Origin of the sequence: Nonomuraea sp. MG754425, from assembly GCF_021699195.1 — a bacterium.
Taxonomy (GTDB): Bacteria; Actinomycetota; Actinomycetes; order Streptosporangiales; family Streptosporangiaceae; genus Nonomuraea.
This window is the reverse complement of record NZ_SSXE01000002.1, coordinates 109,102-166,772: the sequence shown is the minus strand read 5'-3', so window position 1 is coordinate 166,772 and position 57,671 is coordinate 109,102. Positions and strand designations below refer to the sequence as shown.

The 57,671-nt window shown below is 73.6% G+C and carries 47 protein-coding genes and 1 pseudogene (2 of these 48 only partly in view); 30 read left to right on the top strand and 18 right to left on the bottom strand.

Translation table 11 applies throughout. The features are described 5' to 3' along the window. Positions 1-829, bottom strand: partial view of a sensor histidine kinase gene (locus tag FAF44_RS01405; RefSeq protein WP_237101111.1) — the 5' portion only. Its footprint begins 326 nt before the window's first position; only the first 829 of its 1,155 coding nucleotides appear in the window; the start codon lies at positions 827-829; the stop codon falls past the left edge of the window. Positions 830-1,004: 175 nt separating this feature from the next. Here FAF44_RS01405 and FAF44_RS01400 point away from each other — a divergent pair, with 175 nt between their 5' ends. Beyond that, the gene (locus FAF44_RS01400; RefSeq protein WP_237101110.1) at positions 1,005-1,919 is read left to right on the top strand and encodes an alpha/beta fold hydrolase; all 915 of its coding nucleotides are present in this window, start codon (positions 1,005-1,007) and stop codon (positions 1,917-1,919) included. Positions 1,920-1,924: 5 nt separating this feature from the next. On the opposite strand, the gene FAF44_RS01395 is transcribed toward FAF44_RS01400, so the two are convergent. The 6 genes from FAF44_RS01395 to FAF44_RS01370 form a co-directional block, all read right to left on the bottom strand. Further along, positions 1,925-3,694 (bottom strand): alpha/beta hydrolase, encoded by a 1,770-nt coding sequence (locus tag FAF44_RS01395; RefSeq protein WP_237101109.1) that lies wholly within the window; start codon positions 3,692-3,694, stop codon positions 1,925-1,927. Positions 3,695-3,749: 55 nt separating this feature from the next. Further along, entirely contained in the window at positions 3,750-5,240 is a 1,491-nt protein-coding gene (locus FAF44_RS01390; RefSeq protein WP_237101108.1) for a sodium:solute symporter family protein, read from the bottom strand. Positions 5,241-5,297: 57 nt separating this feature from the next. Beyond that, positions 5,298-6,422, bottom strand: coding sequence for an N-acetylglucosamine-6-phosphate deacetylase (locus FAF44_RS01385; protein WP_237101107.1), 1,125 nt, complete (start codon positions 6,420-6,422; stop codon positions 5,298-5,300). Then, complete coding sequence (locus tag FAF44_RS01380) at positions 6,419-7,753, bottom strand: neutral/alkaline non-lysosomal ceramidase N-terminal domain-containing protein (protein WP_237101106.1); 1,335 nt, start codon at positions 7,751-7,753, stop codon at positions 6,419-6,421. The genes FAF44_RS01385 and FAF44_RS01380 overlap by 4 nt, the downstream gene beginning before the upstream one ends. Then, positions 7,744-8,523 carry a sugar isomerase domain-containing protein gene (locus FAF44_RS01375; RefSeq protein ID WP_237101105.1) on the bottom strand — a complete coding sequence of 260 codons (780 nt, stop codon included), beginning with the start codon at positions 8,521-8,523 and terminating at the stop codon, positions 7,744-7,746. Before FAF44_RS01375 ends, FAF44_RS01380 begins: the two co-directional genes overlap by 10 nt. A gap of 64 nt (positions 8,524-8,587) precedes the next feature. Further along, on the bottom strand, positions 8,588-9,577 hold the full coding sequence (locus FAF44_RS01370) for a LacI family DNA-binding transcriptional regulator (protein ID WP_237101104.1): 990 nt from the start codon (positions 9,575-9,577) through the stop codon (positions 8,588-8,590). Positions 9,578-9,690: 113 nt separating this feature from the next. Here FAF44_RS01370 and FAF44_RS01365 point away from each other — a divergent pair, with 113 nt between their 5' ends. The 5 genes from FAF44_RS01365 (at position 9,691) to FAF44_RS01345 (ending at position 15,291) form a co-directional block, all read left to right on the top strand. After that, positions 9,691-10,941, top strand: coding sequence for an AGE family epimerase/isomerase (locus FAF44_RS01365; RefSeq protein WP_237101103.1), 1,251 nt, complete (start codon positions 9,691-9,693; stop codon positions 10,939-10,941). Then, positions 10,938-11,711, top strand: coding sequence for a glucosamine-6-phosphate deaminase (locus FAF44_RS01360; RefSeq protein ID WP_237101102.1), 774 nt, complete (start codon positions 10,938-10,940; stop codon positions 11,709-11,711). Before FAF44_RS01365 ends, FAF44_RS01360 begins: the two co-directional genes overlap by 4 nt. After that, positions 11,708-12,916 carry a D-mannonate dehydratase ManD gene (manD, locus tag FAF44_RS01355; protein WP_237101101.1) on the top strand — a complete coding sequence of 403 codons (1,209 nt, stop codon included), beginning with the start codon at positions 11,708-11,710 and terminating at the stop codon, positions 12,914-12,916. Before FAF44_RS01360 ends, manD begins: the two co-directional genes overlap by 4 nt. After that, complete coding sequence (locus tag FAF44_RS01350) at positions 12,913-14,250, top strand: mannitol dehydrogenase family protein (protein ID WP_237101100.1); 1,338 nt, start codon at positions 12,913-12,915, stop codon at positions 14,248-14,250. Before manD ends, FAF44_RS01350 begins: the two co-directional genes overlap by 4 nt. A 69-nt stretch (positions 14,251-14,319) precedes the next feature. Next, positions 14,320-15,291: a zinc-binding dehydrogenase gene (locus tag FAF44_RS01345; protein ID WP_237101099.1), complete on the top strand. Its 972-nt coding sequence runs from the start codon at positions 14,320-14,322 to the stop codon at positions 15,289-15,291. A 22-nt stretch (positions 15,292-15,313) separates the two neighbouring features. Here FAF44_RS01345 and FAF44_RS01340 read toward each other — a convergent pair whose 3' ends face one another. The 5 genes from FAF44_RS01340 to FAF44_RS01320 are packed head-to-tail and all read right to left on the bottom strand — an operon-like array spanning position 15,314 to position 21,063. After that, positions 15,314-16,696: an MATE family efflux transporter gene (locus tag FAF44_RS01340; protein ID WP_237101098.1), complete on the bottom strand. Its 1,383-nt coding sequence runs from the start codon at positions 16,694-16,696 to the stop codon at positions 15,314-15,316. After that, on the bottom strand, positions 16,693-17,721 hold the full coding sequence (locus FAF44_RS01335; RefSeq protein WP_237101097.1) for a cysteine synthase family protein: 1,029 nt from the start codon (positions 17,719-17,721) through the stop codon (positions 16,693-16,695). Before FAF44_RS01335 ends, FAF44_RS01340 begins: the two co-directional genes overlap by 4 nt. Positions 17,722-17,738: 17 nt before the next feature. After that, positions 17,739-19,097, bottom strand: a complete 1,359-nt coding sequence (locus tag FAF44_RS01330; protein ID WP_237101096.1) for an alanine racemase — start codon at positions 19,095-19,097, stop codon at positions 17,739-17,741. Further along, positions 19,094-20,074 carry an ornithine cyclodeaminase family protein gene (locus tag FAF44_RS01325; RefSeq protein ID WP_237101095.1) on the bottom strand — a complete coding sequence of 327 codons (981 nt, stop codon included), beginning with the start codon at positions 20,072-20,074 and terminating at the stop codon, positions 19,094-19,096. The genes FAF44_RS01330 and FAF44_RS01325 overlap by 4 nt, the downstream gene beginning before the upstream one ends. Next, on the bottom strand, positions 20,071-21,063 hold the full coding sequence (locus FAF44_RS01320; protein WP_237101094.1) for a TauD/TfdA family dioxygenase: 993 nt from the start codon (positions 21,061-21,063) through the stop codon (positions 20,071-20,073). The genes FAF44_RS01325 and FAF44_RS01320 overlap by 4 nt, the downstream gene beginning before the upstream one ends. 155 nt (positions 21,064-21,218) lie before the next feature. Here FAF44_RS01320 and FAF44_RS01315 point away from each other — a divergent pair, with 155 nt between their 5' ends. The 4 genes from FAF44_RS01315 to FAF44_RS01300 are packed head-to-tail and all read left to right on the top strand — an operon-like array spanning position 21,219 to position 26,294. Next, complete coding sequence (locus FAF44_RS01315) at positions 21,219-22,775, top strand: ABC transporter substrate-binding protein (protein WP_237101093.1); 1,557 nt, start codon at positions 21,219-21,221, stop codon at positions 22,773-22,775. After that, positions 22,763-23,812 carry an ABC transporter permease gene (locus FAF44_RS01310; protein WP_237101092.1) on the top strand — a complete coding sequence of 350 codons (1,050 nt, stop codon included), beginning with the start codon at positions 22,763-22,765 and terminating at the stop codon, positions 23,810-23,812. The genes FAF44_RS01315 and FAF44_RS01310 overlap by 13 nt, the downstream gene beginning before the upstream one ends. Continuing rightward, positions 23,809-24,642 carry an ABC transporter permease gene (locus FAF44_RS01305; protein ID WP_237101091.1) on the top strand — a complete coding sequence of 278 codons (834 nt, stop codon included), beginning with the start codon at positions 23,809-23,811 and terminating at the stop codon, positions 24,640-24,642. Before FAF44_RS01310 ends, FAF44_RS01305 begins: the two co-directional genes overlap by 4 nt. After that, a complete protein-coding gene (locus FAF44_RS01300) occupies positions 24,639-26,294 on the top strand; it encodes an ABC transporter ATP-binding protein (protein ID WP_237101090.1) in 1,656 nt (551 codons plus the stop codon). The genes FAF44_RS01305 and FAF44_RS01300 overlap by 4 nt, the downstream gene beginning before the upstream one ends. Here the strand turns inward: FAF44_RS01300 and FAF44_RS01295 are convergent. Continuing rightward, entirely contained in the window at positions 26,226-27,149 is a 924-nt protein-coding gene (locus FAF44_RS01295) for a M56 family metallopeptidase (RefSeq protein WP_237101089.1), read from the bottom strand. The two genes, FAF44_RS01300 and FAF44_RS01295, sit on opposite strands and share 69 nt — an antisense overlap. A gap of 65 nt (positions 27,150-27,214) precedes the next feature. Between FAF44_RS01295 and FAF44_RS01290 the strand changes: the two genes are divergently transcribed. The 6 genes from FAF44_RS01290 to FAF44_RS01265 all read left to right on the top strand — a co-directional run bounded on the left by FAF44_RS01290 (position 27,215) and on the right by FAF44_RS01265 (position 37,487). Then, positions 27,215-27,613 carry a BlaI/MecI/CopY family transcriptional regulator gene (locus tag FAF44_RS01290; protein ID WP_237101088.1) on the top strand — a complete coding sequence of 133 codons (399 nt, stop codon included), beginning with the start codon at positions 27,215-27,217 and terminating at the stop codon, positions 27,611-27,613. A gap of 407 nt (positions 27,614-28,020) precedes the next feature. Beyond that, positions 28,021-31,263: a S8 family serine peptidase gene (locus FAF44_RS01285; RefSeq protein WP_237101087.1), complete on the top strand. Its 3,243-nt coding sequence runs from the start codon at positions 28,021-28,023 to the stop codon at positions 31,261-31,263. A gap of 152 nt (positions 31,264-31,415) precedes the next feature. Continuing rightward, positions 31,416-31,739: a CU044_2847 family protein gene (locus FAF44_RS01280; RefSeq protein WP_237101086.1), complete on the top strand. Its 324-nt coding sequence runs from the start codon at positions 31,416-31,418 to the stop codon at positions 31,737-31,739. Positions 31,740-31,814: 75 nt separating this feature from the next. Continuing rightward, entirely contained in the window at positions 31,815-36,032 is a 4,218-nt protein-coding gene (locus FAF44_RS01275) for a serine protease (RefSeq protein ID WP_237101085.1), read from the top strand. A gap of 41 nt (positions 36,033-36,073) precedes the next feature. Then, on the top strand, positions 36,074-36,940 hold the full coding sequence (locus FAF44_RS01270) for an alpha/beta fold hydrolase (RefSeq protein ID WP_237101084.1): 867 nt from the start codon (positions 36,074-36,076) through the stop codon (positions 36,938-36,940). Next, complete coding sequence (locus tag FAF44_RS01265) at positions 36,933-37,487, top strand: TetR/AcrR family transcriptional regulator (protein ID WP_237101083.1); 555 nt, start codon at positions 36,933-36,935, stop codon at positions 37,485-37,487. Before FAF44_RS01270 ends, FAF44_RS01265 begins: the two co-directional genes overlap by 8 nt. Before the next feature lie 73 nt (positions 37,488-37,560). Here the strand turns inward: FAF44_RS01265 and FAF44_RS01260 are convergent, their stop codons facing one another. After that, positions 37,561-38,994, bottom strand: coding sequence for a hypothetical protein (locus tag FAF44_RS01260; RefSeq protein WP_237101082.1), 1,434 nt, complete (start codon positions 38,992-38,994; stop codon positions 37,561-37,563). A gap of 596 nt (positions 38,995-39,590) precedes the next feature. On the opposite strand from FAF44_RS01260, the gene FAF44_RS01255 reads away from it, so the two are divergent. Further along, complete coding sequence (locus FAF44_RS01255) at positions 39,591-40,367, top strand: methyltransferase domain-containing protein (RefSeq protein ID WP_237101081.1); 777 nt, start codon at positions 39,591-39,593, stop codon at positions 40,365-40,367. Positions 40,368-40,555: 188 nt separating this feature from the next. Further along, on the top strand, positions 40,556-40,951 hold the full coding sequence (locus FAF44_RS01250) for a hypothetical protein (protein WP_237101080.1): 396 nt from the start codon (positions 40,556-40,558) through the stop codon (positions 40,949-40,951). A gap of 42 nt (positions 40,952-40,993) precedes the next feature. Here the strand turns inward: FAF44_RS01250 and nhaA are convergent, their stop codons facing one another. The 3 genes from nhaA to FAF44_RS01235 form a co-directional block, all read right to left on the bottom strand. Further along, the gene (gene nhaA / locus FAF44_RS01245; protein ID WP_237101079.1) at positions 40,994-42,193 is read right to left on the bottom strand and encodes a Na+/H+ antiporter NhaA; all 1,200 of its coding nucleotides are present in this window, start codon (positions 42,191-42,193) and stop codon (positions 40,994-40,996) included. A 90-nt stretch (positions 42,194-42,283) separates the two neighbouring features. Next, positions 42,284-42,430, bottom strand: a complete 147-nt coding sequence (locus tag FAF44_RS01240; protein WP_237101078.1) for a hypothetical protein — start codon at positions 42,428-42,430, stop codon at positions 42,284-42,286. Between the two features lie 273 nt (positions 42,431-42,703). After that, a complete protein-coding gene (locus FAF44_RS01235; protein ID WP_237101077.1) occupies positions 42,704-43,849 on the bottom strand; it encodes an NAD(P)/FAD-dependent oxidoreductase in 1,146 nt (381 codons plus the stop codon). 85 nt (positions 43,850-43,934) lie between these two features. On the opposite strand from FAF44_RS01235, the gene FAF44_RS01230 reads away from it, so the two are divergent. The 9 genes from FAF44_RS01230 (at position 43,935) to FAF44_RS01190 (ending at position 53,715) form a co-directional block, all read left to right on the top strand. After that, positions 43,935-44,471: a TetR/AcrR family transcriptional regulator gene (locus FAF44_RS01230; RefSeq protein WP_237101076.1), complete on the top strand. Its 537-nt coding sequence runs from the start codon at positions 43,935-43,937 to the stop codon at positions 44,469-44,471. 347 nt (positions 44,472-44,818) lie between these two features. Then, positions 44,819-46,168, top strand: a complete 1,350-nt coding sequence (locus FAF44_RS01225; RefSeq protein ID WP_237101075.1) for a sugar transferase — start codon at positions 44,819-44,821, stop codon at positions 46,166-46,168. 2 nt (positions 46,169-46,170) lie between these two features. Then, positions 46,171-47,457, top strand: coding sequence for an O-antigen ligase (locus tag FAF44_RS01220; protein ID WP_237101074.1), 1,287 nt, complete (start codon positions 46,171-46,173; stop codon positions 47,455-47,457). Next, on the top strand, positions 47,454-48,968 hold the full coding sequence (gene murJ, locus FAF44_RS01215; RefSeq protein WP_237101073.1) for a murein biosynthesis integral membrane protein MurJ: 1,515 nt from the start codon (positions 47,454-47,456) through the stop codon (positions 48,966-48,968). The genes FAF44_RS01220 and murJ overlap by 4 nt, the downstream gene beginning before the upstream one ends. After that, complete coding sequence (locus FAF44_RS01210; protein ID WP_237101072.1) at positions 48,965-49,666, top strand: polysaccharide deacetylase family protein; 702 nt, start codon at positions 48,965-48,967, stop codon at positions 49,664-49,666. The genes murJ and FAF44_RS01210 overlap by 4 nt, the downstream gene beginning before the upstream one ends. Next, complete coding sequence (locus FAF44_RS01205) at positions 49,663-50,763, top strand: glycosyltransferase (protein ID WP_237101071.1); 1,101 nt, start codon at positions 49,663-49,665, stop codon at positions 50,761-50,763. Before FAF44_RS01210 ends, FAF44_RS01205 begins: the two co-directional genes overlap by 4 nt. Further along, complete coding sequence (locus FAF44_RS01200; protein ID WP_237101070.1) at positions 50,760-51,380, top strand: hypothetical protein; 621 nt, start codon at positions 50,760-50,762, stop codon at positions 51,378-51,380. Before FAF44_RS01205 ends, FAF44_RS01200 begins: the two co-directional genes overlap by 4 nt. Then, positions 51,377-52,495: a GNAT family N-acetyltransferase gene (locus tag FAF44_RS01195; RefSeq protein ID WP_237101069.1), complete on the top strand. Its 1,119-nt coding sequence runs from the start codon at positions 51,377-51,379 to the stop codon at positions 52,493-52,495. Before FAF44_RS01200 ends, FAF44_RS01195 begins: the two co-directional genes overlap by 4 nt. Then, positions 52,486-53,715 carry a glycosyltransferase gene (locus FAF44_RS01190; RefSeq protein WP_237101068.1) on the top strand — a complete coding sequence of 410 codons (1,230 nt, stop codon included), beginning with the start codon at positions 52,486-52,488 and terminating at the stop codon, positions 53,713-53,715. Before FAF44_RS01195 ends, FAF44_RS01190 begins: the two co-directional genes overlap by 10 nt. A gap of 209 nt (positions 53,716-53,924) precedes the next feature. On the opposite strand, the pseudogene FAF44_RS54335 reads toward FAF44_RS01190, so the two are convergent. Further along, positions 53,925-54,125, bottom strand: a pseudogene (locus FAF44_RS54335) (glycosyl hydrolase); the annotation flags it as partial. A 607-nt stretch (positions 54,126-54,732) separates the two neighbouring features. Between FAF44_RS54335 and FAF44_RS01180 the strand changes: the two are divergent. The 3 genes from FAF44_RS01180 to FAF44_RS55650 form a co-directional block, all read left to right on the top strand. Beyond that, on the top strand, positions 54,733-55,893 hold the full coding sequence (locus tag FAF44_RS01180; RefSeq protein ID WP_237101067.1) for an ATP-grasp domain-containing protein: 1,161 nt from the start codon (positions 54,733-54,735) through the stop codon (positions 55,891-55,893). Between the two features lie 21 nt (positions 55,894-55,914). Next, positions 55,915-57,123, top strand: a complete 1,209-nt coding sequence (locus tag FAF44_RS01175) for an NAD(P)-binding domain-containing protein (protein ID WP_237101066.1) — start codon at positions 55,915-55,917, stop codon at positions 57,121-57,123. Positions 57,124-57,194: 71 nt separating this feature from the next. Then, positions 57,195-57,671 carry the beginning of a GEVED domain-containing protein gene (locus tag FAF44_RS55650; protein WP_237101065.1) on the top strand. Its footprint extends 762 nt past the window's final position, so 477 of the gene's 1,239 nt are visible here — the first part of the coding sequence; it begins with the start codon at positions 57,195-57,197; its stop codon lies beyond the right edge, outside the window.

The following is a 57,671-nucleotide window of genomic DNA, read 5'->3' as shown; positions in this document are numbered from 1 at the left end:
ACTCCACCGGCTGCCCGGCCTGGCGCGTCTGCTCGACGAGGGTGCGCAGCTCGCCGGCGGACGGCGTCCCGACGTCGGCGTCGTGCTCGGCCTTGAGCAGGTCGAGCATCTGCCGCAGGTCGGCGATGGCCCGGCGGCCGGTGTCGGTGACGGAGGACAGGGTGCTGTCGAGGCGTTCGGGGGCGGCGGTCAGGTAGCGGGCCGCCTCGGCCTGGACGACCATCGCCGTCACGTGGTGGGTCACGACGTCGTGCAGTTCGCGGGCGATGCGGGTGCGTTCGGCGGCGCGGGTGGCCTCGGCGACGTGGCGGCGGCGTTCCGCCTCGGCGGCCCGGGTGGAGCGCAGCCAGGTGCCGATGCCCCACGGGAGGGCCAGCGCCGCGAAGAACAGCAGGTAGTCCGCCACCTGCTCCGTCGAGCCGAGCAGGTTGAGCACGAGCACGAACGGCACGTACGCGGCGGACAGGACGAGCACCGTGACCCGGCGGTGCCGCTCCAGATGGGCGCCGGCGCTGATGAGCGCGATCGGCAGCGCGGTGCCGGCCAGCGTGTGGTAGGCGAGGAACTGGTCCAGCACGAAGCCGAGCGTCACCAGGACGAGGCTCGTCGCCGGCCACCTCCTGCGCACGATGAGCGGCAGGCACTCCAGCGCCACCACCAGGATCCCCAGCGCGTCGAAGGGCCGGGCCGGCATGTTGCCGAGCTGGGTCCCGTTGCCGTGGAAGGCCGGCACGAGCGACACGGCGAACGCCAGCAGCGCGAACGGTAAGTCCCGGAGCGTGACATCGCACCGCCGCCACAGTTCCGAGACCTGCCGGAGATCCATCATCGGGCGAGCGTAGCCGGGGCGCTTGTCCCCCATGAGAGCTACCGGTGAATGTCCTCCGTACGGTGACGATTCCGGCACCTCCGATTCCATAGCGTTACCGGCATGGGGCACGGCGCTTCGACCGGCTCCCACCGCAACCGCCGTGCGAACCGTCTCGGCGTCACTGGAGGACCTCATGCTTCGCAAGTTCAAGGCATCCGTCGTGGCCGCGCTGTGCACCGCCGCGCTCGGCGCGGGGATCACCGGCTGCGAGGCCGACTCGATGGACGACTGGGACCCGTTCGCCGGCACCTCGCTGGGCGCCGAGCTCGACCCGATCTCCGGCATCGAGAAGATCAAGGTCGGGGGCCGGTCGGTGAACGTGTCCTGCTCCGGCACCCCGGCGCAGGGCCGGCCGGTCATCGTGCTGCTGCACGGAGGGGGCGACGGGCTGGACAAGCTGGCCGCCCTCCAGAAGACGCTCAGCAAGAAGAACCGGACCTGCTCCTACGACCGGCTCGGCGCGGGCGCGAGCGACAAGCCGGACGGACCGCAGGACTTCGCCGCCACGGGGAAGATCCTGACCGGAGTGCTCGACCGCGTCGCCGGCGAAAACCCGGTGGTCCTGGCCGGGCACTCGCTGGGCGGGCTGGTCGCCGCCAGGTACGCCCCCGACCACCAGGACCGCGTCAAGGGCCTCGTCCTGCTGGACACCACCTCGCCCACGATGCAGGACGACATCACGAAGGCGATCCCGGAGTCCGCCAAGGGCCCGGCGGCCGAGGTGCGCGCGCAGAACCTCGCGATCTTCCAGGGGCAGAACCCGGAGCAGCTCGTCATCGCCGACGGCAAGGTGCTTTCCGCCGGGAACATCCCGGTCGAGGTGGTCAAGCACGGGCAGCAGTACCTGGCGGCCGTCCCCACGTACGGGCCGCGCCTGGAGCAGGCGTGGACCGCGGGCCAGCGCAAGTGGCTCGCGCTGTCCGGTGACAGCAGGCTGAGCACGGCCGCCAAGAGCGGGCACTACATCTACGTCGACCAGCCGGACGTCGCCGTCCAGGCCATCGAGCGCGTCACCGCGCAGGCCGCCCGCCAGGCGAGCGGCGGTTGACCGGATCAGCCGGGGGACGCGGAGCCCGGTGCCGGGGCGGCGGGAGCCGGCCCGGTGAAGGGCACCGTGTCCGGCCGGCAGGTGGCGTCCTTCGCGGGCGGCGTGCCGTCGAGCAGGTAGCGGGAGGTCGCCTCCACCACGCAGGTGGACTGCTGGGCGGCCACGTGTCCCCAGCCCTCGTTGACCAGCAGGCGGCTGTTCGGCAACATCCCGTGCACCCGCCGCGCCGACCACAGCGGCGTCGCCGGGTCGAACGCGTTGTTCACGATCAGGACCGGCTCGCTGGTCCGGGCGTTCCACGGGCCCTCGTGCCGCAGCTCGTTCGCGCTGCGCCAGGGCACGCACGAACTGTCCTCATAGGCGCGCAACGCGCCGAACGGCCCCGCGTGCCTGGCGCGTTCCGCGGCCAGCTGGGCCAGATCCCGCGCACTCCCCGGGACGTCCACCTCCCCGCAGGTCACCCCGTGGTAGGCCGCCGTGATCGGCGAGGTGTACGGCGTGCCGCCGATCCCCGCCTGCCGCAGCAGGGTCACGTCGGCCGCGAGCGCGGCGCCCGCCGGGCCCGACGGATCCTCGATCGCCTCCTCGACCGCCTTCAGGAACGGCGCCCCGCCGCCCTGGACGTTCCAGAACATCGGCTGGTAAAGCCAGCTTCCGGTCCACGTGAGCACGAAGGAGTAGGTGAGGGGGACCGTGGTGCCGTCGCTCGCCCTGAGCGGCACCGGCCCCTTCCGCAGCGCGTTCATGACGCGCTCGAACGCCGCCTCCGGATCGCCGCCGCCGAACGCGCACCGCTCGCCGCCCGCCGCGCAGAGCCGGAAGAACTCCCGCAACGTCCGCAGGGTGGCCACGTCGCTGCCGGTGCGGGCCGACTTCGTGGTGCCGGGCCGGCCCGCGTCCCTCCGGACCGGGTCCAGGACGCTGTCGAAGACGAACCGGCCGGTCCGGTCGGTGAACAGGTTCGCGTACACCATGCCGAGGTAGGTGCCGTAGGACTGGCCCAGGAAGTTCAGCCGCCGCTCGCCGAGGGCCGCCCGCACCAGGTCGAGGTCGCGCGCGATGGCCACGCTGCTGAGGTGGTCGAGCAGGTCGCCGCTGCGCTCGCGGCACAGGCGCGCGTACCGGACGTCGGCCCGCTCCCGCGTGCGCCGCTCCGCCGCGGTCAGCGGCGCGTTGGACACGTCACGGGCCAGCGCCTCCGCCTCCTCCGGGTTCTCGAAGCACCGTACGGCCGGCGTGCTGCGGCCGGAGCCGCGGGGATCGACGCCGACGATGTCGTACCTGGCCAGCACGCCGGAGTTCACCGGGCTGGGCAGTGCGCCGGCGACGATGCCGTTGAGGTAGTCGACGGCCGAGTAGCCGGGGCCGCCGCGGTTGACCACCAGCGACCCCAGTCGCCGGGCCTGGTCCGTGGCGGGGATCCGCGCCAGCGCCAGCGTGATCGTCTCGCCACGCGGGCGGCTGTGGTCGAGCGGCACCTCCGCGGTGGCGCACTGCAGGCTCGGCGCGTCGGCGCACGCCCGCCACGCCAGTTTCGGCACGCGGACCCCGTCCACGACGCCGGCCGTGCCCGTCCCGGCGGAGGACTCCGCCGCCGGCGGCACGGCCGCGGCCGGCGGCACGGCGCCGCCGGCCATCCCCAGAAACCCCAGCGTCACCCCGGCCAGTCGCCATGGCATGGATCGCTCCCCCGTCCCGGTACGGCGCGGCAGGGTGCCGCGCTCGTCGTCGATCCTTTCCCGGAGGGCGGCGGGGACGGCAGTCTCCGATCTCATCGCCTGCCGATGACATCTGTCACGAACCCTGTCGGGGGCGGGGACGGCGGCGGTGTCACTTCGCCGGGGCGACCTCGGGCTGCTCGGCGTCGAGGGAGTCGATCAGCGCGTCGGCCTCGGCGTTGCGGGCCGGGGCGATGAGGCCGACCAGCACGAACACCACCAGCGACGACAGCACCGGCGTGGCCACCTCCACGGTCTGGCCCTGACCGGGGAAGACGTACTTGAGCAGGGCGAAGACCACGAGCCCGGTCGCCCAGGAGCCGATCGCCGCCGCCGGCCCGCAGCGGCGGAACCACGGCAGCATGCCCAGCAGCATCGGGATGGCGATCGGGCCGACGAGCGCGCCGAACCAGAGGATCAGCAGGCCGAGCACGCCGCCGAAGTTGTCCGCGCCGAGCGCGATGCCCATCGACAGCGCGATGAACAGGAACGTGGAGACCCGGCCGGCCATCAGTTCGGCCTTGGACGACAGCGCGCGGGCGCCCTTCCACACGGCGGGCAGGATGTCCCTGACCACGACCGAGGAGATCGCGTTGGCGTCGGAGGACGTCATCGCCATCGTGTGCGCGAACATCCCGGCGAGGACGAGGCCGATCAGCCCGCCGGGCAGGAGCTGCTGGGTCAGCAGCGCGTACGACTGGTCGGGCTCGGCCAGGCCGGGCAGCAGCAGCGGCGCCGCCCACATCGGGAAGAACAGCACGAGCGGCCAGAAGAGGTACAGGCTCGCGGAGAACAGCGCGGCCCGCCGGGCCGAGCCGCCGGTCGGCGCGGCGATGAAGCGCTGGGCCAGGTTCCAGGTGCCGCCGTTGTACGACAGCGTGTTGATCAGCAGGTAGACCATGACGAAGCCCACCGTGTACTTGTCGTTGAACGGCTGGCCGTGGCCCTCGGGGAGCTTGTCCCACAGCGTCCAGATCGCCGACACGCCGCCGAGCTGGGCGAGCACCGCGACGAACATCGTGATCCCCGCGACGAGCTGGATGATGAACTGGCCGAGGTCGGTGAGCGCGTCGGCCCAGAGCCCGCCGATCGTCGAGTAGACGAGCGTGACCCCGCCGGTGAGCAGCACGCCCCAGGCGATCGGCACGCCCGCGAACACCTGCAGCAGCAGCGCGGTCGCCGCCCACTTGGCGCCGACGTCGAAGACCTTGAGCGCGGTGCCGCTCCACGCCAGCACCTGCTGGGCCGGCACGTTGTAGCGGGTCGCGAGGTACTCCAGCGGCGAGATGATCCCGAGCCGCTGCCGCAGCCGGGGCCAGCGCGGCGCGAACAGGAACGAGCCCACGACCATCGCGAACGTGATGCCGATCGCCCACCAGACGTACAGGGTGAAACCCGCGGTGTAGGCGATGGCCGCGTAGCCGACGAAGACGGCCGAGCTGTAGCCCGACATGTGGTGGGAGATGCCGGACAACCACCAGGGCATCTTGCCGCCGGCGGTGAAGAAGTCCCTGGCGTCGCGGATGCGGGACTTCGCCCAGACGCCGATGGCGATCATCACGACGAAGTAGCCGCAGATCACCAGCCAATCGAGAACGCTCATGAAGATCTCCCAGAGGGGGGTGGGGCGCAGTGCGAATATCGGGGGCGGACGAGTGGGTCAGGCGTCGTGGACGGGCACGCCGTTCACGAAGGTGCGCAGGATGGACAGGTCAGGGGTGGTGACGATCAGGTCGGCGGGCGCTCCGGGTTCGACGCGACCGCGGTCGGTCCCGAGCAGCCGGGCCGGATTCGCGGCGGCCAGGCGCATCGCGGTGCCGAGATCGACCTCGGTACGGGCGACCGCCCAGGCCACACACTCGATCAGCGAACTGCCCGACCCGGCGAGCAGCTCGCCGCCGGGCAGCGTCACCCGGCCGTCCGCGCACACCGTGATCCGGCCGCCGACGGGAGTGGTGTAGTCGCCCGGGGCGCAGCCCGCCAGCGTGACGGAGTCGCTGACCAGCAGCGCGCGGTCGATGCCCTTGGCACGCAGCATCGCGGTGAACGTGTCGGCGGGCAGGTGGTGCCCGTCGGCGATGAACGACGCGGTGAGCCGGTCCTCGGCGAGCTGCGCCCAGATGTAGTTGGGGTGCCTGCGGATGACCGCGTGCGCGCCGTTGCCCAGGTGGGTGGAGAGCCGGGCGCCCGCCGCCACGGCCCGCGCGATGTCGGCGGGCGCGGCCGCGGTGTGCCCGATGGACACGATGACGTCGCGCCGGGCCAGCTCGGCGATGTAGCCGGCGGCCCCGGCCCGCTCGGGGGCCAGCGTGACGATCTTCACCAGCCCGCCGCCCGCCTCCTGCCAGCGGCCGAACTCGTCGAGGTCGGGATCACGCAGGTGGTCGGTGTCGTGGGCGCCGCGCGGGCCGTCCTCGGGGGCCAGGTAGGGGCCCTCCACGTGCACGGCGGGGATGGCGTGCCGGACCAGCGGATCGGCCTCCCGCGCCGCCGCGATCACGCGCAGGTTCCGGACGATCCGGTCCTCCGGCGCCGTGATGATCGTGGGGCACAGCGTGGTGGTGCCGTGTCTCCACAACTCGCGGACGAGATCGGCCACGTCGCCGGGCGAGAGGTCGTCGGCGTTGACGTCGTGGCCGCCGTACCCGTTGACCTGGACGTCCACCAGGCCCGGCAGGACGAGCACGTCGGGTGCGGTGCGCAGTTCGGTGACCGCGGCGATCCGCGGGCCGTCCAGCTCGACGCGGACCGGGCGTCCGTCCGCGAGCCTGCCCTCGACTCTCATGCGCCCTCCCCGGCCAGGGACGTGGCGGCGGCGAGGACCAGGCGGCCGGCGTCGGGCGTGAACGCGGCACGCAGCCCGTACGCCCGGTGGGCCTCCTGGATCTCGTAGCCGCCCGCGTCGTAGTGCGTCTCCGGGTAGGGCAGGTAGCCGGGCACCCCGCCGGTGTATCCGGCGACGAGCAGCCCGGGGTCGCCGAGCGCGGCCCGCAGCTCCAGGGCCAGCTCGACGAAGGGCTCGCAGGGCAGGAAGACCAGCGGCACCCCGCCCCACCGGTGCACGGCCACCTGGACCGCGACCGTCGCCGGTCCGGGGTCGTCGAGCTGGGCCAGGGCCCAGCCCGTCCACAGGCCGCCGTCCTCGTCAGCCAGGGCGCGCAGCTCGCCGGGCGGGAGCGGGTCGCCGAGCGGCAGCTCGACGCGGGTGGCGGTCACCGACACGGGGCCGGTGACCGGTTCCGTGCCGGCGGCGAGCGCGGCCTCGGCCACCTGGGTCCCGATCCGGTGCGCGGCCTCGAACGTCCGGCCGGGGTCCGGGCCCGTGCCGCGCAGGCTGTCGTGCGCGCTGTGCCCGGTGTTGAGCTGGCCGCAGCAGCCTTGCAGGAACATGGCCACGCCGCCGATCGCGGACTCGACGTGCCGCCGCGCGTAGCCGGGCCAGTCGGCGGTGAGCCGGAGGTTGTCGGGGCCGAGCGTCACCGGGTGGCAGGCGTGGGAGAACACGGTGGCGACGGGCTCGCCGTCCTCGCGTTCCAGCCGCAGGAGGGGGACGGCCGGGTCGGTGAGGACGCCGCCGCGCCGGTTGTGGGCGACGCCGTGCAGCTCGCCGCAACCGCGGCGGAGCACGGCGGGGGCGAGCCGGCCGAGCGCGGTGACGGCCACGCCGACCAGCCGCGCACAGGCGTCCTCGACGTACGCCGGGTCGGCGACGCCGCCGATGCCGCCCCGGGTCACGGCCGGTCCCGCGTGCGTGTGCGTCACCGCCACGGCCACCCGCTCCTCCGGGATCCCGGTGCGTTCGTGCAGGTCGCGGGCGATGCGCCGGGTGGTGTCCGGGTCGAGCGCGATGAGGTCGGCGCAGATCACGACGGACGTGGTCACGCCGTCGGAGACCGCCACGGCGGTGCCGAGCAGCGGGTCGTGCACCCCGGCGGACGGGGAGCGCCGGGCGGCGAACCCGGCGAGCGACCCGCCGACGGACGGCGTGATGTCAACGACCGCCGCCCCGGCGAACAACCGCCCCCCGGCCCCGGTCGCCCCGATCGGACCCGCTCCGGTCGTGGCCGCCGGGGTCGGTCCGGTCGCTCCTGTCGGACCTGGTTCGGTCACAGCCATCGGACGCGTCCGCGGAAACGGTCGATGAAGAGGCCGTTGCGCTCGTCGCCGCCCGGCGCGTTCCCGCTGCGCCAGATCTCCGGGACCGTGCCGCGCTCGGCCAGCTCCGCGATCGCCGCGGCCATGAGGCAGTTGAGCGTGTACGCGTTCGCGAACGTCGAGATCGCGCCGACCCGCTCGGGCACGTCCTCGATCTCGAGCACGGCGTCGCCGACCGGCACCTTCGTGTCGATGTGCAGGTCGACCAGGTCGTGCAGGTTCTGCTTGGTGGGGTGGCGGGCGGGGTGGCCGGGCGCGGTCCGGTCGGCGTGCTCCCTGGAGGAGACGCCGATGACGGTGACGCCCCGCTCGCGGGCGGTCAGCGCCGCGTCGATGAGCGCCGCGTTGATCCCGTACGCGTTGACCAGGATGAGCAGGTCTCCGTCGCCGAGCCGGTTGTCCTCGATGACGATGCGGCCGTAGCCGGGGGTGCGCTCGATCGCCATCGAGCGCAGCGCGCCGCCGGACAGCAGCGTGCCCTCGTCGAGGATCGCGCTGACGTTGACCAGGCCGCCGGCGCGGAAGAACACCTCCTGGGCGGCGAGGTTCGAATGCCCGCCAGGACCGTAGACGTAGATCAGCCGGTCCGCGCCGTGCCGGGTGATGTGCTCGGCGACCAGGGTCGCCGCCGTACCGATGGCGTCGGCCTCCTCGGATTCGATCCTGCCGATCAGGCCGACGACCTGCTCGGTGTACGTACGCATGAGCGACACGTGCCGTCCGTTTTGCACCTGCAGGCTCCCTGTGACCGATGAAAGCGATTGCAGGCATTTAAGTCCATGCCCGAATTCCCGGTCAAGGGGTCGGCCGCGGTCCCGTGGAGTCCCGCGCGACGAACGAGCCGGGCAGCCTGACGTGCTCGGGCGCGCCGCCGGGCGCCTCGATCTGCCTGGTCAGCACCTGGACGGCGGTGGTCCCGAGGTCCTCCATCGGCGCGGTCACCGTGGTCAGGTTCGGCGTCACGGTCCGGGCGAGCAGCACGTCGTCGCAGCCGACGACACTGCGGTCGCCGGGCACGGAGACGCCGCGTCCGGCCAGTTCGGCGAGCACGCCGCAGGCGGTGAGGTCGTCGAAGGCGAACGCGGCGGTGGCGGCGGTGCCGAGCAGCGCCGCGCCGGCCTGCCGCCCGCCCTTGAAGGTGGCGCGGAACGGCCCGAGCTCCGCCAGCTCCACCCCCCGGCCCCGCGCCCAGCGGCGGACCGCCTGCGCCCGCCGGGCCGCGGCCCACGACGCGCTCGGCCCCGTGAGCAGCGCGAACGAGCGGTGCCCGTGCTTGTGGAGGTGGTCGCCCGCGTCGAAGAGCGCGCTGGTGTTGTCGCAGACCACCGAGGACAGGTCGCGCAGCGGACGGTTGAGCAGCACGCAGGGCAGCCCCCGCGCGGCCTCGCGCAGCGCCGCCGACGACGAGCGCGGCGAGGCCACGATCACGCCGTCCACCCTGCTGCGGAGCTGGGCGACCTGGCGCACCTCCGCCGCCGCGCTCTCCTCGGCGTCGACCAGCATGACCGAGCTGCCCATCCGCTCCGCCGAGCGCTGGATCGCCCGGACGAGCAGCGGGAAGAACGGGTTGGTGATGTCGGGGACGATCAGCCCGATCATCTCGGCCCGGCCCGTGACCAGGCCGCGCGCGGCCGAGCTGGGCTGGTAGCCGAGCTCGTGGGCCGCCGCCATGACCTGTTCCCTGACCGGGGCGCTGACCAGCTCGGGCCGGTTGAACACCCGCGACACGGTCGCGGCGGAGACACCGCACCGCTGGGCGATGGAGTAGATCGTCGGCTTGCTCACACCGCGCTCCTCAGCGTTGGCCCGGACCTGGCTTGACCGAAGTACTCTAGCGAAGCCAGAATCATGCAATCGCTTTCATTGTCCGATTACGAAACCTCTATGAAAAGGACGGTATGGGTTCCGAGCAGCCCGAGCGGCCCGAGCGGATCGCCCGCAGGCAACTCGAAGACGTCATCCTCCCGTTCTGGCTCGAGAACGGCATCGACACCGTGCACGGCGGGTTCTACACGTGCTTCGACAACCGCGGCCGGCGCAGGTTGTCCACCGACAAGTTCACCTGGTCCCAGGGGCGGTTCGTCTGGCTGCTCGCCCGCGCCGCCCGGCTGGCCGAGCGCGGCCTGCTCGACCACGGGCGCGACCCCCGGCTCGATCCGGGCACGCTCGTCCGGCACGCCGAACGCGGCGCGGCTTTCCTCCTCGACCACGCCGTCGGGCCCGACGGCCGGTGCGCGTACGTCGTGGACGAGCGGGGCGAACCGCTGCCCGGCGAGCGCAGCATTTTCGCCGACGCCTTCGTCGCCATGGGGCTGGCCGAGCTCACCCGGCAGACCGGCTCCCCCGAGCATCTGCCCACGATCGACCTGATCGTCCAGCGGATCGCGGACGACGTGGCGGCCGGCGACCCGCCGACCCCGCCGTACCCGCTGCCGCCCGGCTGCTCGGGCTTCGGCGCCCGCATGATCGTGCTGAACGCCCGGCTCGACCAGGTCCGCGCGCACCAGGCGGCCTCCACCCGGCCCGGGTCCGCGCCCGTGGACGAGCTGCGCGAGGCCCGCCGGGCCATGCTCGCGCACCGGGAGGACAGCGGCCTGTTCACCGAGACGTTCGTGCCCGATCCCGGCCGGCGGGACACCGTCCTGGCCCGGCACCGCACGCCCGGCCACGCGCTGGAGGGCACCTGGATCGCCATGGAGGCGGGTGACCTGCTCGGCGAGAGCGCCGACCACGGCGACCTGGTGGCCGGCGTCTCCGCGCTGTGCCGGGCCGGCTGGGACGACGAGCACGGCGGCCTGTTCCGCTACGTCGACGTCACCGGCCCGTCGTACGGCGGCCCGTACGAGGACCTGGTCCGGCGCACCTGGTCGACCAAGCTGTGGTGGGTCCACTCGGAGGCGGCCTACGCCACCCTGCTGGCGGCCGAGCGCCATGGCGACCGGGAGGCGGCCGGCTGGTTCGACCGGATCTGGGACTACACGCTGCGCACGTTCCCCGGCGGGGCGGACGGCGAGGAGTGGATCCAGATCAGGGACCGCTCCGGGGCGCCCTTCGACGAGGTCGTCGCCCTGCCGGTCAAGGACCCGTACCACATCGCCCGCAACCTCATGCAGATCGTCGAGCTCCGCGCTCAGGGAGACCAGCCGTGACCATCACGAACCCGGAGCCCGTGATCGAACGGGCCGCCGGACGCCTCGACGTCCGGATCTTCAGCGACAGGGCGGGGTCCGGCGCCGCCGCGGCACGCGCCGCGGCGGCGGCGTTGCGCACGGCGCTGGCCACCCGCGACGAGGCCAGGGTCGTCTTCGCCGCCGCGCCCTCGCAGCGGGAGACGCTGGCCGGCCTGCGCGCGGCCGAGGGGATCGACTGGTCCCGGGTCGCCGTCTTCCACATGGACGAGTACATCGGCCTGCCCGCCGGCGCGCCCCAGCGCTTCGGCCGGTTCCTGCGCGACGAGCTCTGGGACGCCGTGCGGCCGGGGGCCGTCCACGTGATCGACCCGGGCGACGACCCGGAGGCGGAGAGCGCCCGCTACGCCGAACTGCTCGGCAGCGCCCCGATCGACCTCGTCTGCCTGGGCATCGGCGACAACGGCCACCTGGCGTTCAACGACCCCCCGGTGGCCGACTTCGCCGATCCCCTCGCGGTCAAGACGGTCGAGCTCGACGACGCCTGCCGGCGCCAGCAGGTCAGCGACGGCTGTTTCGGCACCCTGGCGGAGGTCCCCGAGCGGGCGATCACGCTGACCGTGCCCGCGTTGATGGCCGGGCGCACGCTCGTCGCCACCGTGCCGGGACCGAACAAGCGGGCCGCGCTGGCCGCCGCCCTCGACGGGCCGATCGGCGAGAGCTGCCCGGCCTCGATCCTGCGCACCCACCCGGACTGCACCCTCTTCGCCGACCTGGAGGCCTACCAGTGATCATCACCGACGCCAAGGTCATCGTCACGAGCCCGGGGCGGAACTTCGTCACGCTGAAGATCACCACCTCCGACGGGGTCACCGGCGTCGGCGACGCGACGCTGAACGGCAGGGAACTCGCCGTGGCGTCCTACCTGCGCGACCACCTCTGCCCGCTGCTCATCGGCCGCGACCCCGCGCGCATCGAGGACACCTGGCAGTACCTCTACCGGGGCGCGTACTGGCGGCGCGGCCCGGTCACCATGACCGCGATCGCGGCCGTCGACACCGCGCTGTGGGACATCAAGGGCAAGGTCGCCGGGCTGCCCGTCTACCAGTTGCTCGGCGGACGCTCGCGCGACGGCGTCACGGTGTACGGCCACGCCAACGGCGAGACCGTCCCCGAGGTGCTCGACGAGGTCGCGAAGTACGTCGACCTCGGCTACCGGGCGGTCCGCGTGCAGTGCGGCGTCCCCGGCCTGGCCGCCACCTACGGGGTCGGCAAGGACAAGATGTTCTACGAGCCCGCCGACGCGAGCCGGCCCAGCGAGGCCACCTGGTCGACCGAGCGCTACCTGCGGGTCGTGCCCGAGCTGTTCGCCGCCGTCCGCGACCGTTTCGGCCACGACCTGCACGTCCTGCACGACATCCACCACCGGCTCACCCCGATCGAGGCGGGCCGGCTCGGCTCCCGGCTGGAGGAGTACGCGCCGTTCTGGCTGGAGGACCCGGTGCCCGCCGAGCTCCAGGACGGCTTCCGGCTGATCAGGCAGCACACCACGGCCCCGATCGCGGTCGGCGAGGTGTTCAACTCGATCTGGGACTGCGAGCAGCTCATCCGCGAGCAGCTCATCGACTACATCCGGGCCACGGTGGTGCACGCGGGCGGGATCACCCACCTGCGGCGCATCTTCGACCTGGCCGCGCTGCACCACGTCCGCACCGGCTCGCACGGGGCCACCGACCTGTCTCCGGTCTGCATGTCGGCCGCGTTGCACCTGGACATCGCCGTCCCCAACTTCGGCATCCAGGAGTACATGCGGCACACCGAGGCCACCGACGAGGTGTTCCCGCACGGCTACCACTTCGCCGACGGCTACCTGCACCCGAGCGAGGAGCCGGGCCTCGGGGTCGACATCGACGAGAAGCTGGCCGCCCGCTACCCGTACGAGCCGGCGTACCTGCCGGTCAACCGGCTGATGGACGGGAGCATGCACCATTGGTGAGGCTCAGCCGGGCCACCCTGTCCAGGGTGGCCGCCGAGGCGCGCCCGCTCGCGGAGCCGCGCGAGACCGGCGTCGTGCACCTGGGCATCGGCGCGTTCCACCGCGCCCACCAGGCCGTCTACACCGAGCGGGCGATGGCCGCGACCGGCGACGACCGCTGGGGCATCTGCGGGGCCAGCCAGCGCAGCACCGCCGTGGCCGACCTGCTCCGCCCGCAGGACTGCCTCTACGGGTTGCGCGCGGGTGACGACGTCCGCGTGGTCGGGTCGGTGCGCGAGGTGCTCGTCCCCGGTGACGACCTGGCCGCCCGGCTGGCCGCGCCGCGGACCGCGGTCGTCACGCTGACCGTCACGGAGAAGGCGTATCGGCGCGAGGGCGGGCCGTCCACCGCGATCGGGCGGCTGGTCGCCGGGCTGCGCGCCCGCGCCGCCGCCGACGCGGGCCCGCTCACCGTCGTGTCCTGCGACAACCTGCCCGGCAACGGCGCGACCCTGGCCCGGCTCGTGGCCGAGCTGTGCGAGCCGCCGCTGCTCGCGTGGGTCGAGCAGAACGTCGCCTTCCCCTCGACCATGGTCGACCGGATCGTCCCCGCGACCACCCCGGCCGACCTCGACGACGTGGCCGCCCGGCTCGGCGTGCGCGACCTCGGCGCGGTCGTCACCGAGCCGTTCACGCAGTGGGTGATCGAGGACTCCTTCGCCGGTGACCGGCCGGCCTGGGAGCTGGCGGGCGCGCTGCTGGTCGACGACGTGCGGCCGTACGAGCTGATGAAGCTGCGCCTGCTCAACGGCAGCCACTCGGCCATCGCCTACCTGTCGGGCGCGACGTACGTGTCCGAGGCGGTGGGCGACCCCGCGTTCGCCGCCTACCTCCGCCGGCTGATGGACGACGACCTCACGCCCACCCTGGACGGCCTGGACGGCTTCGACCTCGCCGGGTACAAGAAGTCGCTGCCGGCCCGCTTCGCCAACCCCGGCCTGCGGCACCGCGTCGCGCAGATCGCCGCGGACGGCTCGCAGAAGCTGCCGCAGCGCCTGCTCGACCCCGCCCGCGACCGGCTGGCCGCAGGGCACGAGCCCCGTTGGATCGCTCTGGCCGTGGCCGGCTGGATGCGGCACGTCAGCACGTCGCGCGAGCTGGACGACCCGCTGGCCGGACGGCTGCGCGGCGACGCCACGGCCTCCGCGGCGGCGACCGTCGATCGCCTGCTGGCCGTCGAGGAGATCTTCGGGGCCGACCTCAGGGAGCACCGGGTCTTCCGCGAGCTGGTCACCGGCTGCCTGGAACGCCTCACCGCCGACGGCCTCCCGGCCACCCTCCGGGCCCTCGCTTGACCTGAACCAAGGTTGAGGCTGAAGACTGTTCGCTGTCCCGATCGGATCGCGAACAGGAGAGTGGCGGACGTGAGAGTGGTACACGTGACACGTTTCGGCGGGCCCGAGGTGCTGGTTCCGGGTGAGGCCCCGGACCCGGTCGCCGGGCCCGGCGAGGTGGTGGTCGAGGTCGAGGTCGCGGGCATCACGTTCGTCGAGACGCAGATCCGGCGCGGCACCGACCGCTGGCACGCCCGTCCCGAACTGCCGTACGTGCCGGGCGGCGTGGTGGCGGGCCGCGTGCGCGCGCTCGGGCAGGGCGTGGCCGCGAGCTGGTCCGGCCGGCGCGTGCTGGCGGGCACGGGGGAGACCGGCGGCTTCGCCGAGCGCGCGGTGGCGCTGGTGGAGAACCTGATCCCGGTGCCGGACGAGCTGGACCTCACCGACGCCGTCGCGCTGCACCCCGACGGCAGCACCGCGGCGGGCCTGGTCGAGGGGGCCCGCATCCGTCCGGGGGACTGGGTGCTGGTCGAGGCGGCGGGCGGCGGCGTCGGGAGCCTGCTGGTGCAGTTGGCGATCGCCGCCGGGGCGAAGGTCGTCGGCGCCGCGCGCGGCGCCAGGAAGCTGGACGTGGTCCGCGAGCTGGGCGCGGCGGCCGTGGTCGACTACTCCGAGCCCGGTTGGACGGAGCGGGTCCGCGAGGCCACCGGCGGTCGGGGCCCCGATGTCGTCTTCGACGGGGTCGGCGGCGCGATCGGCCCGGCCGCGTTCGAGGTGACGGCCGAAGGGGGCCGCTTCTCCGTCCACGGAGCCGCCAGCGGTGAGGCCACGGAGATCGACCCGGACGCGGCGCGGCGGCGCGGGGTCGAGGTGCTCGGGATCGAGCAGCTCTTCGGCTTCGGGCCGAACCTGCGGCGGTGGGCCGAGCAGGTGATGGCCGAGACGGTGGCGGGCCGCGTCCGGCCGCTCGTCGGGCAGACCTTCCCGCTGGAGCGGGCCGCGGACGCGCACGCGGCGATCGAGTCGCGCACCGCCGTGGGCAAGACTCTGCTGCTGATCTGACCCGCCCGCCGCCGGATCCGCTCTACGCGGCGCGGGCGGCGAGCGCCGCGGAGTAACGGCGCAGCAGCAGGACGGCGGTGGCGGCGAGCCCGGCGAGCAGGCCGAGCCAGATGCCCGGGGTGCCGAGCCCCAGCGCGTACGCCAGCAGCCAGGAGACGGGCAGCCCGACCGCCCAGTAGCCGATCAGGGTGAGCCGGAAGCCGCCGGCGGTGTCGTCGAGGCCGCGCAGCAGGCCGACGCCGATGTTCTGCGCACAGTCGAAGAACTGCAGGACGGCCGCGATCGCGAGCAACTGCGTGGCGACGGCGACGGCCGGGCCGGCGTCCGGGCGCAGGAACGGGGCCAGCACCGGCCCGGGGAAGGCGAGGTAGGCCGCGCCGACCACGGCCATCACCGCCGCGGCGCAGGCCAGGGCGGTGTTCCTGATCCGCCGGGCGGCGTCGAGATTTCCCAGCGCGAGTTCGCGGCTGACGTTGACGGAGGCGGCGTGGGACAGGCCGACGGCGATCTGGAAGACGATGTAGACGAGCTGGTTCACGGCGGTGTGCGCGGCCAGCGCGGCCGGACCGAAGGAGCCGGCCATCAGCGCGGTGACGGAGAAGAACCCGGCCTCGGAGCCGTAGGTCGCCGCGATCGGCACGCCCAGGCGGGCCACCCGTTTCACGGTGGCGAGCCGCGCCCTGGCCGGGTTCAGGGCGAGCATGGACGCCGACGGCCGGTCCCTCCTGGCCGACAGCCACAGCGCGAGGAAGGACAGCAGGTAGACGGCGGAGGTGGCGACGCCGATGCCGACCAGGCCGAGCCGGGGCAGCCCCCAGGTGCCGTGGATGAAGACCCAGTTCAGTCCGGCGTTGACCGCGACGGAGCCGATCGTGATCCGTAGCAGCGCCTGGGGTCGTCGCATGCCGACGGTGAACTGGCGCACCGCCTGGAACCACAGGCAGGGCAGCAGGCCGGGTGCCAGCGCCAGCAGCAGGTGCTGGGTCCGTGCGGCGATGGCGGCGTCCTGGCCGAGCCAGGTCAGCGCCTGGCCGATGAGGATCATGATCGCGGCTCCGGCGAGGCCGGCGACGGTGGCCACGGCCATGCTCGCCCGTACGAGCCCGCGGATCTCGGCCCGCTCCTCGTCCGCGGCGGGTCCCGGCGCGGCCTGTTCCGCGCGGGCCGCGGCGGTCGCGATCTGGTTGCCGACGGACGTGAGCAGGCCGACGCCCATGGTGCGGACCTGGTTGAAGATGACGACGGCCAGCCCGCCCGCCGCCAGTTCGGCGGTGCCCAGCAGGCCCATCATCACGGTGTCGGTGGTGGTCAGGGCCACCTGGGCGAGCTGGGTGAGGATCAGCGGGACGGCGAGGGTCGCCAGGTCGCGGCCGTCGCGCAGCAGGGTGGCCGGCACGGGCGTCACCGGTCCCCGCGCAGCTTGCCGAGCAGGTCGCCGATCTCCCGCTCGGCGTACGGGTCGAGCAGGTCGCGGGCGCGCATCCAGTCGTCGTCGTAGACGGTGTCCAGGTACTTCTCCCCGCCGTCGTTGAGGAGGGCGACCACCGTGCTGCCCGGCGGCAGGGAGGGCAGCCGGGTCAGCGCCTCGTGGACGACGCCTCCCGCCGAGCCGCCGATGAGCAGGCCGGTACGGGCGACGGCGCGGCAGGTGGCGAACGCCTCGACGTCGCCCACCTTGACGCCCTCGTCGATGAGGGCGAAGTCGACCAGCGCCCCGATCTCGGCCCCCTCGGGCGTCCCGGTGCCGGACTGGTGGTAGTCGTGGGCGGGCCCGCCGAAGGCGATCGAACCCTTCGGCTCGACGCCGACGACGGCGACGCCGGGCACGAGCGTGCGCAGCTCGCGGGCGGTGCCGCAGAGGGATCCGCCGGTCCCGACCGCCCCGATCAGGACGTCGATCCGGCCGTCGAGGGCCTGGTGCAGCTCGTGGGCGACCGGCAGGTAGCCGACGCCGTTGCCGGGGTTGTTGTGCTGCTCGGTGAAGACGGTGTTGTCCCGGCCACGGGCCAGGGCGGCGGCGAGTTCCTCGCGGGCGGCGGTGGCCAGTTCCCCGGTGCCGTCGTCGGTGACGTACACGAGTTCGGCGCCCAGCGCCCGCATCGCGCGGAGTTTGTCCGCACCGGCGTGATGGTCCACGACGGCGGTGAAGGCGTAGCCGCGTTCGGCCGCGATCACGGCGAGCCCCAGGCCGGTGTTGCCGGAGGTGGACTCGACGATGCGCCCGCCGGGCCGCAGCTCGCCGCGTGCTTCGGCGTCGTCGATCATCTGGCGGGCCATGCGGATCTTCGCGGTGCCCATGGGGTTGAACAGCTCCAGCTTCAGCAGCAGCCGGCACCCGGCCGGGGTGCGGGCCAGCTCCAGTAACGGCGTGTGGCCGATGAGGTCGGAGACGCGGCGGACCACGGCGGGACGCTGCGACGCTGCGGGCATCGGAGGCTCCTTAAAGGTCAGAGGAAGTGGCGGTCCAGGCGCCAGCGCGGGCGCGGGCGTCCGAGATGGTCGATGACGACCTTCGGCGGCAGGGGCAGGTCGTGGAACGCCGACTCGTTGGAGTCCATCTGGTAGCCCGCGGTGTTGGGGTAGACGAGCAGGTCCCCGGCCCTGGGCAGGACGGGGAAGGGGATCTTGCGCCAGGTGAGCAGGTCGGACTCCAGGCAGGTGGCCGCCGCGACGGCGGCCGGGTACCCGCCCACGGGCGCGGAGGCGTCCTGCGGGAGCAGCCGCGGGTCGGGCAGGTACTCGCTGTTGAACCACTGCTCGGACAGGCTCAGGCTGGTGCCGTCCACGGTCAGGATCCGGTAGCCCGCCCGCTCCTTGACCTCCTGGACGCGGAACACGGTGGCGCCCGCCCGGTCCAGCAGCGCGCGGCCGGGCTCCACCAGGAGCCGCACGCCGGAGCGTTTCAGCAGGTCGGCAAGGCTCACGGTGTGCCCGGCCGGGCGGGCGGCCAGCAGGGCGCGCAGCGCGCGGGCGCCCGCGAGGGGCGAGTGGTAGGGGTAGAAGTCGCCGGGGGCGAACGACCTGCCCGCGTGGTAGTGCCCGCTGTGCTGCTCGGCGAGGAACGCCCGCCAGTGGGCGGCGTCGGTGTAGCTCACCGGGAGACCGCCGCCGATGCTGATCCGGTCGGCCGTCAGCCCCAGGGCGCGGGCTTCGAGGCACCAGCCGGCCAGTACGGCGGCCAGGTCGGTGCGCGGCTGGAGGGCGTAGCCGGACAGGTGGAAGCTGAACCCCTCCACGCTCACCCGCTCGCCCACCTCGGAGCAGCGCCGCAGGGCGGTCCGCAGCTCGGCCTCGTCCATCCCCAGCCGGCTGCCGGGCTGGGACGGCGGCGTGTGCCGCAGCAGGAGCCGCGCCCGCCGGTGCTCGGCCGTCGTGACGAGCGCGTCCAGCTCGCCGGGGGAGTCCACGGCGATCAGCGCGTCGTGCCGGACGGCCAGCCGCAGCAGGTCCGGGTGCTTGGCCGGGCCGGTGACGACGACGTCCTCGCCGCGCACGCCGTGGCCGAGGGCCTCGCGCAGTTCGCCGACGGAGGAGACGTCGATCCCGGCCCCGCCGGCGGCGCAGCGTTCGACCCAGACGGCGGCCTTGTTGGCCTTCTTCGCGAAGTACACGAACCCGTCCACCTCCGCCAGAGCCGCCCGCAGGTCGCGCAGGTTGGCGTCGAAGGCGCCGGGCAGCAGGAAGTGGAACGGGCCGCCGAACGCGTAGGCGAGCTCCTGGAGCAGCCCGCTGGCCAGGACCGCGTCGGTGCCGGGGTCGGGCAGCGCGGGCAGGCTCGGGTACCCGGCCGCGCGTGCCGTGCTCACCGCCACAGCGGCACCTCGACGCCCAGGCCCTGGGCCAGGGCGAGCTGCGCGAAGCGGTGGCCGAGGGCGATGTCGGTCACGACCAGGCCGCTGTTGTAGGCGAAGACGCGCTCGCCCACCGAGCGGCGGCCGGCGGCGACACCGGCGAGCACGGCGGGGAACTCGGCGTCCACGGGAGGCAGCTCGCCGTCCGCGCCGGCCAGGTCGGTGCCGGTGACCTTCATCTGGGCCGCGCTGGTGGCGATGATCCGGTCGGCCTCGTGCAGCGTGGACGGTGCCAGGCCGTGCCCGACGAGGATCGACAGCGCGCCGGGGGCGAGCCAGCCCGCCTCGACGGCCGCCCGGGTGTGCCCGCCGGCGGTCGCGACGAGGATGTCGGCCGAGCCGGCGGCCTGCCGCAGGTCGGTGACGATCTCCGGGTCGCGGCCGGGGAAGTGCTCGCGCAGCACGTCCCGCACGGCGGCGAGGCCGTCCGGGTGGGTGCCGTGGACCAGCAGCCGGTCCAGGTCCGGCAGGACGGTCAGCAGGAAGGGCAGGGCCAGCCGCCCCTGGACGCCGGTGCCGATGACCAGCGCGGTGCGGGCGCCGGGGGCGGCGCACTCGCGGGCGATCAGCGCCGAGACGGCGGGTGTGCGCAGGGACCCGATGCGCGCGCAGTCCATCATGGCCACGGGCCGGCCGGTGACGTCGTCGTAGAGGGTGAGCGTGGTGTAGTAGTGCTGCTCGTCGCGGCCTTTGTCCAGGCCGTGCTTGTAGGAGGTCTTGACGGCCACGACGTCGCGCGAGCCGTCCCGGCCCAGCATCGCGTACGACACCGAGTGGCCGTCCGGTGGCTTGACGGTCAGCTTGCGCGGGTTGTCGGAGCGCCCCGCGTGCAGGCTCCGGTAGGCGTCCGCCACGGTGGCGAGCACGTCGGACAGCGAGATCTCCAGCCCGGCCAGGTCGCCGGCAGACAGGATGCGCAGGTCGGCGGTCATGACCGGCCCACCTCCAGGACGGCCTGGCCGTACCCGTGCTCGGCGGCCTCGGCCGGCGGGCGGCTGCGACGGCCGGGGACGCGTACGGAGGCTCGTTTGAGCCAGCGGTCGGTGCCGTCGTAGCGGGGCCGGAAGGGCACCCGGCCGTGCACGGCCTGGTCGTTGTCGATGACGAGGACCTCGCCGGGGGACAGCGTGACCGGGACGGTGACCCGGGTGAGTTCGGCGGTGAGGCGGCGGTAGGCGTCCCGGTAGGCGGGGGAGGCCCGCTCCAGAGGCGTGTACGCCGGGTCGAAGCGCAGGGTCAGCCCGTCGTCGGCGTGGAACAGGGTGGGGACGGCCGGCGGCGGCTGCCGGGTGTAGGCCCGCGCCTCGGTGTAGGAGTCGTCAGGCAGGACCGGCACCTCCGCCCTGCTCAGGGTCTCGATGTCGGCGTCGTCGAGGCGGGTTCTGCGGATGCTCGCCGCCGTCGTCGCGATGCGGTCGCGGTTGCGTACGCAGCCGAGCAGCAGCAGGTTGGCGCGGCCGGGGTGGAAGGCGTCCTCGGTGTGCGGGGCGAGCAGGACGGTGCTGCTCGCGCCGGTCTGCTCGCTCTCGTGCCCGCGCGCGGGCACGATGTTGTGCACGAAGCGGCCGTCCTGCTGGCCGGGCCAGGCGATCGGGTGGCCCATGGCGGCCGACAGCAGCAGCAGGACGATGTCCCGCACCCCGCCGTCGCCTGCCGTGGCCCACCGGGAGGGCGTGGGGCCGATCGGCTCGCCGTCGAGGTTCAGCCCGGTCAGGACGTACAGGCCGTCGGCGGTGTCCACGGGCCGGCACTGGCCGAGGACGTCGTCGCCGAGGGTCTGCACGGCCTGGCCGATCCGGGTGAACAGGCCGGGGGACGGCGACGCGGTGCCGCATTCGGCGTGGATCTGCCGGGCTGCCGCGTGGAGCCGCCGGGCGCCGGAGGGGCCGAGGGAGCGCGCGAAGGGCAACGCCTCAGTCATCTGGAGGTTTCCGTTCCGTTGCGGGGGAACTGCGGGGGAGCGCCGATCCGAGAGCACGGCCGTGCCCGGGCCGATCACCCGGCCGTACTTTTACACGTAATAAAACTTAGCATAGGCTTACCTTGCTTCTAGGTAACCGGGCAGATCGAGGACACGTGAACCTGAACAGGCGTCAACTTCTGGGAGCCGGCGGCGCGCTGGCCGCCGCCGCCCTCGTCGCGGCATGCTCCGGCGGCGGTGGCACGACCACGTCCGGCGCGGCTCCGTCCGCCTCCGGCGGGCAGCCGAAGCAGGGCGGCACGCTGCGGATCGGCGCGCTCGGCCGCGCCAGCGCGATCACCCGCGACCCGCACGGCACCCAGGGCAACGAGAGCGACTACCTGATCCTGGCCCTGATCTACGACACGCTGACCGTGCCCGGCAAGGAGCGGAACACCGCCGGCCGGCTCGCGGAGTCCTGGGAGCCCTCGAAGGACCTCAGGACGTGGCGCTTCTCCATCGTCAAGGACGCCGTCTTCCACGACGGCACACCCGTCACCGCCGACGACGTGGTGTGGTCGCTGCGCCGCCTGCGCGGCACCCCCTCGGGGGAGGCCCGGCTGCCGGGCATCCAGGCGAAGAACATCACCGCGGACGGCCCCTCCACGGTCGTGCTCACCTCCGACTACCCGAACGCGGAACTGCCGCTGCTCACCCGCCTGACGACGTTCGTCCTCAAGAAGGACACCGCCGACGACGCCCTGGAGACCGCGCCCGGCACCGGCCCCTTCACGCTCGACTGGTACCGCGGCGGCAACGCCCGCCTGGTCCGCAACGAGCGCTGGCACGGCGGGACCGTCCGGCTCGACGCCGTCGAGGTGACCATGTTCGAGACGGCCGCGGCGATGGCCAACGCCGTCCTCGCCGGGCAGATCGACGTCGCCTCGAACGCCGGGGCCGTCGCCGCCCGAACCGCCGCGGCCCGCCAGGACCTGCGCGTCATCCGGCGGGCGAACGACCTGTCCATGCCCATCGTCATGCGCACCGCCGACGGCCCCTTCGCCGACCCCCGGGTCCGCGAGGCCATGCGGCTGATCGTGGACCGCGACGCCATGGTCAAGCAGGTCCTGTCCGGCTACGGCACCGTCGCCAACGACATCCTCGGCACCGGCGACCCCGACTACGCCAGGAGCCTCCCGCAGCGCGCCCGCGACCTCGACCGGGCCAGGACCCTGCTGGCCGAGGCCCGCTTCGACCTGTCGAAGAGCTACGACCTCGTGACCACCGAGGACATCGCCGGCCTGGCGGAGTCGGCCACCCTGTTCGCCGCCCAGGCCAAGGAGGCCGGAGTGCGGATCCAGGTGGTCAAGCAGGAGTCCGGCACCTTCTACGAGCAGACCTGGCTCAAGGGCGACCTGTACACCACCTACTGGGGCACCAACGACTCGGTGGTCTTCTTCGCGTCCAAGACGATGGTCAGCGAGGCCGGCCAGAACGAGGCCGGCTGGTCCGACAAGGAGTTCGACGCCGCCTACCGCGAGCTCCTGGAGACCGCCGACCCCGCCGCCCGCCACGCCGCCCTGCTGGAGGTGCAGCGGATCGAGCACGAACGCTCGGGCTACCTGCTGTGGGGCATGGCCGACGGCATCGACCTGGCCGGCGGCAACGTCCACGGACTGCCCGAACTGCCGGGGTACGGACGGGTCCAGCTCGAGAACGTGTGGCTGAGCTGATGCGGCGAGGCGAGCCGGAGGGCGGTGAGCTGGAGGGCGGTGAGCTGGAGGGCGGCGGGCCGCCCGCGCGGGTGCCCACCGCGTCTGCCGCGTCCGCCGTGGCGGTGCTGCGCGGCGTCGTCCGGCTGGTGCTCGTCCGGGTGAGCCTGCTGGTGGCGCTGCTGGCCCTGGTCTTCGCCGCGGTCGAACTGCTGCCGGGGGACGCGGCCACCGCCACCGCCGAACGCGGCGAGAGCGCGGCCGACCTGGCCGCCCGACGTCACCTGCTGGGCCTGGACCAGCCCCTGTGGACGCGCTTCGCCGCCTGGATGACCGCCCTGCCCACCGGGGACCTGGGCGTCTCGGCCCACGGGCGGCCGGTCGCCGAGGCGCTGGCCGACCCGTTCCCCAACACGCTCGTCCTCGCCCTCAGCGCGCTGGCGCTGACCGTCCTGGCCTCCCTCGCCCTGGGCTGCTGGGCGGCCACCCGGCCGGGCGGGCCGGCGGACCGGGTCGTCGGACACCTGGCCACCTCGGCCTTCGCCCTGCCCGAGTACATCGTGGCGGTCGCGCTGGTGCTGCCGCTCGCCCTGTGGACGGGCCTGCTGCCCGCCGTCACCGTCACCGACGGGAGCGGGTCCCCGAGGTCCTGGACGATGCTGATCATGCCGGTGCTGGCCCTGGCCATCCCGCAGACCGGCTGGAACACCCGCATCGTGCGCGGCGCGCTCGCCGACCAGGCCGCGCTGCCGCACGTGGAGGCCGCCGTCCTCGACGGGCTGCCGGCCCGCGTGGTCGTGTTACGCCACGCGCTGCCCGGCGCGGTCCCGGCCATCGCCGCCGGCATCGCCACCAGCGCCGGGATGCTGTTCGGGGGCGCGGTGGTCGTGGAGACGCTCTTCAACCACCCCGGCATCGGCACGCTGCTGGCCGGAGCCGTCTCCGACCGGGACACCCCGCTGGTCGCCGGGGTCGCGGCGTGCGCGGGGGCGGTCATCACCCTCGTCCTGCTGGCCTCCGACCTGATCCGCGACGCCGTCGTGGGAGGCCGCCGGTGAACGTCTTCGGCGTCCGGGGGCTGCGGCGGGCCGTCCCCGCCCTGCTGCTGGTCATCGCCGCGGTGGCCGGCCCGTTCCTCGCCCCGCACGCGATCGACGCGCCCGTCACCATGGCGTACGCCCCGCCCGAGGCCGGCGCGCCGCTCGGCGGCGACCAGCTCGGCCGTGACGTCCTGAGCCGCCTGCTGTCCGGCGGGACCGCGTTGATCGTCAGCGCGCTGGCGGTGGCCGTGATCATCACCGTCGGCGCGATCTGGCTCGGCTGCCTGGCGGCGCTGAGTCCGGCGGCCCGCCGGCTGGTCGAGCGCGGCGCGGACATCGCGATCCTGCTCCCCCCGGTCCTCGGCGTCATGCTGATCGGCATGACCTGGCCCGGCGGCGGCCGGCTCGCCGTGGCCGCCGCGACCGTGGCGCTCGGCCTGCCGTACGCCATCAGGGTCGTGGCCGGAGCCGCCGCGCCCCTGACCGCGACCGGCTACATCGAGACCGCCCTCGCCTCGGGCGAGCGCCTGTCGTACGTGGCGGCCCGCGAGCTGGTGCCGAACCTGCGCTCCACCCTCATCGCGCTGTTCGGGCTGCGGTTCGTCGAGGCCGTCTACATCATCTCCATGGCGGGCTTCCTCCAGATCGGCCCGCAGCCGCCCGCCGCCGACTGGGCGTTGATGATCCGGGAGAACTCCGGCGGCATCCTGCTCAATCCCTGGGCCGTGCTCGCCCCCAGCCTGGCCATCGCCGTCCTGGCGATCAGCGTCAACCTCGCCTCGGAAGCGCTCTCCCGGCGACCGGCCGTCCCCGCCCGGCCGGGCTCTGCACGAAAGGCCGCCCCATGACGGACTCCCCGGCGCTGAGCTGCACCGACCTACGGGTCACGCTGCCGGACGGGACGGTGCTCCTGCCGTCCACCAGCCTCACGGCCCGCACCGGGCAGGTCGTCGCGCTCACCGGGGCCTCGGGTTCGGGGAAGACCACCCTGCTGCGCGCCGCCCTGGGACACCTGCCCCCGGCCGCCCTGATCGCGGGCCGCATCGACGTGCTCGGTCACGACGTCCTCGACCTGCCGGACCGCGACCTGCGGGAGCTGCGCCGCCACCACGTCGGCTACGTCGGCCAGGACCCGGGGGCGACGCTGAACCCGCGGATGACCGTCCGTCGTCTCGTCGCCGAGACGACGGCCCCCGCCGAGGGGGAGTCCGTGACGGAGCTGCTCGACCTCTGCCGGCTGCCAGACGCGGGCGGGCTGGCCGGGCGGCGTCCGGGCGCGATCTCCGGAGGGCAGCAGCGCCGGGTGGCCCTGGCCCGCGCGCTGGCCCGCCGGCCCCGGCTGCTGCTCCTCGACGAGCCGACCGCCGGGATGGACGGCCCGTTGCGCGACTCGATCGGCCGCCTGCTGCGCGCCCTGGCCGCGGAACGCGGCATCGCGATCGTCCTGACCTGCCACGATCCGGCGCTGATCGAGATCTGCGCGGACCAGCGCATCGCCCTCACAACCACCACCCACCGGCCCCCCGACCGCCACCCGGCTCCACGACCACATCCGGACTCTCGACCTCATTCGGCCCCGCGGCCGGATCCGCATCGGGACCCACACCCGGACCTGCGGCCGCACCCGGACCTGCGGCCGCACCCGGACCTGCGGCCGCACCCGGACCTGCGGCCGCACCCGGACCTGCGGCCGGATCCGGACTCGCGTCCGCGTCCGGCGCTGGGATCCGCCGCCGGGCTGGCGGCGGGTGAGGTCGAGGTCGCGTTCGGCACGGGAGCGCGGCGGCGTCGGCCGCTCGCCGGCGTCGACCTGGCCGTGCCCCCGGCCTCGGCCGTCGGGCTCACCGGACGCTCGGGCACCGGCAAGTCGCTGCTGCTCAGGGTGCTGGCGGGGCTGCATCCGGCGGCGGCGGGAGCCGTCACCCTCGACGGCGACCGGCTCGCGCCGCACGCCCGGCGGCGGGGCAGGGCCCAGCAACGCCGCATCCAGTTCGTCCCGCAGGACCCGCTCGGCGCGCTCAACCCGTCCCGCAGTGTGGGCGCGACCCTGGCGCGTCCGCTCACCCGGTTCGGCGGCACGCCCCGGAGCGAGCTCCACGCCCGGGTCGGCGCGCTCCTCCAGCAGGTCGGCCTGCCCGTGGACACCGCCTCCCGGTACCCGGCACAACTGTCCGGCGGCCAGCGCCAGCGGGTCTCGATCGCCCGCGCCCTCGCCGCCGATCCCGACTACCTGCTCTGCGACGAGATCACCTCGGCGCTCGACCCCGCCACCGGCATCGAGATCATGAACCTGCTGGCCCGGCTCCGCGCGGCGCGCGGCATGGCCCTGCTGCTGGTCAGCCATCAGCTCGACCTCATCGAGGGCTACACCGACGAGACCCACCTCCTGGAGGACGGGCGGATCACCCGGACCAGGTCCGCCGCCCCCGTCTCAGCGGCCGGTGGCGAGCACGAGCAGCTCGACCAGGTCGTACAGGGCCTCGCCGGTCCAGACGAGTGAGCTCACCGCCATGACCGCGGGGACGGCGGCCGGCCACGACCGGGCGCGGCGAGCCTGACGCAGGAGCGCGGCGACCCGGCGCGGGATCACGCCGGGACGTCTGGGCCGGGCGAAGGACGCGAGGGGGCCGAGCCTGAGCCCCGGTCGTCCCCGGGCGGCCAGCGCCGCCGAGCCGATCGCCTGGGCGAGGATCCGGCGGTCCCCGACCGTCGCCGCCGCCTGCTCGTCGGCGGCCCGCTCGACCAGGTAGCCGACCTGGCCGCAGACCCACCGCAGCGCGGGATGGACCGCGCCGGCCAGTTCGCTCAGCAGCATCAGCCGGAAGTGGTCGTGGTCCAGGTGCGCCCGCTCGTGGGCGAGCAGCGCCGCGTACTGCTCCTCGGTGAGGAGCCGCCGCATCCCGGTCGTGACGACGACGTGTCCCGGCCGGCCCGGCACGGCGAACGCCTCGATCTCGTCGCTGGCCACCTCGACGACCCCGTCGGGCCCTGCGGTCGGGGTGAACCGGCGCGCCCACGCGAGTCCGCGGCGGTAGCGGGTCACCACCTTGGCGGCGGCCACGGCGGCGGCCACCGTCCACAGCGCGCAGAGCCACGGGACCCAGCGCACGTGCCCGGTGTCGGCGATCACGATCTGGTGGGACCACCCGAGATGACCGGCGACGAGGGGGACCTCCGCCACCGCCTTGATCGTGAAGGCCGCCACGTTGAGCAGGCTCGCCAGCGCGGCTCCGGCCGCCGACCAGGCCAGGACCCTGGCGGCGGGCGACGGCGGCAGCCGGTCCGCGAGCAGCGCGACGAGGGCGACCACCACCAGTGGGACCGTCAGGACCGACCAGACGAAGTGATCGAACATCACCGCGCCCCCGTGGCCGGGCCGCGTCGGTGGGCGGCCACGCGCGGACGAATAGAATGCGACAGGTGACAGACCGTCAGCCGCCGGAGGCCGACTCCGCGGTGCCCAGGAGGCGGGCCGGCCGGCTCGAGGCGGCGATCATCACCGTCCTGTCCGCCGCCGACCGGCCGCTGACCACCGGCGAGGTCCTCGAACGGCTCGACGCCCCGGCCGCCCTGACCTACAGCACGGTGATCACCACCCTGAACCGGCTGGCCAAGAAGGGCGCGGTGACGCGGCGGCGCGACGGCAAGGCGTTCCGGTACACCGCGATCGCCGACGCGCCGGGCCTGGTGGCCGCGCACATGAACCGCCTGCTGGCCGAGGAGGACGATCGGGCCTCGGTGCTGCGGCGCTTCGTCAGCGGCCTCGAACCCGGCGACGAGGAGATCCTCCGGCATCTGCTCAGCGACCCCGACTCCTGACCACCCAGCGCGCACACCAGGACGAAACACCAGAGAACCCCTCGGACACATTGCCGGCAATTAGGTAAAGCTAACCTAATCCTGGCGTAGCCTGCCATCCTGGGAGAGGCACCCGGAGCCCTGGCAGCCACGAAATTACCGCGCGGCATTGCCGCGTGGCAAGATCGCCGGGACGGGCCGCGCCCGAGCGCCGGACCCGGATTCCTGCGAGGATGACGCCAGCGTCGAGGCGACCGGACGGTGGCCGCCCGGCATCCGCACCCGGCCCGCGGGCACCCGGATCGAGCCAGCTCACCGGCACCGCCGGGCTGTCGTGACCGCGTCATGTCACATGCGCGACAGCCCGGAAGCTTGTCCGTACGGGGAGCGCGCTGTTCAACTCCTTCTTGCATGAGAGAAGGAGTCGCATGGTGCGCAGGAAGTTAACGGCGATGCTGGCGCTGGCCCTCGCGGCCACGTCGGCCGTGATCCAGCCCGCGAGCGCGGAACCGTCTCCCGAGGCGGGCGGCTCGTCCGACAAGGCCGTCACGCTGATCACCGGGGACAAGGTCGTCGTCAGCCCGGACGGAGCCGTCGCCTTCCACGCCGGCCCCGGCCGCAAGGAGATCCGGTACGTCAAGGAAGGCACCGCGGACGACTGGACGATCATCCCCGTGGACGTCGCCGGCCTGGTCGCCAAGGGCGTCATCGACCGGCGGCTGTTCGAGGTGCCGAAGCTGATCGAGGACGGCCTGGACGACGCGTCGGCGGCCACGCTGCCGCTGATCGTCCAGTACCGCCAGGGCGTGCGCGCCGCGGCCGTCCCCTCGGCCACCCGGACGCTGGCCTCCATCAACGCCGTCGTCGCCGAGCCGCCCAGGGGCGACGCCTGGACGCAGCTCAGCCAGAGCCCCGGCATGGAGCGGATCTGGCTGGACGCCAAGTCGCAGGTCACGCTCGACCGCAGCGTGCCTCAGGTCGGCGCGCCGGACGCCTGGCAGGCCGGCTTCACCGGCGAGGGCGTGAAGGTGGCCGTCCTCGACACCGGCATCGACGACAAGCACCCCGACCTCGCGGGCCGGGTGGACGCCGCGCAGAACTTCTCCGACAGCGCCGACACCGTGGACCGGCACGGCCACGGCACCCACGTCGCCTCGACCATCGCCGGTCAGGGCCTGGCCGCGACGCCCGCCCGCAAGGGCGTGGCCCCCGGCGCGCGGCTGCTGGTCGGCAAGGTGCTCAACGACCGGGGCAGCGGCTACGACTCCGACGTCATCGCCGGCATGGAGTGGGCCGCCCAGCAGGGCGCCAAGGTCGTCAACATGAGCCTCGGCCACGACGACAGCGAGGGCCTCGACCCCGTCGAGCAGGCCGTCAACCGGCTGACCGAGGAGCGCGGGCTGCTGTTCGTCATCTCGGCCGGCAACAACGGGCCCAAGGAGCGCTCGCTCGGCAGCCCCGGCTCGGCCGACGCGGCGCTGACGGTCGGCGCGGTGGACCACGAGGACCAGCTCGCCGCCTTCTCCAGCCGCGGTCCGCGCCTCGGCGACGGGGCGCTCAAGCCCGACCTGACCGCGCCGGGCGTCGCCATCAACGCCGCCGCGGCCGGGTCCGCCGGCTACCGCAGCATGTCCGGCACCTCGATGGCGGCCCCGCACGTCGCCGGAGCCGCCGCCATCCTCGCCCAGCAGCACCCCGACTGGACGGCCCAGCAGCTCAAGGCCACCCTGGTCGGCACCGCCAAGCCCGGCGGCGCCCTCTTCGAGAACGGCTCCGGCCGCCTCGACGTGGCCCGCGCCGTACGGCAGGCCGTCACGGCCGACGCGGGCACGCTCTCCTTCGGCCACCTGCGCTGGCCGTACGAGGAGACGCCGATCAAGAAGACGCTGACCTACCGCAACGCCGGGACGGACGACGTCACCCTCGACCTGGCCGTGTCCGGCGACGGCCTGCCCGGCGGGCTGTTCACGCTCGGGGCCGACCAGGTCAAGGTGCCCGCGGGCGGCAGCGCGACCGTGGACGTGACGGCGAGCCCGAAGGCCGGCAAGCCCGGCGGGTACGGCGGGCGGATCACCGCCACCGGCTCCGGCGCCACGATCTCCACGCTCGTCAGCCTCGACAAGGAGGCCGAGAGCTACGACCTGCGGATCAAGCTGATCGACCAGCTCGGGACGGTGCCCGACCCGGAGTGGCGGTACATGCCGGTCACGCTGGTCCCCGAGGACGGCGGCACCCCGACGTTCATCGGCATCAGCTACGGCGACAGCGAGACCCCGGTGCGCGTCGCGGCGGGCCGCTACCTCGCCTACGCGCACCTGTCCACCGTCTTCCCCGACGGGCACGACGAGCTGAGCGTGGTCCCGATCGTCGGCCTGGAGGTCAAGGCCGACCGTGAGGTGGTCTTCGACGCCCAGGGCGCCAAGCATCTGGACGTCACCACCGACCACGCCGACGCCCGGACCGCCGGCGAGGAGTTCACCCTGATCCAGGAGCGGGCCGACGGCAAGGCGTGGGGCTCGCGGTACAGCATCGACCGGTTCTCGCTGCCCCGGAACCTCTCACCCGACCCGCTGCGCTTCAACGTCAAGCGCGTGCGGGCGAGCACGCCCGGGTTCCGGTTCGACATCTTCGCGCAGCTCGCCGCGTTCCGGAACGACCGCTTCACCGGCAGCCCCTACCAGTACAACCTCTACCTCCGGCACGAGGGCGAGGTGCCCGACGAGCTGCGGGTCCGCGACCGGGACCTGGCGGCGGTCAAGCAGGACTACAGCAGCCTGCGGGCGGACTCCATCGGCGCCGGCGGCTCCGCCCCGGTCACCGACGACGCGGGCGGCCGGTTCGGGACGTGGGCCCAGGTCACCACGCCGATCCCCGCGACGCCGACCTGGTACTTCACGCCGGGCATCCCGTGGAAGCGCGTGTTCGTGGGCAACCCGGCCAGCGCGAACCTGCACCAGACGTTGGAGGAGGCCGAGCCCAGGACGTACAAGGCGGGCAAGCGGGACACCGACTCCTGGAACACCGCCGTGGTCGGGACCGCGCTGAACAGCGGCGCGAAGGTCGAGCGCGCCGCGGACACGGTCACCGCCTACAGCCTGCCGCTGTGGAACCCGGCCGGGCCGGGGCGTACCGGCCCGGCCAGCTCGTACGGCTCGGGCCGGACCACGCTGCTGCGCGACGGCAAGGAGGTGGGGAGCTTCACCCGGTTCCCGCAGCCCTCCGGGCTGAAGTTCCCGACCCCGGCCGGTCAGGGGAACTTCCAGCTCGTGCTGGAGGGAACGGCCAACCCGAAGAGCACCGAGCTGTCCACCGAGGTGCGCACCGAGTTCGCGTTCACCTCCAAGGGCGAGGGCGCGATCCCGCTGTACGCGCTGCGCGCCGAGCCGGCGCTGGACGGCGACAACGCCGCGCGGGCCGGCCTGCTGCCGCTGCCGCTGCGCCTTGAGCGTACGGCGGGCGGGCTCGTCTCCAAGGTCACCGCCGAGGTGTCCTACGACGACGGGGCCACCTGGAAGCGGCTCATCGTCCTGCCGGTCGGCAAGGACAGGTACCAGACGGCCCTGCTCAACCCGCACCGGCCGGGCGGGTTCGTCTCCCTCCGTCTCACGGCGGGCGACACGAAGGGCAACACGTTCACCCAGACCGTGAAGCGGGCCTTCCGCCTGAAGTGACGCGAGCTCTCCAGGAGCCCGGGGCCGTGACCGGTCCCGGGCTCCTCGCTGTCGTGCGGGCGACCTGCGAAGAGGCGCAAACGGGCGCGCGCCGGATCCGCGGCGTGGTCGTATGACGTCCTGGACAGGTCGAGGAGACGGGAGCGGGCCCGATGCGTGTGGTGGAACTGCCGGTCGGCGAGCAAGGCCACGTCGTCAAGGTGGAGATCAAGGACGAGGACGGCGGCGCGCCGGTCCGCGTCGGCCGGGCCGGGCAGGTGGTCGCCCGTGCGGGCCGGTCGTTCGGCGAGATGCTGGACACGATCCGCCCGGTGGCCGAGAACTTCGTGACCAGTTTCGGCGAGCTGGCGCAGGCGCCGGACGAGATCACGGTGGAGTTCGGGGTGACGCTGTCGGCCGAGGCGGACGTGGTGATCGCCAGCACCGCCACGGAGGCCAACTTCTCCGTGACATTGTCGTGGAAAGGCAAAGCGTGAGGGCGGACGCCTCGCCATACTCCTTGGCAGTAAGCCTGGTGTGAGACCGGGCTCACGAAGAGTCACGGAGTCGTTGTGTCACACAACGAGGTTGATGCGCTCAGGCACGCCACCCTGCGTGTGCGCGGCCCGGGGCCGGACGGCCCGATCATCGGCGCGGGGTTCCTGATCGGCGGCGACCGAGCCGTCACGTGCGCCCACGTGGTCTCCGCCGCGCTGGGCCTGTCGCTGGAGGAGGCGCTCCGGCCCGGCCCTCCGCCGCCGGGCCGGGTCAGCCTGGAACTGCCGTTCGCCGGGTCCGCGCAGGTCACGGCGAGTGTCGAGGTCTGGGTGCCGCCGGCCGGCGACGAGAGCGGGGACATCGCCGTGCTGCGGCTGGACGACGCGGTGCCCGGCGCCCAGCCGGTGCTCCTGGTGGAGGCCGCCGACCTCTGGCACCACGGCATGCGCGTGTCGGGCTTCCCCGAGCAGGCGGAGGAGGGCGGCTGGTACTACGGGCGGGCGCTCGGGCCCACGGGGCAGGGCTGGGTGCAGCTCGACCGGGTCTCCGGCCTGCATCTCGCCGGCGGCTTCAGCGGGAGCCCGGTGTGGGACGAGCAGCTCCGCGGCGTGGTCGGCATGGTGGTGGCCGCTCAGCGCGGCGATGCCTGGCAGGGCTTCTTCATCCCCGCGCGCAGCTTCAAGGAGGCCGTTCCGTCCATCGCCGGCCTGATGGAGCCCCCGTCGCCGTTCCGCGGGCTGTCCGCCTTCTCCCCGGGCGACGAGAACGTCTTCTTCGGCCGCGCGAGCGAGGCCGCCGAGGTCGCCCGGCTCGTCCACGGGCAGCCACGGGTGACGCTGGTCGGGCCGTCGGGGTGCGGCAAGTCCTCGCTGGCGCTGGCGGGCGTGGTGCCGCTGGCCCGGCAGAGCGGGTACGAGGTCGTCGTCGTGCGGCCGTCCACCGGGCGGTCCCTGGTGGCCGCGCTCGCCGCCGAGTTGGCGGCGCTCCTGCATCCCGCACTGGCCCGCCCGGACACGCTGCCGAAGGCGCGGGAGGTGCGGGCGGCGCTGGAGCGCGATGGGCTGGCCGAGGTCGTGCCGCTCGTCCTGCGCGGTTCCCGGACGAACCGGCTGCTCATCCTGGTCGACCAGGCCGAGGAACTGCTCGTCTGCCCCGAGGAGGAGGCGCGGCACGCCGCGGCCGTGCTGTTCCCCGACCGGCCGCCGGCCGACGTGTGCGTGCTGCTCACGCTGCGGGCCGACTTCCTGGAGGCGGGGCTGTCCCATCCCGTGCTGGGGCGGGCGCTGGGGAGCACCGTCTACGTGCTCACCCCGATGGGCGGTGAGCAGTTGACCGAGGTCGTCGTACGACCGCTCGACACCGTCGCGGCCGTCGCGTACGACCCGGGGCTCGTGGACGAGATGCTGGAGGAGGCCGGGACCGAGCCGGGCGCGCTGCCCCTGCTGGGTTTCGTGCTGGAGAAGCTGTGGCAGCAGCGGGAGAACGGGCGGATGTCCTTCGCTGCCTACCGCAGGCTCGGCGGCGTGCGCGGGGCGCTGGCCAAGGAGGCCGAGCGGATCTGGCACGAGTGCGTCCCCGAGTCGCGGGCGGCAGCGGGACGGGCCCTGCTGACCCAGCTCGTACGGGTGACGCCGGGCAGCGAGGCGTCCCTGCGGCGGGTGGTGCCGCGCGGGGAGCTGGAGCCGGACCAGTGGCGGATCGCCCAGGCGCTCGCGGACCGGCGGCTGCTCGTGGTGGGCGGCGACGACCGGGGCGTGACCGTGGAACTGGCCCACGAGGCGCTGACCGTCGAATGGCCGCGGCTCGCCGAGCAGGTGGCGGCCGACCGCCAGTTCCTCGAATGGCGCTCCCTGCTGAACGCCGATCTCGGGCACTGGGAGAAGGCCGGTCGCAACGTGGAGTGGCTGCCCAGGTCCGACACGCTGGCGGAGGCCGGGAAGTGGCTGGCCGAGCGGCGGACGGAGCTGAACACGGCGGAGCTCGGCTACCTGAATCGGGGACGCCAGTACGCGAGCCGCCGGTCGCTGATGAGACGGGGCTGGTGGACGGCGCTGGTCGTGGTCGTGACCGTCATGGCCGTCCTGACCACGATGATGATCGTCCAGGGGCGGGTCGGCGCGGAGCGGGCGGCCGAGGCCCGGTCGAGAGCGCTGGCCAGGAGCTCGGCCGATCTGGCCAGGCGGGATCCCCGGCTCTCGGCGATGCTGGCGGTCGAGGCGGTCCGTTCGTCGCCGACGTGGGAGGCGCGTAACCAGTTGCTGCAGCGCTACGTCGAGTACCGCGACACGACGGGGATCGCGTCGGGCGCGCTGGGCCGGCTCGCCGACGTGGCCGCGAGCGCCGACGGGCGAGTGGTCCTCGCCGTCACGGACACGGGCACGGCGACGCTCTACCTTCGTTCGGCCGACGGCCACTACCGGGCCCAGCACCTGCCCGCCAGGGAGCTGGTGGCCAGTCAGCCCGCCGTGTCGGCCGACGGCACGCTCATCGCGTACGTGCTCGGGGACAGCATGGTGTGGCACAGCGTCGATCCGACCGGCGGATGGCCGCTGGGCGAGGCGCACACACTCTCGCGGCAGAACCGCAGCAAGCCCGCGGGCTTCCCCTCCCTGGGAGCCGACGTCGTGCCGGCGGGCGACGACGGGTGGATCGTGACCACCGGGCCGGAGACGGTGGTGCTGCAGTCCCTGGGCGTGACGACCGCCGAACAGGGGTGGACGATCAGCTTCGCCGCCGATTCGATCCGGTTCGGCCCCGACGAGAAGACCCTGGTCGCGCGCAAGGGCGGCGAGCTGTGGCTGCTCACGAGCGTCGGCAAGCCGCTGTGGAGCAAGGTGAACCTCAAGCGGCTCGGCAAGGCGGACGGCCTGCGCGTCTCCGGTGACGGCACGAGCGCGGTGGTCTGCGCGGCTTCGGGCAGCGGGGACACGCAGAGCGCGACGTACACGGCGCTGCGGCTGCCCGCCGGGACGTCGCAGGGCCGGTACCGCACCGCGAACGGGTGCGGCGACTTCGCCGTGGACGCCTCCGGGCGGCACGCCATGATCATCGAGCGGTACGGCTGGGGGCTGGTCGATCTGCACGAGGGCACGCGGCTCTCCTCGACCTTCATCGAGGCCCAGGCGGACCCGAGCCCGCTCGCCCTGGTCGGCCCGCCGGACTCGCCGTCGTTGCTCACCGCGTCGCCCGACACCGTGGTGAGCACCTCGTTGCGCGGCCGGGAGGACCGGATCGGGGAGCCGGAGCTGCTGTGCAACGGGTGCAGGATGATCGCCCAGGCCGACGGCGGCAGGAAACTCCAGGTGCGCGAGACGGGCGGCGCGCAGCGGACGGTCGCCGAGGTGGTCCGGGACCCGAAGGCGTCCGTCCTGGACGCCTTCGGCGAGCCCGTGGTGAGCCGTGACGAGCGTTACGTCGCCGACCGGGTGGCCGCCGACAAGGTGGTCGTGCGTGCCCTGCCTTCACTTGAGGCCGTCGCCCGGCTCACCACGGCCATGCCGGCGCGTGACAGCGCCGGGAACTGGGACTCGGCGACCTTCTTCCTCAGGAGCGGCGACCTGCTGACGGTCGCGGGACGGCGGCTGGAACGCTGGGACGCCGGGACCGGACGGCGCAAGAGCGCCTACGACCTGGCGGGAGCGGGCTCCACCATCGGTGAGGTCGGCCCCGATCCGTGGAACCCGGAACAACTCCTGGTGGCCGTGTACGGGCGCGACTACATCCACACCATCGAGCTGGCGACCGGCAAGGAGGTCCCCGGCCGGCGGATGCAGGTGGGGCCGGGCAGCATCGACGGATTCACCTTCGACTCCACCAGAAGGTACATGTTGGTGTTCCGCAGCGGCGGGCTGCCGGAGGTGTGGCTCAGCCGGCCGCTGAAGCGGCTGCTCGGCCCGCTGCGATCGGTCGCGGAGAACGCTCTCGGCAACAACCAGCGGATGTTCTCGATGTTCGTCGAGCAGCAGCGCAAGCTGTTCCTGTTCAGCGACAAGGAGATCCACATCTACGGGCTCGGCCCGGCCGAGGACGACGACGGCCAGGTGACGTACGACGGCACCTACACCTTCAGCCAGATCCAGGAGTTCCTCAGCATCTCGGACGACGGCAGGACGTTGCTGCGGCTGAGAGCAGGGGACCGGACGGAGGGATACGCGACCGACCTGCTGCCGCTGGACGTCGCGACCTGGGAGCGGCGCTCGTGCCAGGTGCTGGGCCGCGACCTGACCGACGACGACCGCAAGCAGGTGCCGGAGGAGTTGCCGGCCCGGATCTGCCCGGACACAGCCAGGTAGATTGTCCGGATTTGCACTATTTGGCTAATGGTGTTAGCTTCATGGCTATGACGAATAGCTACATGGCACAGATGACCGGCATGCTCGAAGTCGACGGCGGACGGCTGGCGTACGACGTCAGCGGCGAAGGACCCCTGATCGTCCTCGCGCACGGCATGGGAGAGAACCGCACCTCCTACGGCGCGGTGGCCGCCCGGCTCGTGGCGGCCGGTTTCCGGGTCGCCCGGCTCGACCTGCGTGGCCATGGCGAGTCGAGCACGGGTTGGAGCGCCTACACCCGCACCGCGGTCGCGGGGGACATCCTCGCCCTCATCAGGGAACTGGGCGGCCCCGCCGTCGTCGTGGGGCACTCCTTCAGCGGCGGCGCGGCCACCATCGCCGCGGCCCAGGAGCCGAGCCTGGTCAGCGCCGTCGTCGAGATCGCCCCCTTCACCCGCGCCCAGCGCTTCGACGTGGGCGCGATGTTCTCCCACGCGGGCTACCGCAAGGGCGCGACCCTGCTCATGGGCGCCACCATGCTGCGCAGCACCGGGTTGTGGAAGCGCTACCTCGACCACGCCTTCCCCGGCGTGCGGCCCGCCGGTCTCGGCGAGCACATCTCCGCCCTGGAGAGCGACCTGCGCCGGCCCGGCCGGATGGCCGTCGTCGGCAAGATGGGCATGGCCGCCCCGACCGACGCGGGCGCCCGCCTCGCCGACGTGCGGCAGCCGGTGCTCGTCCTCATGGGCACGCTCGACCCCGACTGGCCCGACCCGAAGGCGGAGGCGGAGGGCGTCGTGGCGAGCCTGCCCGCCGGCGTCGGCCGGGTGGAGCTGATCGAAGGGGCCGGGCACTACGCCCACGTGCAGTCGCCCGACGAGGTCGCCGCGGCCATCATCGGCTTCGTCGGGACCGGCGCGCGTGGCTAGGGCGGCGCTGTCCACCGGCGCGGTCGTGGACATCGCGGTGCGGGTCCTGGACGAGAGTGGCCCCGCGGCCCTGTCCCTGTCGGCGGTCTCCGGCAGGGCGGGCGTCGCGACCCCGTCCCTGTACAAGCACGTGCGCAATCTCGCCGAACTGCGCGCCCTGGTGTCGGCCCGCATCATGAACGACCTCGCCGAGCAGGTGGGCGACGCCGTGCTCGGCCGCTCCGCCGACGAGGCGATCCGCGCCTTCATGACGGCCTGGCGGCAGTACGTGCAGCGCCATCCCCACCGCTACTCCGCCCTGATCCAGAGCCCCGAACCCCAGACCGTCGACGCCGGGACCCGGCTGCTCGCCATCATCACCGCCACCCTGCGCGCCTACGGGATGGAGGACTCCGCCGCGGTCCACGCGACCCGCTGCCTGCGCGCCGCCGTCCACGGCTTCTCGGTCCTGGAGGCCGAAGGCGGCTTCGGCCTCCCGGAGAACCTGGACGACAGCTACGACCTGCTGATCGAAGTGATCATCGCGGGTCTGCACGCCAAGCACTGACCGGCCTCTTCGACATCGGAGCCGGGGTGCGGCGGCCCGTGAGGGCGAGACGGACCGCCGCGGGATCGGGGTGTCAGCAGCTACGGCCGCAACCGACGCCGCCCCGGCAGCCGACGCCGTCCGGCGGGCAGGGGCACTGCGGGCGGGCGCAGACCGTGACCTGGTCGGTGACGGGGCCGTCGGTCTCGTTGGCCACGGCGGTGGCCTTGTTCGTCAGCGGGCCGGGCTTGGTGACCTTGGCCAGCAGGGTGAGGGTCTGGGTGGTGCCGACCTTCATCGCGCCGACGTCCCAGACGCCGGTGGCCGGGTTGTAGGAACCGGCACCGGGCTGGGCGGCCAGGAAGACCAGCCCGTCGGGCAGCCGGTCGGTGACGGTGACGCCGGTGGCGTCGTTCGGGCCGGTGTTCGTGACGGACACGTGGAAGGTGACCGCCTCGCCGACGGTGGCCTTGACCCGGTCCGCGGCCTTGACGAGGACGAGCTCGACCGCGCGGGCGACGGGGGTGACGGTCGCGTTGGAGGTGGAGGTGAGGTGCTCGACGTCCTTGCCGAGGGTGTTGTCGTACGTGGCGCCCGCCTGGTTCTCGATCTGGCGACCGGCGCTGGCGCGATCGACGCGGACGCGGAACTCGACCGTGGTCCCGCCGGGCGCGTCCACGGTGGAGGGGAGCGTGCCGCCCGTGCCGGCGGTGGCGCCCGCGCCCAGGTTGAAGATGACGCGGCCGGTCTCCGGGTCGAGGCGGGCCTGGTCGTCGCCGGGGCCGTCGGTCTTGCCGCCGTTGCCGGGGCCGTCCACGATGCGCAGGGTTCCGGGGACATAGGTGGTGCCGGCCGGGATCTTGTCGGTCAGGACGACGTTCTGGGCCGGGGACCCGCCCTCGTTCCTCAGGTTCACCCGGTAGGTGATGATGTCCCCGATCTTGACCTCGCCGTCGGGCACGGCGGCCTTGGTGACCACCACGCACGGCGCGGTGCCGAAGACGATGCCGTCGAGGAAGTTGCCGACGCTGTTGTTGCCGCCGGCGGCGGAGATGGACTTGAACGCGAAGCGGGTGATGCTCTGGCCGGGCGGGACCACGTACTCGCCGGAGTAGTGGCCCCAGGCGCTGGTGCCGTCGGTCATCCGCTGCTGCTCCACCGGGGCGTCCGGCGGGCCGATCTGCAGCGCCATCGTGTCGGGACCCTGGCGACCGCGGTGTGACAACTTCCAGTACAGCTTGGTGCCCGGCTTGGTCGGCAGGTCCTGGTAGAGGGTGGAGACCATGTTGGCGTTCAGTTCGGCGAACTGCCGGCCGTCGTCGGCGGGGACGCCCTGGAAGCCGCTGTGCCAGATCTCGATCTGGCCGTCGGAGGCGGTGGTGCGCCAGCCGGGCACCGCGTTGGGGGCGCTGTGCGCGGCGTCGGGCAGGATTGCCATGCCGTCGACGACGGGCTCTTCGAAGCTGCCGTTGATCAGGGCGATGCGAGGTCCGCAGCCACCGGGAGGGGGATTCTGGGGAACAGCCATGGCACGTCCTTCCGAGGAGGAGGTGGAGGGGGCAAACCGGCGTCGCCGGCGTTCGGGGGGAGCCGGTCAGGGCAGCCGTCATCGACCGAGGTCAGGACGCGTTCGTTCGGCGCGCGGAAGCGCGACGGCGTCGGCCGCCGGTGCGGCTCCGTGATTCAGGTCCGGTCGCCGGGAAAGACGCCGGCGAGCGGGTGACGAAGGTGTTCGGCGCTGGTCAGCGCCGGCGGAGCACCTGCGGGAAGGGGTCGCGAGAGCGCAGAGGACGTCTGCCCGGCGGCGTGCCTGTGGTCTCCCGTCCGGGCCCGGGGGCCGAACCGGAGGAGCGTGCGACGGCGGACGACGGGGGGAATCTCTTCACGTCTTGCCCTCTTTCTCGCGTTGAGATCGTCCAGTCAGGGGGCGGAGAGTTCCGGCCGGCGGCCAAGGGGGCACGCCGGTGTGCCGATCGCTTTCTGTGAGGTCGTCCCTTCTGGACTTCGCTCAACGTAATACCTCGAATGCGTTATGTGACGTAGCACGATGGTGATGCCACCCTTTCCGGACACCACGCCGGCGGGCTTGACTTCATGTCCACATGAAGTCGCAGGGTGATGCCCATGCCCGATCACACGGAACTCATCAGGTTGCTCGACCTCGCCGACGCCCTCCCGTCCGCCGTCACGCTGCGCGCCCGCTCGTACGAACTGCTCAGGCTCCGCCCGGGGGACACGGCCGTGGACGTGGGCTGCGGCGCGGGCCGGGCGGTGACCGAGCTGAACGACAGGAAGGCCGCGGCCGTCGGCGTGGACGTCAGCGAGGAGATGATCTCGGTCGCCCGGCGGCGCCGGCCCGACGCCGACTTCCGCGTCGGCGACGCGTACGAGCTGCCGCTGGGCGACCACGAGGCGGCCGGCTACCGGGCGGACAAGGTCTTCCACGAACTCGACGACCCTGCTCGGGCCCTGGCCGAGGCCGGCCGCGTGCTGGCCCCCGGCGGCCGGATCGTGCTCGTCGGCCAGGACTGGGACACCCTCGTCATCGACTCCGACGAGCCCGGCCTCACCCGGACGATCGTGCATGCGCGCGCCGACCTGGTCACCCGCCCGCGGGCCGCCCGCGGCTACCGCAACCTGCTGCTGGCGGCCGGGTTCGGCGAGGTGGAGGTGGAGGTGGAGGTGGAGGTGCACGTCGGGGTGTTCACCGGCGGCACGATGCTCGGCATGCTGACGGGCCTCGCCGCGGCCGTCCACGCCGCCGGGGCCATCACCCGGGAGCAGCGCGACGCCTGGACCGGCGAGCAGACGCGCCGCGCCGAGCAGGACCGGCTGTTCCTCGCCCTGCCGCTGTTCCTCGCCTCCGCCACGCGCGGACGGGGCCAGCCGGCCGGCCGTTGAGCCTGGTCAGGATTCTGCGCCGGCATCCTGGGGGACGATCTGAGCATGGCCCCGGGCCGCGAGACGGCCGACCGGCCTTCGTGCGTGGAGAACGGCCTCCGGCACGGAAGTGAGCTTGGGGGTGGATGGAATTGGCGTTGCGGCGGCTCGCACCTGTCGCAGGGATGATGGTCATCGTTCTCACGGCCATGCCGCTGGGTGATGCCGAGGCACGGGCGTCGGTCTCGCCCCTGCCCGCACCCGCGTACGCGTCGCTGAGAATCGACCAGGACGACTCCGGCGACGACGTGTTCTTCCCCGACGAGGAGGACGTCACGGCCTGCGGGGAACCTGACACGATCTCGAACCGGGTGCGGGAGTGCGACGACACCGCCGGCGTCGGCAGACCGGCCGAGCGCCCCGCGCCCGCGCCCGAGGACGTGCGGGCGGACGGCAGGGCGGGCTGGCTGACCCTGGCGGCCATGATGGGCGCGCTCGCGATCAGCGGGGCCGCGTACTGGCTGACGACCAGGCTCGCGCCGTACGCGTCCGGCCCGGCACGGGGGCAGGACGACGACGAAGGCGCTTCGACCGGCGCGCAGTGAAGCCCGCCGGGCGGCGGCTGCCACCCGCCGCCCGCCGGGCCGCTAACGCGCCACGCGACGGCTGCGGAGCGCGAGGACGAGCGCGCTCAGCAGGCATGAGGCGGCCGAGGCGAACAGGATGGCGGCCTTGGCGCCGGTCAGATGGGTGGGGGCGGTGTAGGAGAGTTCGGCGATCAGCAGGGAGACGGTGAAGCCGATCCCGCCGAGCAGGCCGATGCCGGCGACGTCGATCCAGGACAACCGCGGGTTGAGCTGCGCGCCGGTGAGGCGGGCGGTCAGCCAGGAGGCGCCGAGGATGCCCAGGAGCTTGCCGCCGATCAGCCCGGCCAGCACGCCCCAGGTGATCGTGCTGGACCAGAAGCCGCCCGCGCCGGCCAGCGGGATCCCGGCCGACATCAGCGCGAACAGCGGTAGCGCGACTCCGGCGCTGAACGGCCGCAGCCTCTCCTCGGCCCGGTGCGACGGCGAGACCGTCTCGCCGGCGCGAGCACCGGTGCGCATCAGCAGGCCCATCGCGACGCCGGCGATGGTGGCGTGCACCCCGGAGGCGTGCACCAGCGCCCAGATCACCACGGCGAGCGGCCCCCACAACAACCAGCCCGGCACGATCGCCCGCAGCCGGGTGGCGGCCCGGTCGCGGCCGTGCTGCAGCCAGGCCCACACCGCCATTCCGGCGGCGGACGCGGCCAGCGCGGTCAGGTTCAGCCCGGCGGTGTAGCCGACGGCGATGACGATGACCGCGCACACGTCGTCCACCGTGGCCAGGGTCAGCAGGAACGTCCGCAGCGGCGCGGGCAGGTTCCGCCCGGCGACGGCCAGGACCGCCAGGGCGAAGGCGATGTCGGTGGCCATCGGGATGCCCCAGCCGCGCATCGCGTCGGCGGCCCCGGCGTTGACCGCCAGGAACACCACGGCGGGGACGGCCACACCGCCGAGCGCGGCGACGACGGGCAGGATCGCCCGGCGCGGATCGCGCAGTTCGCCGTGCACGAGTTCCTGCTTGAGCTCGTTGCCGACGATGAAGAAGAACACCGCGAGCAGCCCGTCGGCGGCCCACTCCTGGACGGTCAGGCGCAGGTGCGGCCCGGCGGGGCCGATGGCGAACGAGCGCAGCGCCTCGTAGGAGCCGGCCAGTGGCGAGTTGGCCCAGGCCAGCGCCACCAGGGCGGCGCCGATGAGGAGCAGGCCGCTGACGGTGTCCGAGCGCAGGGCGGCGGTGATCCGGGGGAGGACAGCAGGCATGGAAGAACGTCTCCGGGGCGGTGCGAAGGGTGGGTGCCGACAGCGGCCGGGTGAACCGGCCGCGCGTGACCGCCGCCCGTGGCGGTGGCCTCAGACGTCCTTCGGTGGGCAGATGCCCGTGATCGCGCCCCACGTGCTGACGTAGCCGTTCGTGCCGATCGGGCGAAGCTCCAGCGACCGCAGCGGCCGGGCCTGCCGTTCCGGCAGGCCGGGAGCGCGGGGGTGGACGTGGTGCACCGCCGCCTCCTTCGTGCCTTCCGCCTGCCGTTCCGCCGCCACCCTAACAGGGAGGCCATGGGTGGACCGGCCGGCCGTGGTCCACGTCTCCCAGCCGGGCCGCGTCGCGGCCTGCGAACCGGTGGGTGCGGCGGGCGGGCAGCAGGGTCGTGGCCTTGACGTAGAGGGGGTCGTGAGGGGTTTCACGATGCGTCCCTTCGGATGGGGTGGATGCTCACGGCCTGTTCCTCGCGACGCCGCTTCTCACGGGGCCTGCCTTCACGGGGCCTGCCCTCAGGGGGCCGTCCTTCTGTTCAGGCCGGAGAGTTGCCAGGCCAGGCGCTTGCGGACGGTGGGGATGCGGCCTGCCAGCGCCAGGACCAGGTTGCGCAGCACGCGGCGGCCCGAGGCGGCGGTGGCCAGGCCGGTGAGCCGTCCGGCGAGGGCGATCACCTGCTCGGCCTGCGGGCGGCGGGTGGCGGCGTAGGAGTCGAGCAGGCTCTCCGGCGCGCCGCCGAGCACCCGGGCCAGCGTCTCGCCCAGGTGCACGGCGTCGTCGATGCCCAGGTTCATGCCCTGGCCGCCGGCGGGCGAGTGCACGTGGGCGGCGTCGCCGGCCAGCAGGACGCGTCCCCGGCGGTAGGTGTCGGCGATGCGGTGGTGCACCCGGAAGCGCGAGCCCCAGATCAGCTCCTCCACCCGCGCGGGCTCGGCCTCGGGGCCGCGGGTGTCGAGCAGCCGCTGCACGAAGGGCACGCCGGGCTCCTTGGGGGCCTCGTCCACGGTGGCGACGATGCGGTGCAGGCCGCCGGGCAGCGGGGCGAGGACGACCAGCCCGGCGGGGGAGAAGTACAGGACGACCTCGTTCCGCGGCACCCCGCCGGACAGGCGGACGTCGGCCAGGACGAACGACTCGGCGTAGGTGCCGCCGGTGAAGCCGATCCCGGCGCTCTGGCGGACGGTGCTGTTCATGCCGTCGGCGCCGATCAGGTAGGCGGCGCGGACGTGCCGCCCGTCGTCGAGGGTGGCGGTGACGCCGTCGGCGTCCTGCTCGATGCCGGTCACCCGGGCGGGCCTGATCACCTTGCCGCCGAGCTCCTCCAGGCGGGCCAGCAGGTGCCCCTCGGTGTCGGCCTGGGAGATCATCAGGGTGTAGGGGTAGGCGGTCGGCAGGTCGTCGAAGGGCACCGGCAGCAGCACCTTGTCGCGGTCGCGGATGGTGAAGACCGGGGTGGGGAGGCCGTGCGCGGCCAGCCGCTCCGCCACGCCGTACGGCTCCAGCACCTCCAGGGTGCGGGAGTGCACGACGGCGGCGCGGGAGGTGGTGGCGCCCTCCGCCCGCGCGTCCACGATCACGGCCCGCCTGCCGTGCTGGGCCAGGACGATCGCGGCGCTGAGCCCGGCGGGTCCGGCTCCCACGATGAGCACGTCGGCGTGCATGCGGCCTCCTTTGTCAACGGTTGTTGGCATCAAGGTAGGCCGGGGTGCCGGCTATGTCAACGGACGTTGGCCTACAATTGTTGACATGAGGAGATCGTCCGCCGAGACCAAGACCGTGATCCTGGCCGCGGCCCGCGAACGTTTCGCCGCCGACGGCTACGACAAGGCCACCATCAGGGCCATCGCCGCCGACGCGCGGATCGATCCGGCCATGGTGATGCGCTACTTCGGCAACAAGGAGAAGTTGTTCGCCGCCGCGGCAGAGTTCGATCTGGAACTGCCCGAACTGGCGTCCGAGCTGGCCGGCGCGGGTCTGGTCCGCCACTTCCTGCGCAAGTGGGAGGCCGACGAGGGGCTGCAGGTCCTGCTCCGTACCGGGGTGACGAACGAGGCCGCCGCCGAACGCATGCGGACGATCTTCGGCGGCCAGGTCCTCCCGTTCGTGGTCCGCATCACCGGCGACCCGGCGGGCGCTCCCCTCCGGGCTTCCCTGGTCGCCTCGCAGTTGCTGGGCCTGGCCCTGTCCCGCTACATCCTGAAGTTCCCGCCGATGGTGGCGGCGTCCGAGGAGGAACTGGTCGCCCGGCTGGGCCCGACGATCCAGCGGTATCTCACGGGGTGAAGCCTCGACGGCGAGCCGCCGCTTCTCACCATTTCTACGAGGGCGTCCGCGTTCGCCGTACGAATCCGCCGCCAAACCTGCGAAAAGGCATTCTCATTGCCAACCGCAGGCCAACTAAATCTTGCGTGACCATACGCGTCCCCACGCCTTCACATTCTCGATTTCCCCAGGTCGCATCGCTACGATCAGGGCTCGCTGGTCCGCCAGTCCATGTATTGCATAGGAAACGCGCTGCTCAATGCCTATACAAAAACAAACAGCCGGAAGGATGACTATCGGTTTTTTAAGTTGATTGGGTCGGTCAATCCGGCGTCGATCCAGTCAGACTGACTATCTTCGGAGAAGTGGTGGCTGTTGACGTTGGGGGCGATCGCCAGGTCGGGCGGCGGGCGGGACACCAGAGGTCGAGGTTGTGGCGGGCGGCCCAGCCCGCCGGTCTGGTCTGTGTCGACCTGGCCTGCATGGCGTTCACGGCGGCCAGCGCCGGCCAGGTGGCGCTGCGCGCCGGGCTCGCGGGAATTCTCGTCGTCGTGGTCAACGGCATCGGCCGTGTCTACGCGCTACGAGTGCTGCCCTCGGGCCTGGACCGCGGTCTCTGGATCGCCGGCGCCGGCCTGGTCGCCGTGCTGGCCGCGTTCTGGGGGACGGCGTCGTTCACCGTCGTCGCGCTGAGCGCGCTGCTCTTCACCTTTCTCACCCTGTGCGGCAGGAGCGTCCTGTGCTTCCTGGTCCGCAGGGCGCACCGGCGCGGGAGGGTCGCGCCCGCGCTGGTCGTCGGCGCCGGCGCGCACGGTCGCGAGCTGGCCAGGTGCCTGCTCGCCCATCCCGAGTACGGCCTGCTGCCTCTGGGCTTCCTGGACGAGACACCCGGCGAGGGCGCGTCCCCGCCCGTACTCGGCCGGCCCGCGGACGTCGTCCAGGTCGTCCAGGCGCTCGGCGTCCGCGCGGTGATCATCGCCGCGCCGGAGCACCGGCCGGCCGCCAGGCAGGCCAGGGCGCTGGGATGCGAGGTGTTCCTCGCGCCCGAGCTGGGCGAGTTGCTCGTCGACTTCGTCACGTTGCGCGAGGACGTGCGCAGCTTCCCGCTCCTGCGCATGCGCCGCGAGGCCCGCCACAGCGTCTCCTGGCTGCTCAAGCGGGCGCTGGACGTCAGCATCGCCGTGACCGGCCTCATCCTGAGCGCGCCGGTCCTCGCGATCTGCGCGCTGCTGATCCGCCGCGAGGTCGGCCCGGGGCCGCTGTTCCGGCAGCGGCGCGTGGGCTACCTCGGCGAGCCGATCGAGGTCGTCAAGCTCCGGACGCTGAACCCGGCCGACGCCCACGAGTCGGCGACCTTGTGGAGCATCGCCCACGACAGCCGCGTCGGCCCCGTGGGCAGGCTGCTGCGCAGGACCTCCCTGGACGAGCTGCCCCAGCTTTGGAACGTTCTCAAGGGCGACATGACCATCGTCGGTCCCCGGCCGGAACGCCCGCACTTCGTCGAGGAGTTCTCCCGCGCCATCCCCGGCTACGACGGGCGGCACCGGATGCCGGTGGGGATCACCGGCTGGGCGCAGATCCACGGGTTGCGCGGGGACACCTCGATCGAGGACCGCGCCCGGTTCGACAACCACTACGTCGACCGGTGGACCCTCCGCCTCGATCTCAAGATCCTGCTGCTCACCTTGGGTTCCCTGATCCGGCCGGGTGGCAGCTAGAGATGAGAGACTTCCGAGCGCGGCCGAGTCTCGGGGCCGCCGCCACAGTGCTGCTCGCCTGCCTTCCCGGAGGTCCGGCCGACCCGTCCGCCGGCGTGAACGTGACGGCGGCCGACGTGGCGTCGGTGCTGCTGGTCGCCGTCGCCTTCGCCATGCTGGTCACCGCCCCCGGCGCGGCCAGGCTGCCGGTGCGCGCGCTGGCGCTGGCCCCGGTGGCGGGCGCGGTCACCGTCGCGACCCTGGCCTCTCCCGACATGGCGGCGAGCCTGCCGGGTCACCTCAGGTACCTCCAGGTGTTCGTCCTCGTCCCGCTGGCCGTCCTGGTGACGGTTCGCGACCGGGCCGACGTGCTGATCGTGGGCGGGGCCCTCGTCGGGGCGGCCGGGGTGCAGGGGGCCGTCGGCTGCGTGCAGGCGCTGACCGGGACCGGCGCGTCCTACGCGGGCGAGCGGGTGCGGGCTGTCGGCACCTTTGGCGCGCCCGACGTCATGGGCATGGCGACACTGGTCAGCTACGGGGTGATCATCCTGCTGGCCGCCGGGCTGATGCTGCGGGGCCGCCGCCGGGCCGGGGTGCTGGCCGGAGCCGCGCTGCTCTGCGTCCCGCTCGCCCTGTCGCTCAGCCGCGGCGCGTGGCTGGCCCTGGCGGGCGCGGCCGTGGTCGTGCTCTTCCTGCACAGCCGGGTGCTCGCCGCGCGGGTGGTCCTGCTGGGCGTCGTGGCGGCGATCGTGCTGGCCGTCGGGCCCGGCATCGGCCCCGACGTGCTCGGCCAGCGGCTGACCTCGCTGACCACCACCGTCTCGCAGCCCGACCAGTCCGTACGCGACCGGTACCGGCTGTGGGCCGCCGCCGTGGACATGTGGCTGGACCACCCGGTCACCGGGGCCGGCCCGCGCAGATTCGCCCAGTTGCGCGACACGTACGCGCCGATCGAGCTGTCGGCCGGCAGCGACACCGACGACCCCGTGAACGGCTTCCAGCGCCGGCCCCTGCTGTCCCCGCACAACCTGTACCTGCTGGTGCTGAGCGAGCTCGGCCTGCTCGGGCTGTGCTCGTTCGGCCTGTTCCTGGGGTCCATGGCCTGGTGGGCCGCCCGGGGGATCGCGCCGGTGGCGGCCGGGCTGCTGGCCTGGCAGCTCATCACCTTCGTCCAGGGTGACATCGGCGGGCCGACGACGTTGGTCATGGCGGTCGTGCTGGGGCTCGTCCTGTCGCTCGTCGCCCGGCCCGGCGTCCTGGCCACGGGGGACGCGCTGAGACCCGGGCTCGCACGGGGAGCAGTGCGATGACCACGGCCGTCTCGCCCGCGCTACGGGCCGTCAGCGTCACCGTCCTGCTCATCGGGCTCGGGTCGGTGCTCGGCTTCGTCCGTGACCTCCTGCTGGGCACGCTGTTCGGGGCCGACGCCGGCACGGACGCCTTCCTCGTGGCCTGGACGATCCCGGAGACCGCCGCCCCCCTGCTCATCGAAGGGGCGATGGCCTTCGTGCTGGTCCCGCTGTTCAGCCGCGCGCTGGAGACGGGCGGCGACCTGCGTGGCCTGGTGGCGTCGTCGCTGCCGCGGTTGTGCCTGGCGCTCGCGGCGGTCAGCGCCCTGACCGCGGCGGGCGCGCCGTGGCTGGTGGGCGTGCTCGCGCCGGGCATCTCGCAGACCGGGCTGGCCGTCGACTGCATGCGCGTGGCCTCCCTGACCATCCTGACCTTCGGCCTGGCCGGATACCTGAGCGCGGCACTGCGCACCGACCAGGTGTTCGCGCCGCCCGCCGCCATCTACGTCGTCTACAACCTGGGGATCGTCGCGTGCGTGTGGGCGCTGCGCGACCAGGGCACGTACGCGGCGGCCGTCGGGGTGGCCGCGGGCGGGATCGGCATGGTGCTCGTCCAGGCTCCGGCCTTCCTGCGGCGCTTCGGGGCCCCTCGATGGCAGCGGCCCGCCGTGCCGCTGCCCGTCGCCGTGTTCCTGCCGGTCGCGGGGTTCACGCTCGCCCGCCAGTGCCAGGTCTTCGTCGAGCGGTCCGTCGGCTCCTCGCTGGCCGAGGGCTCGATCTCGCACCTGAACTACGCGCAGAAGATCGCCCAGGTGCCGATGACCCTGTCACTGATCGTGGCGACGGTCACCTTCCCGCACCTCGCCCGCGCCGTCGCCGCCGGGGACACCGACCGGGCGCGGCGCAGCATGGCCGGCGACCTCACCGCCGGTTCGGCGATCGTGCTGCTCGCCACCGCGATGCTGCTCGTCTGCGCCCCGGACGTGGTGGCCGTCCTGCTGGAGCACGGCCAGTTCACCGCGTCCGACACCGCCGCCACCGCGCGGATCATGCAGGTGTACTCGCTGGGGCTGCTCGGGCAGAGCCTGGTCGGGATCGTGTGCCGGGCCTTCTTCTGCGGCCCCCGCCCGTCCTGGTACCCGGTGGTCGCGATGGCGCTCGGGCTGGTCGTGACGATCCTGCTCGCCCGCCCGTCCTGGGGGGTCACGGGGATCGCCGCGGCCAACGCGGCCGGGATCACCCTGACCGCCGCGCTGCTGCTCGCGGGGCTGCGGACGCGGGTCATCCGGCTGCCGCTGCGCGCGGCGCTCGCCCCGATCGGCGGGCTCGTCCTGGCCGCCACGATCGCCACCGCGGCCGGGTGGGGGGCGCGGGCGCTGCTGGCGCCGCTGACGGAGCCGATCGCCCTGGCCCTGACCGGTTGCGTGATCGCCGCCGCGTTCTGCGTCGTCGCGGCCCGCACGCGGGCCTTGGCCGCGCTCACCGAAACCACCACGATCACTCGTCTGATCAGGATGCGAGGTCGCGTATGACCGCGATGCCGTTCGTGCTCATGTACCACTCCGTGGAGAAATACGACAGCGACCCCTTCCGCGTCACCGTCTCTCCCGGACGCTTCGCCGCCCAGTTGCGCTGGCTGGCCGGTCGCGGCCTGACCGGCGTCTCGATGGGCGAGTTGCTGCGCGCCCGGGCCGAGGGGCGGGACCGCGGCCTGGTCGGGCTGACCTTCGACGACGGGTACGAAGACTTCCTCGGCGAGGTCGTGCCCGCCCTGCTCGGGTACGGCTTCTCGGCCACCGTCTTCGTGGTCTCCGGCCTGCTCGGTGAGCACAACGCCTGGGACCCCGGCGCGCCGCCCAAGCGGCTCATGGACGAGGACGGCGTACGCTGGGCCGCCCGGCAGGGCATGGAGATCGGCTCGCACTCGTCCGGGCACCGCTCGCTGGTCGGCCTGAGCGACGCCGAACTCCAGCACGAGGTCGCCGCCAGCAAGGCCGCCCTGGAGACCGTGCTCGGCGGGCGCGTGTCCGGATTCTGCTACCCCTACGGGCATGCGGACGCCCGCGAGGTGGCCGCCGTCGCCGAGGCGGGCTACTCCTACGGCTGCGCGATCTGGAAGTCCGAGCTCAGCGGCAGGCACGCGATCCCGCGCACCTACGTCGGCGACCGGGACGGCGGGCTGCGGCTGCGGGCCAAGTGGATCCGGCACCGGGTCCGGTGGGGCGGGTGAGGATCCTGCACGTCATCACCGGCCTGGCGGCGGGCGGCGCGGAGCAGCAGCTCCACTCCCTGCTCCCGCATCTGCGGGCCCGCTGCGAGGTGGCCGTGCTCACCGGGCGCGGCGCGGTCGCCGACGCCATCGAGCGCGCCGGCGTGCCGGTCCACCACATCGGCATGCGCGGCAACCGGGACCTGCGTGCCGTCGGACGGCTGGCCCGGCTCATGCGCGCGGGCCGTTACGAGGTGGTGCACACGCACCTGTACCGCGCCTGCGTGTACGGGCGGCTGGCCGCGTGGCTGGCGAACGTGCCGGCCATCGTGGCGACCGAGCACTCGATCGGCCACCGGCACATCGAAGGCCGCCGCCTCACCCCGCCCATCAGGGCGTTGTACCTGGCCAGCGAGCTGCTCGGGGACCACACCGTGGCGGTCTCGCCGTCGGTGGCCGAGCGGCTGGCGAGGTGGGGCGTGCCCCGCTCCCGCATCGGGGTGATCTCCAACGGCGTGGACGGCACGGCGTTCGGCTTCGACCCCGATCTGCGACGCCGTACCCGGGAGCGGCTGGGGCTGCGGGAGGACGCGTTCGTGATCGGCGGAGTCGGCCGGCTGGAGCCGGGCAAGCGCTTCGACCTGCTGATCGAGGCGCTGCCGCCGCTCGACCACGCGGTGCTGCTCCTGGTCGGCACGGGATCGTGCGAGGCGCGGCTGCGCGAGCTGGCCCGCGAGGCGGGGGCCGGGCACCGGGTGCTGTTCGCCGGGGAGTCGCTCGACGTGCGCGCGATGCTCTCGGCGATGGACGTGCTGGCGGCTCCCTCGGCGGAGGAGACGTTCGGCGTGGCGGTCGTCGAGGCGCTCGCCTCGGGGCTCCCGGTCCGCTACGACACCTGCCCCGCCATCGACGACCTGCCGCCGGACGCGGCCCCGGGCGCACGACGGGTCGCCGCGCACCGGCTCGCCGCCGAACTGGCCGACCTGGCCGCCCGCCCGCCCGGACGGCTCCGCCCGCCGGACGCCGTCGGGCTCTACGACATCCGCCGCCAGGCAGAACAGCTTGAGTCGCTCTACCTGCGCCTGCTCGGCGCCGTACCGATGGAGAAGCAACGATGACACGGACTCGTGCCCGGATCGCGGACCGGCTCATGCGATGGTGGCTGCCGCTGTCCCTGGCGGCCGGCGCGCTGGCCGGAGCCGGGTACGCCCTGGCCGGGGAGGCCGTCTACACCGCCGACGCGTACGTCGTGGTGGTGGCGGACGGCGACCCGGAGCGGGCGGCCAACTTCGCCACCGCCTACGCCCGGATCTCCGCCCATCCCGGCTTCCTCACCGGGGCCGAGGCCGAGCAGGCCGCGCTGAGCGTGGCCGCCTCCCCGGACGCTCCGCTGGTGCGGCTCACCTCGGCGGCGGCCACGGGATGGGAGGCCGCCGCGCGTGCCAACCGGGCGGCCGGGGCGCTGATCGCCTACGCCGCCACGCACGCGGCCGACACCCGGGTGCGGCTGGCGTCCTTCGCGACCGCGGTGCCGCCGCTGCGGCCCTCGTCCCCGGTGCTGCTGATCAGCGTGGCCGTCGGCGCGTGCGGGGCGGTCACGCTGGCCTGCCTGCTGCGGCTGGCCTGGTGGCCGGCCCGCCGCGACGACCGCGACGACCGCGACGACGACCGTCTTGAGGATCGCCATGACGACCGCCGCGCGCCGGAGCCCGCGCTGAGCGGAGCGAACGCGTGAATGCCGTCACCCCGTCCACGTCACGCGCGCGGCTGACCGTGCGCGTCGTCAGCGAGGACGGGGAACTGGCCGGGTTGTCGCGGGAGTGGGCGGACCTGTACGCCCGCAGCTCGCCGGCCACGCCGTTCCAGGCGCACGGCTGGCTCTGCTCCTGGTGGCGCTCCTACGGCAGCCCGGGGCGGCTGCGCGTCTTCCTGGCCTACCGGGCCGGGCGGCTGGTCGCGGCGGCGCCGTTCCGGCTGGACCGGCGGGTGCTGACCCCGGTCGGCGGCGAGCAGTCCGACTTCACCGACATCGTGGTGGACGACGCCGAGGGCGACGCGGGCCTGCGCGACCTGCGCGACGGCCTGCTCGGCCAGCGGGGCTGGGACGTGATCGACCTGCCCGAGGTGCGTCCCGGCGCGGTGGCCTGCCGGCTGGCCGGGGTCTGGGGCGAACGGGCCTGGACCCTGCCCGCCTCCACCTGCCTCCAACTGCCCGGAGAGCCCATCGAGCACGCGCTGGGCGCGCTCGAGAGCCGCCGGGCGCGCCGGCTGCGCTCGGTGCTGCGCAAGCTCGACGCGCTGGAGCTGTCGGTGGCCGACGTCAAGGCGGACGGAGTCGCCGGGGCGATGACCGAGCTGCTGCGGCTGCACGCCATGCAGTGGGCGGGCCGGGGCATCAACGTCCAGCACACGCAGCCGCGCTTCAGGGAGCACCTGGTCACGGCCGCGCGGTCGCTGACGGCGGACGGGCACGCGGTCGTCTCGGAGTTCCGGGTCCGGGGCCGGTTGCTGGCCTGCGACTTCTCGCTGATCGGAAAGGACTTCGTGGGCGGATACCTGTACGGGGTGCACCCGGACCTGCGCGCCGAGGCCGACGTGCTCACGCTGCTGCTGCGGCAGAACCTGGCGATGACCCACCGGCTGGGCAAGCCGGTGTTCAGCCTGCTGCGCGGCGACGAGCCCCACAAGGGCAAGTACGGCTGCCGGGCCGTGGCCAACCAGCGGGTGATCCTCGGCCGCGACGTCCGGGCCCTGCCCTACGCGGCGACCACCGGCGCGCGCACCGCGGGCCGGGAGCTGCTGAAGCGGCGCTACCCGCGGCTGGCGGAGAGGATCTCGGCATGGCGCTGACGCCGAGCGTCCTGCACGTCACGCAGCCGGTGGACGGCGGTGTGGGGGCGTACGTGGCCGGGGCCGTCGCCGACCAGGCGCGACGCGGCTGGCGGGTGGCGGTGGCCTGCCCGCGGACCGGCCCGCTGTCCGGCACGCTGGACCGGCTGGGCGTGCCCTGGCTGGAGTGGGAGGCAGGGCGCGCGCCCGGACCCTCCGACCTGGTGCACGCGGCCCGGCTGCGGCGGATCGTCCAGGAGTTCGGGCCCGACGTGGTGCACCTGCACTCCGCCAAGGCCGGGCTGGCGGGCCGGATCGCGATCAGAGGGCGGGTGCCCACGCTTTTCCAGCCGCACGGCTGGTCCTGGCTGGCCGCCCGCGGCCCCGCCGCCACCGCCGCGCTGAGCTGGGAACGCCTGGCCGTGCGCTGGGCCGACCGGGTGATCTGCGTCGGCGCGGGCGAGGCGGCGCTGGCCAGGCGGCACGGCGTGGCGGGCGACCTGCTGGTGGTGCGCAACGGCGTGGACCTGCGCCGGTTCACGCCCGCGGGGGCGCACGAGCGGGCGGCGGCCCGCGCCCGTCACGGCCTGGCCGCGGACGTGCCGCTGGCGGTCTGCGTCGGCAGGGTGACCCGGCAGAAGGGTCAGGACGTGCTGCTGTCGGCCTGGGAGCGGGTCGTCGCGCGCAACGGCCGGGCGCACCTGGCCGTCGTCGGGGACGGCCCGCTGCTGCGCGCGTTGCGCTCGCGGGCCGTGCCGCGCGTTCACTTCGCCGGCGGTGTGGACGACGTCCGCTCCTGGTACGTCGCCGCCGACGTGGTGGTGCTGCCCTCCCGCTGGGAGGGGCTGCCGCTCACCGCGCTGGAGGCGCTGGCCACCGGCAGGTCGCTGGTCGGCTGCGCGGTGCCGGGAATCACCGAGCTGGTGACCGAGGGCGTCGGCGCGGTGGTCGCGCCCGGTGACGGCGCGGCGCTGGCCGAGGAACTGCTGCTGCGGTTCGAGCAGCCCGCGCTGGCCGCCGCGGAGGGGCTGGCCGCCGCCTCGCTGGCGGGCGCGCTGGACGTCGGCGACTCGCTGGACTCGCTCGCCGCGCACACGCTGGGGCTGGTCGGCACGAGCAGCGGCGTGGACGGCGCGGGCGTCGCGGACGGGGCCGGGACGTCGGGGGTGCTCAGCCGCTCGCGGAAGATCTCCGACGACCGCGGGTTCGACGGGCACTGCCAGACGCCATGCGGACAGTAATCGGAGATCGAGTGATAGACGACGTCGTGACTGTCGATCCAGTCGAGCATCTGGCGGACGTAGGCGGGACGGTCCCCGTTGCGGAACAGCCCCCATTCGGGGAAGGAGATCGGCTTGTGGTGCCGGGCCGCGAACTCGGCCTGGGCCCGCAGCCCGTACGGCTGCTCGACGTAGTCGGAGAACTGCTTGCCCGGCCCCTGGTCGTAGCTGTCCATGCCGATGATGTCGACCACGTCGTCACCCGGGTAGCACTTCGTCCACGGGATCGCGTCGTGCCCCCGGTTGGGGGCGAAGTCGAACTGGAAGCGCTGGCCGGGCGTGGCGCGCATGGTCATGACGATGCGCCGCCAGTACTGCTTCCACGCCTCCGGGTTCGGGGCGCACCGGCTGGAGTACGTGGTGCCGTTCATCTCCCAGCCGAGCACGACGATCGTGTCTCCGGCGCCGGCGGAGACCAGCCGCCGGGCCAGCCGCTTGAAGTGGTGGTCGTAGAGGCCGCGCGCGCCCGCGGCGAGCCGCTCGGACACCGCGTCGTCGGGCATGCCGGACTCGTTCGGGGCGATCATCGGCACGTTCAGCGCCAGCACCCGGTCGGGGTGGGCGGTCCGCCAGCGGGTCCAGGGCCCGAGGACGGCCTTGGTTCCCTGGATGGACTCCCACCGCTCCCCGGGCAGGTAGGTGCGGCCCACCGTGGCCTCGTTCCGCAGCCACGACTCGAAGCCCTGCAGCCGTCGCGGGCCGCGCCAGTCCGAGGCCAGGAAAACGCCCAGGGCCGCGTCGCCGCGTGGCCAGTCGTCCGGAGTCGTTCTCACCCGCTCACCGAGGCCGAGCAATGCCATAGCCACTGAACCAATGGCAATCGCGATCGAACAGTGCAGATAGTTCTTTCTCGCCACCATCGCACATCTCCAGATATCGCCTTTCACCTATTCCCTATACCCGGGTAGCCCGGAAGCCGGATATCCGACTCGCGACTTGCCTTATTCATGGCGTTTCTAGAATGAAGAGGACGTAACCATGCTCGATTGCACCGTCCCGGCGCTCGTGTTGCGGCTGGATTCCAATGTCTTCCACCATGGGACGCTCGGCGCCATCCGCTCCCTCGGCCAGGCGGGCGTGGAGGTGCACGCGCTCATCCAGGGCCCGCACGCGCCGACCGCCCGCTCCCGGCACCTGACGCGCGTCCACGCGTGGCCCCACGACCAGGACGTGGTCAAGGCCCTCATCCGGGTCGCCGGCGACATCGGGCGCCCGGCCGTGCTGCTGGCCATGGACGACGCGGGCGCCATCACCGTCGCCGAGCACGCGGCCGACCTGCGCCCGTACTACCTCGTCCCGGACCAGTCGCCGCGGCTGCCGCGGACCCTCGCCGACAAGCGGCTGCTGGCCGAGCTCTGCGCCGACCTGGGGATCGCGCAGCCGGAGACCCGGCTGATCACCGACGAGCGCGACGCCGCGGCGGCCGTCGCCGACTTCGGGCTGCCCCTCGTCGCCAAGTGGGCGCAGCCCTGGCTCCGGCCCTCCGGGATCGGTTCGCGCAACACCAGCCTGGTCCGCCAGCTCCACCAGGTGCCCCGCCTGCTCCGGCACGTGGCCGGCCACGACCTGCTGTTCCAGCGGTTCGTGCCCGGCGACCGGCGCTCGGACTGGTTCTTCCACGGCTACTTCGACGAGGACTCCCGCAGCCTGTACGACGGCACCGGACGCAAGGAGCGCTCCTACCCCAGGGGCGCGGGCCTGACCACGTACGGACGCTGGCTGCCCAACCCCGTCGTGGAGGACACGGCCCGCGAGCTGGCCAGGACGCTGGGCTACAGCGGCGTCCTGGACATCGACTTCCGCCACGACCCGGCCACGGGCGTCTACCACCTGCTGGACTGCAACCCCAGGCTCGGGGCGCAGTTCCGCCTGTTCCGCGACAGCGGCGGACTGGACCTGGTCCGGGCCGCGCACCTGCACCTGTCCGGCAAGCAGACGACCCGGGGGCGGCCGGGGCACGGCCGGACGTACCTGGTGGAGAACTACGACCTGTTGTCCGCCGGGCCCGGGACCGTGCGCGCCCTGTGCACGGCCGACGAGCGCGCCTGGCTGTCGGCCGACGACCCCCGCCCCTTCATGGCCATGGCCGGGCACACGATCCGGCGCGGCCTCGGCCGGCTGATCCAGCCGCAGAAATAAGCGACACCTACATCTAGCACCATGGAGGAGAACTTGCGTACGCCGGTCATTGATGTGGCGATTGTGGGCGCGGGCCCCTACGGGTTGTCCGTGGCCGCGCACGCGTTGGACGCCGGTCTCGACACGCGGGTGTTCGGCAGGCCGATGTGGGCCTGGGAGCACCACATGCCCCGGGGGATGTTGCTCAAGTCCGAGCCGGACGCGTCCCACCTCGGCGACCCGGACCGGCGCTACGGCCTCGACGCCTACCGCCGCTACGCCTACGGGGAGCCGGTGCCCGTGGCGGAGTTCGTCGACTACGGCAGGTGGTTCGGCACGCGGGCGGTCGGCCAGGCCCTGGACGAGTCGGAGGTGGTCTCCGTCGGCACGGAGGGCGAGATGTTCGCGCTCTCCCTGGCCTCGGGGGAGTCCGTGCTGGCCAGGTCCGCCGTGCTCGCCCTGGGCTTCCTGCCGTTCGCCCACCGGCCCGGCGCGCTGGCGGCGCTGCCGCCGGACGCGGCGACGCACAGCTCCGACCACCACGAACTGGGCGGGTTCGCCGGCCGGGACGTGACCGTGGTGGGCGCCGGGCAGTCGGCGCTGGAGACCGCGACGCTGCTGGCCGAGGCCGGCGCGAAGGTGCGCGTCGTGGCCCGGACCCGCATGCTGGACTGGAACGCCGTCCCCGCCGAGCGGCGTTCGGCCCTGGACCGGGTGCTCGCGCCCCGCTCCGGGCTCGGCAGCGGCTGGCCCTCCGTGGTCTGGTCGCGGCTGCCGGGCGCGGTCAGGTACCTGCCGAGGCCGGCCCGCGCCCACATCGTGCGGACCGCTCTCGGGCCCGCGGGGTCCTGGTGGCTGCGCGAGCGCTTCGACGACGCCGTCACCGTGACCCTGGGCACCCGCCTGACGGCCTCGGAGCGCCGCGACGGAGTCCGGCTGCACCTGACGGACGTCACCGGGGCGATCACCACGCTGGACACCGAGCACGTGATCGCGGCGACCGGCTACCGGGTGGACGTCGCCAGGATCGGACTGCTCGCGGACCGGCTGCGCCGCGCGGTGGCGTCGTCGGGTCCCACCCCACGGCTCAGCCGCACCTTTGAGACGTCCGTCGGCGGGCTGCACCTGGTCGGGCTCGCGGCGGCGGCGACCTTCGGGCCCGCCATGCGGTTCGTGTACGGCTGCGACTTCGCCGCGCGCCGCGTGACCAGGGGCCTGACGAACCGGCTGCGCCGGCCGCGAACGTCTTGACGACGCCGCGCGGCCGGCCCGTTCGGGGGCCGAGATCGGACCGCACCACCATCGACATCGGGGGCAGCAAAGTGGCAATTCGTGGACTGTTGGCCGGCCTGGCCGTGGTACTCGTCGGCGTTCCGGGGCTCGTTCCGGCCGCGTACGCCGACGTGGGGCCGTCGTCCTTCACCAACGCGGCGGCGACCGCCGTGGGCCGGACGCCGTCGGGGGTGACGGTGACCGTGCGCAAGAAGATGATCGGCAAGACCCGCGTGGCCTCCGCCGAGGTGCTCCCCGCCAACCCGGCGGCCGACGACGACGAGTACCTCGCCCCCGCCAACGCGAAGACGGCGGCGGGCTTCATCGACCTCTACGAGGACTTCGCGGCCAGGCCCGGCGGCTGGAGCGACGTCGCGACGCTGACGTTCACCTTCTCCAGGCCCGTACGGGATCCGAGCCTGCACGTGTTCGGCACGGGCGGCTCGTCGGGGGCCTCCACGGCCAACCGCGACGATTTCTGGCCCGCCATCGACATGGTCAGCGGCCTGCCGGTCAAGCCCGCCTTC

Bases quoted from the DNA above. Each gene is read 5' to 3' on its own strand.
- FAF44_RS01400 (WP_237101110.1), top strand. From the start codon at position 1,005: ATGCTTCGCAAGTTCAAGGCATCCGTCGTGGCCGCGCTGTGCACCGCC.
- FAF44_RS01395 (WP_237101109.1), bottom strand. From the start codon at position 3,694: ATGAGATCGGAGACTGCCGTCCCCGCCGCCCTCCGGGAAAGGATCGAC.
- FAF44_RS01390 (WP_237101108.1), bottom strand. From the start codon at position 5,240: ATGAGCGTTCTCGATTGGCTGGTGATCTGCGGCTACTTCGTCGTGATG.
- FAF44_RS01385 (WP_237101107.1), bottom strand. From the start codon at position 6,422: ATGAGAGTCGAGGGCAGGCTCGCGGACGGACGCCCGGTCCGCGTCGAG.
- FAF44_RS01380 (WP_237101106.1), bottom strand. From the start codon at position 7,753: ATGGCTGTGACCGAACCAGGTCCGACAGGAGCGACCGGACCGACCCCG.
- FAF44_RS01365 (WP_237101103.1), top strand. From the start codon at position 9,691: ATGGGTTCCGAGCAGCCCGAGCGGCCCGAGCGGATCGCCCGCAGGCAA.
- FAF44_RS01335 (WP_237101097.1), bottom strand. From the start codon at position 17,721: ATGCCCGCAGCGTCGCAGCGTCCCGCCGTGGTCCGCCGCGTCTCCGAC.
- FAF44_RS01325 (WP_237101095.1), bottom strand. From the start codon at position 20,074: ATGACCGCCGACCTGCGCATCCTGTCTGCCGGCGACCTGGCCGGGCTG.
- FAF44_RS01320 (WP_237101094.1), bottom strand. From the start codon at position 21,063: ATGACTGAGGCGTTGCCCTTCGCGCGCTCCCTCGGCCCCTCCGGCGCC.
- FAF44_RS01300 (WP_237101090.1), top strand. From the start codon at position 24,639: ATGACGGACTCCCCGGCGCTGAGCTGCACCGACCTACGGGTCACGCTG.
- FAF44_RS01295 (WP_237101089.1), bottom strand. From the start codon at position 27,149: ATGTTCGATCACTTCGTCTGGTCGGTCCTGACGGTCCCACTGGTGGTG.
- FAF44_RS01285 (WP_237101087.1), top strand. From the start codon at position 28,021: ATGGTGCGCAGGAAGTTAACGGCGATGCTGGCGCTGGCCCTCGCGGCC.
- FAF44_RS01280 (WP_237101086.1), top strand. From the start codon at position 31,416: ATGCGTGTGGTGGAACTGCCGGTCGGCGAGCAAGGCCACGTCGTCAAG.
- FAF44_RS01270 (WP_237101084.1), top strand. From the start codon at position 36,074: ATGGCTATGACGAATAGCTACATGGCACAGATGACCGGCATGCTCGAA.
- FAF44_RS01260 (WP_237101082.1), bottom strand. From the start codon at position 38,994: ATGGCTGTTCCCCAGAATCCCCCTCCCGGTGGCTGCGGACCTCGCATC.
- FAF44_RS01255 (WP_237101081.1), top strand. From the start codon at position 39,591: ATGCCCGATCACACGGAACTCATCAGGTTGCTCGACCTCGCCGACGCC.
- FAF44_RS01250 (WP_237101080.1), top strand. From the start codon at position 40,556: ATGCCGCTGGGTGATGCCGAGGCACGGGCGTCGGTCTCGCCCCTGCCC.
- nhaA (WP_237101079.1), bottom strand. From the start codon at position 42,193: ATGCCTGCTGTCCTCCCCCGGATCACCGCCGCCCTGCGCTCGGACACC.
- FAF44_RS01235 (WP_237101077.1), bottom strand. From the start codon at position 43,849: ATGCACGCCGACGTGCTCATCGTGGGAGCCGGACCCGCCGGGCTCAGC.
- FAF44_RS01230 (WP_237101076.1), top strand. From the start codon at position 43,935: ATGAGGAGATCGTCCGCCGAGACCAAGACCGTGATCCTGGCCGCGGCC.
- FAF44_RS01220 (WP_237101074.1), top strand. From the start codon at position 46,171: ATGAGAGACTTCCGAGCGCGGCCGAGTCTCGGGGCCGCCGCCACAGTG.
- murJ (WP_237101073.1), top strand. From the start codon at position 47,454: ATGACCACGGCCGTCTCGCCCGCGCTACGGGCCGTCAGCGTCACCGTC.
- FAF44_RS01210 (WP_237101072.1), top strand. From the start codon at position 48,965: ATGACCGCGATGCCGTTCGTGCTCATGTACCACTCCGTGGAGAAATAC.
- FAF44_RS01200 (WP_237101070.1), top strand. From the start codon at position 50,760: ATGACACGGACTCGTGCCCGGATCGCGGACCGGCTCATGCGATGGTGG.
- FAF44_RS01190 (WP_237101068.1), top strand. From the start codon at position 52,486: ATGGCGCTGACGCCGAGCGTCCTGCACGTCACGCAGCCGGTGGACGGC.
- FAF44_RS01180 (WP_237101067.1), top strand. From the start codon at position 54,733: ATGCTCGATTGCACCGTCCCGGCGCTCGTGTTGCGGCTGGATTCCAAT.
- FAF44_RS01175 (WP_237101066.1), top strand. From the start codon at position 55,915: ATGGAGGAGAACTTGCGTACGCCGGTCATTGATGTGGCGATTGTGGGC.